Origin of the sequence: Microbacterium enclense (assembly GCF_004022425.1) — a bacterium.
Taxonomy (GTDB): domain Bacteria; phylum Actinomycetota; class Actinomycetes; order Actinomycetales; family Microbacteriaceae; genus Microbacterium; species Microbacterium enclense_A.
The window spans coordinates 1-53,110 of the sequence record NZ_RBZY01000025.1; the positions used below are offsets into that span (position 1 = coordinate 1).

Consider the following 53,110-nt stretch of genomic DNA (forward strand, 5'->3'; position numbering starts at 1 on the left):
GCCACTTCTGTCGCCCCGGGGCCACCTGCGACCACCCCCCCCGCCACCGTGACAGCGCCGTGACAGCACCACCCTCGCCGTGACAGCGGCGCGACAGCACCCCCGGCGCATCCTGTCGTCATGACCACCTCATCCACCCGCGTTCCCGCGGTACGAGCCGAAGGGCTCGTCAAGACGTTCGGCTCGAACAGGGCCGTCGACGGCGTCGACCTCGTCGTCGAAGCCGGGACCGTCTACGGCGTTCTCGGCCCCAACGGTGCCGGCAAGACCACCACGATCAGCATGCTCACGACGCTGCTGCGTCCCGACGGCGGGCGGGCCGAGATCTTCGGCCACGACGTCGTCAAGGAAGCGCACGTCGTCCGACAGCTCATCGGCCTGACGGGGCAGTTCGCGTCGGTCGACGAAAAGCTCTCGGCCACCGAGAACCTCATGATCTTCGGCCGGCTCCTCGGGCTCTCGCGTGCCGACGCCCGCCGCAAGGCGACGGAGCTGCTCGAGGAGTTCGGCCTCACCGAGGCCGCCTCCCGGCCCCTCGCGAAGTTCTCCGGCGGCATGCGCCGTCGCCTCGACCTCGCGGCATCCCTCATCGCCCAGCCGCCGCTCATCTTCCTCGACGAGCCGACGACGGGCCTCGACCCCCGCACCCGCGGGCAGATGTGGGACACGATCCGCCGGCTGGTCGCGACCGGCTCCACGGTCGTGCTCACGACGCAGTACCTCGACGAGGCCGACCAGCTCGCCGACCGCATCGCCGTCATCGACCGCGGACGCGTCGTCGCCGAGGGTACGGCGCTCGAGCTCAAGGCATCCGTCGGTCAGGCGTCGCTCGTGCTGCGCCTGCAGCCGGGCTCCGACCTCGAGGTCGCTCGCGCCACCATCGGACGGGTCCTGGATGCCACGGCCATCGTGTCTCCCGAGGCGGCGCGCCTCACGGTGCCGATGTCCGACCCGGACGAGGTCACCGATCTGCTCGTCGCGTTCCGCGCGGCGGGCGTGCACCTGAGCGAGTTCAGCGTGCAGCAGCCGACCCTCGACGAGGTCTTCCTCACCCTCACCGGCAGCGGAGTGCCGGCCGACGACGACGCGGCGCGCGAGAGCGCCGACGACCTGGAAGGAGTCCGCGCATGACCGCCCTGACTCTCGAGCGCGACCTGCCCCGCACCGCGGGGCTCGGCCAGACGCTCCGCAACACCCTCACGATGGCCTGGCGCGGACTGCTGAAGATCCGCCGCACGCCCGAGCAGCTCATCGACGTCACGGTGCAGCCAATTCTGTTCACGCTGATGTTCACGTACATCTTCGGCGGCGCGATCGCCGGCGACGTCGCGAGCTATCTGCCGATCATCATCCCCGGCATCCTCGTCCAGACCGTCATCACGACCTCGGTCGTGACGGGCGTGCAGCTGCGCGAAGACATGGACAAGGGCGTGTTCGACCGGTTCCGGTCGCTGCCGATCGCCCGCATCGCCCCGCTCTCGGGAGCGCTGCTGGCCGACACCGTGCGGTATGCGATCGCCACGACGCTGACCTTCACGATGGGGTTCATCATGGGCTTCCGGCCCGAAGGCGGCCTCGGAGCGGTCGTTCTCGCCGGCCTCCTGGTCATCGTCTGCTCGTGGGCGATCAGCTGGATCTTCGCGTTCTTCGGCGTGATCGCGCGGACCGCGTCGAGCGTGCAGGGCGTGTCGATCCTCATCCTGTTCCCGCTGACGTTCCTCTCGAACGCCTTCGTCCCCTCGAACACGATGCCGTCGTGGCTGCAGTGGTTCGTCGACATCAACCCGGTGTCGCACCTGGTCACTGCGGTCCGCGACCTCGTGAACTCGGGAACGCTGGGCTCCGACGCTCTCGTCTCGCTCATCGGTGCGGCAGTGATCGTGGCGGTCTTCGCCCCGCTCACGGTCCGCGCCTACATGCGGAAGGCCTAGTCGAGCAGGGCCGCGAGCACGTCGGCATCCACTTCTCCGAGAGGGATGCCGGGCGCGGATGCCGGAACCTCTCCGGCATCCGCGCCGAGGCGTTCCCCGACCCACCGCCGGAAGGGGTCGCGCTCGTCGGCGGCACCGCGGACGGCCTCGGCTCGGGCGAGCGCCTCGCGCGCGACCTCAGGTCGGCCCGCGGCGGCGTTCCATCCCGCGACGGCGACAAGCACGGAAGCGACGATCGGATGGTCGCGCGAGCGGACGGCGAGGGGCAGGGCTTCGCGCAGCGCGGCCCGGGCGTCGTCGCGACGGCCGAGCAGCAGCAGCGCCTCCGCGCGTTGCGCTCCCGCCCAGGCCGTGATCTGTTCGGGGAATCCGGGCTCCGGGCTGATCCGGTCGGCGTGGGCCAGCGCGGCCGCTCCGTCGCCCGCGGCGATCTCCACCTGTGTCGCGGCCATGCGCGCCTGGGTCACGGCGCGGACGGAACCGTCGGCGGCGGCGACCGTCCCGATGTCGGCGGTGCGGGTGCGTGCCTCGTCGAGTCTGCCGAGCCGCAGCAGGATACCGATGGCCTGGGTCCGCTGCTGCAGCAGGTCGGACACCGACGACAGGCCTGCGACGACGTCGAGGGCCCGGTCGGTCACCTCAAGCGCCTCGTCGAGACGGCCGGCGAGCATGAGCCACTCCGCCCGGAGCTGGCTGGCGATCCCGATGCCCCAGGGGTCGCCCACCTCGGTGAACATCCGGAGCGCTCGCTCGCTCTCGCTCCCGAGCGCGGTCGTGTCGCCGGCGTTCGCCGCGGCGCCGGCCCGCAGCACCCGGAGGGTCGCTCTCGACCACAGCGGGGCGGCGTCGATCTCGGTGTCGGCGACATCGACGTGCCACGTGCGCCCGGCGCCGTCGGCCTCGAGGATCGTCTCGGCCAGGCGCAGCAGGGGAGCAACGAGCACGCTCACCTCGGACGGATGCCGGAGGGCGGCGGCCTCGATCTCGAGGCGACGCGCGGCGAAGGCCGCGGGATCGGCCCGCGCCACGGTCCCGGCCTCGGGGAACGACGCCGAGAACAGAGCCAGCGCCTCGATCACCACCCCCGGCTCGTCGTCGAGCGGCGCGTGCGGGTCGGCGAACACCGCCAGAGCCGGGCGCAGCTGCTCGACGCGTTCGCGCACCGCCCACGCCCACAGCAGCGCCCGCAGCAGGCGCCGACCCGCGCGGCGGTCCTGACCGACCGAGCGCGTGCGCAGTGCCGCCGACAGGTTCTCCTCGTTGGCGTCGAACCACTCCAGCCCGGCGCGCAGTCCCGGCCCGCGCATCGTGCTCTCGCGCTCCGCCGCGAGAGTCGTGAGCACGTCGGCCGCGCGCTCGCGAAACGCGGTCTCGGCTCCCTCGGCGCGGAGCCGGTCGAGCCCGTACTCGCGGACGGTCTCAAGCAGCCGGAAGCGGCCGTCCCGTCGGACGAGCAGCGACCGGTCGACGAGGGCGTCGAACACGGCGGCATCCACCGCGAACGCGCCCGCGACGGCGCGGACGTCTCCGCTGCCGATCCCGTCGGGGAACACCGACGCGGCCCGGAGGGCCACCCGCTCGGCATCGGTGAGGGTGTCCCAGCTCCAGTCGATCAGCGCCCGCAGGGTGCGGTGCCGGTCGGGGCTCAGGCGCGGACCGTGAGCGAGAAGCGCGAAGCGGTCGCCGAGGCCCGCGTCGATCTCGGCGAGCGTCAGCGTGCGGGCGCGCGCGGCGGCGAGCTCGATCGCGAGGGGGAGGCCGTCGAGGCGCTGGACGATGCTCTCGGCCGTGGACTGCTCCTCGGCGGACGGCGGGGTCCCCCGTGCGGAGCGCACCCGTCGCGCGAACAGCTCGTCGGCGTCGAGGGCCGGCAGGGGGCCGAGATCGACGAACGCCTCTCCGACGACACCGAGGGGTTCGCGGCTCGTCGCGAGGATCCGCAACCCGGGCGTGCTGAGCAGGAGGGCGTGGGCGACCTCGGCGGCTTCGAGGATCACGTGCTCGCAGTTGTCGAGCAGTACGACGACGTCACGCCCGGCGACGGCGTCGAGGACGCGCTCGCGGGGTGTCGCCGGTGCGACGGCGGACGTCTCGTTCAACCGGATGCCGTGCCCCACCGCGCCCGCGAGAGCCGCCCACACTTCGCCCGACGCGGCCGGGGCGAGCTCGACGATCAGGGCGTCGGGGGCGCCGCGCACGGTCTCGAGGGCGAGCGTGGTCTTGCCGGCGCCGCCGGGGCCGATGATCGTGACCAGCCGATCGGTGGCGAGCCTTTCCCGGATGGCATCCAGTTCGTCGGCGCGCCCGACCAGGCCCGCGATCGCCGCGGGGACCCTCGGCGTCTCCGGAAGGGGCGCGGGCGCTGCGGCGACGAGACGCTCGGCGTGGCCGCGGTCCTGCCACAGGTCGCGCACGAGCCAGTCGAAGCCGTCGTGCGGGATCCACGGGTCGCCGACCCACAGTTCGGGGGCGTCGCGGGCGAGTGCCGAGTCGCCGCGCTGGCGCGCCGTGGCGACGAGGTCTTGGAAGCGGGTGATGTCGACGGCGTCGCGCGTGACATCGAGGCGGTAGCCGCCGGGGACCGACGCGAGGAGCCCGTCGGGGAGCGTCCGCCGCAGGCGCGAGGCGAGCGACTGCAGGGCGGCGCGCGGGTCGTCGGGGGCGTCCGAGGGCCACACGTCGTCGGCGAGGGCGCGGTAGCCCACGGTGGTCCCGGCGTCGACGGCGAGGCGCAGCAGCAGAGCCTGCTGTCCGCGCCCGGGGACCGTCCCCTCGTCCGCGCCCCGCGCCACCGAGAGGCCGCCGAAGAACCGCACCTTCACGCTGTTCACTCTAGGTCGCGACCCGCAGCGCGCATCCCCCCGCCCCGTCCCGCGCTCGATCGCCGAGACTGCATCTCACTGACAAGTCCATTGCAGCCTGCAGCGGGTTTGTCAGGCGCGTGCAGTCTCGGCGACCGGGCGCGGCCGCGAGCGCCGACGCGCGTCAGGCGCGGGAGGTGCTCGCCCGCACGACGAGACGCGGTTCGGTCACGCGGACGCGGTCGGCGGGGCCATCGGCATCCCACACCTCCGCCAGCAGGTCCACGCAGGCCGCACCGAAGTCGCGGGGCTCGAGGTCGAACGCCGTCACGCTCGGGGTGAGCAGGGCGTGCATCGGCTCGTCGACGTAGGCGGCGAGCAGCAGGTCGTCGCCGACCCGGCGTCCGGCGCGGGCGGCGGAGTCGAGTGCGGGAGCCGCGGAACCGCTCGGCACGAGGACGAGGGCGTCGACGTCTTCGGTGGCGAGCACATCGTCGACGGCACCGGCGACCTCATCGGCGGTCGGGACGAACGCGATGCGCCGGGAGATCGGGATGCCGCCGTGCCTGGCGACCCAGGCGGTGTAAGCGCCGGTGATGTCGCGGCTCCAGGCGGTGCCGTCGGGCGGCAGCACCGCGGCGATGCGGTGCGCGCCGGCCGCGGCGAGGTGATCGAGCAGGCCCGTGAGGGCTGCCGTGTGGTCGGAGACGACGCTCGCGCGGACCCGGTCGTCGCCGCCGAGGACGTGCTCGCCGCTCACGACGGGCCGTCCCGTGTCGAGGATCGCGCGGATGCCGGCATCCTCGGTCGTGGCATCGACGACGACGTACCCGTCGACGAAGGCCGTGGGGGCGGTGACGTCGTCGGGTTCCCGGTGGGGCAGGAGGATGACGGAGAGGCCGCGACGGTCGGCGGCATCCACGACTCCGAAGGCGAACTCGGTGTAGTACGGCAGCCTGGTCGACCCGGGCGGCAGGTACAGGCCGACGGCGCCGTACCGGGCCGTACGGAGGCTGCGCGCCGGGACGTTGACGGTGTAGTTCAGCTCGCGGGCGACGGCGAGGACCCGGTCGCGTGTCTCGGGCGAGACCCCCGGTTTGTCGCGCAGGGCGAAGGAGGCCGCCGCGATCGACACACCGGCGGACGCGGCCACGTCGTGGAGCGTCGGCTTTCGGGGGGTCACGTGTGCCGACGCTACCCGACGGTTCGACCGGGTCTTGCGCCGATCGGAACTTAAACGTTTAATGTCCCTGAAACACCATCGACGCCGGAACCGAAACACTCGGTCCGTAGCCTCGGCCTCATCCGGTCGCGATCGACGACGATTCCGACCGGGGCCCACCCCGCACCGCCGGCCCGCCGGCGCTCCCGAAAGGTCTCCGTGTCTTCCACCACCCGCGACACCGCCGCCGTCGCCGCCACAGGCTCGACCCGCGTTCCACTGCGCCTTCCCACCGCGAGCTCGACGTTCATCGTCGGCATCGCCGGGTACCTCGGCGTCAACCTCTCGCCGTACATGATCATCGCCGTGCAGGAGGGGCTGGGCGCCGACGTGCTCACCGCGAGCTGGCTCGTCACCGGTGCCCTGCTGCTCACCGCCCTCACGGGCCTCGCTGTGGCCCCGCTGTGCGCCGGGCGCTCGCGCCGAACGGTCGCTCGCGCGGGTCTGCTGCTCGCCGTCGCCGGCTTCGGACTCGCCGCTCTCGTCCCGGTTCTGCTCCTCCCGGGTCTCCTCGTCGGTGGGGTCGGCGCGGGTGGGGCGGTCGCCGCCTCGGGCGCCGCGATCGCGGCGTTCCGCAATCCCGACCGGGTCGCCGGCTTCTACGGCCTGGCCAACCGCGGCATCATCACCGTCGTCCTCGCGGTCGTGCCGATGATCGGGCTCGCCCCGATCGACGTGTTCGGGTCGATGGCGGTGTTCAGCCTCGTCGCTCTCGTGCTCGTGATGTGGCTGCCCGGCGCTCCCGCCGCCCCGGTGCACGCCGAAGCCGCCGTGCGCCAGGAATCGTCGGCGGCGACGCGGCGCTCCGCGGTGAAGCCCTCGCGCACCGTGACGATCGCGGGGTTCACCCTGCTCGTCGTCTTCGCCCTCTGGGCCGCGAGCGAGGACTCGCTGTGGGCGATGGTCGGGGTCATGGGCGCCGACCAGGCCGGGCTCACCCCCGAGGGCCTCGGCTTCGCGCTCTCCGGGGCTACGGCGGGCGGCCTGCTCGCCTCGATCGGACTCATGATCGTCGGTGACCGCCTGGGCCGTGGCATCCCGCTCATCGTGCTGCTCGTGATCGGCGGCATCCTGAAGATCGTCCAGGGCACGATCTCCGACCCCACGCTCTTCGTCGTCGTCTTCATCGTCTGGAACACCGTCTACGCGCTGGTCTTCGCCTTCTTCATCTCGACGTCGGCCGCCCTCGACGTCGACGGACGCTGGTCGGGCCCGCTCCTGGCCACCTACCTCGTCGGCTCTGCGCTGACCCCCGTGATCGGTGCCAACCTCGTCGCGGCGCTCGGCTACCAGGGCTTCACGATCACCCTCGCGATCGCGAGCTTCGCGCTCGCCGTCCCGGCGGGCATCGTCGGGCTCCTCTCGCGGCGCCTCGAGCGTCAGGCGGCGGAGGTGGCCGCATGACCCGCACGCTCTACCGCGGCGGGCGTATCTTCACCGCCGATCCCGATCCCGACGCGCAGTGGACGGATGCCGTGACCCTCGACGGCGAGACGATCGCCGCCGTGGGAGCCGAGGCCCTCGCGCTCGACGTCGACGCGACCGTCGACCTCGACGGAGCGCTCCTGTTGCCCGGTTTCACCGATGCCCACACTCATCTCCTGATGATGGGCGCCTCGCTCGGTCAGGTCGCCCTCACGGACGCGCGGACGCTCGACGGCATCCAGGATCTTCTGCGCGAGGCGCGCGCCGCCGATCCCGACGCCCCCGTGGTGCGCGGCCGGGGCTGGCTGTTCGATTCCGTGCCGGGTGGAGCCCCGACCGCGGCGATGATCGACGCCGTCGTCGCCGACGTGCCGGTGTACCTGGATGCCAACGACTACCACTCCTGCTGGGTGAACACCGCCGCTCTGTCCGAGCTCGGCATCACCCGCGACACCCCCGATCCGCTCGGCGGGGCGATCGGCCGCGACGAGCACGGCGAACCCAACGGCATGCTGTTCGAGACGGCGGCGGTGCAGTACGCCTGGGGCCAGCGCGATGCCTCGATGACTGATGCCGACCGCGACGAGGCCGTGGAACGGGTGCTCGCTGCGTACGCCGCCGCCGGCGTCACGGGCGTGGTCGACATGGCGTTCGACGAGCACGCGCTCGCCGCGATCGAGCGGGCGGTCGCCCGGCACGGCGGGAGTCTGCCGCTGCGGGTCGCGGCGCACTGGCTCGTCGAGAACACCGGCGACCTCGACCGCAACCTGGCGCAGCTCGATCGTGTGGTCGAGCTGGCCCGCCGCCCGGCGTCACCCTGGCTGCGGGTGGTGGGCATCAAGCTCATCCTCGACGGCGTCATCGACGCGTGCACCGCGGCGATGGGCGCCCCCTACGCCGACGGCTCGAACGCCGAACCCATCTGGCCGCTGCACGATCTCGCGCCGGTCGTGGCGGCCGCCGACGCCGCGGGGCTCCAGATCGCGATGCACGCGATCGGCGACGCCGCCAGCGACGCGGCCCTCACCGCGATCGAGCGGGCGATCGAGGCGAACGGCGACATCCCCCGTCGTCACCGTCTCGAGCACCTCGAGTACGCCGCCCCCGGCACGGCCGAACGCCTGGCGCGGCTGGGGGTCACGGCATCCCTCCAGCCCGTGCACGCCGACCCGGCGATCTTCGCCAACTGGGCCGCGATGCTCGGCGACGAGCGGGTGGAACGGGCGTTCCCGTGGCCCGAGTACGAGCGGGCGGGTGCGCTCGTGGCGTTCTCGACCGACGCTCCCACCGCCCCCTACGACGCGCTGGCGAACATGTACGTCGCGGCGACGCGGGCCTCGGCCCTCGACCCGTCGGTGCCGGCCGTGCACCCGCAGTACGCCCTTCCGCTCGCGACCGCCATCGGTCACGCGACCCGGGATGCCGCCGCCTCGATCGGCGACGCCGACTGGCGCGGACGCGTCGCGCCCGGTTTCGCCGCCGACCTCGTGGTGATCGACACCGACCCGTTCGTCGAGGGCGCGGCATCCCTCCTCACCGCCCGGGTCAGCGAGACGATCGTCGCCGGCCGCCCCGTCTTCACCCCGACGATCCATGATGTGGTGTGACGGGATGACCGCCCCGACCCCGGAGGAGAACCCATGACCTGGCGGATGCCGAGCGAGACAGCGCCCCACACCCGCACGTGGATGGCGTTCCCCAGCGAGGGTCCGACCCTCGGAGAGACGGATGCCGAGCGCGAGGCGGGCTACGCGGCGTGGACCGCGGTCGCCCACGCCGTCGCCGCCTTCGAGCCGGTGACGATGCTGGTCGACCCGAGCGAGCTCGCCCGTGCCCGCCGGATGCTGTCGAGCGAGATCGAGATCGTCGAGGCGTCGGTCGACGAGTTCTGGCTGCGCGATTCGGGTCCGACCTTCGTCGTCGACCCCGAGCGACCGGGTGTCCTCGGTGCCGTGGACTGGATCTTCAACGGCTGGGGCGATCACGACTGGTCGGTGTGGGCCAAGGCCGCCGAGCACGCCCGGATCATCGCGGACGCCGTCGGTGCCGAGCTCGTCCCGTCCCTGCTCGTCAACGAGGGCGGCGGCATCCACGTCGACGGCGCGGGCACGGTGCTCCTCACCGAGACCGTGCAGCTCGACCCGCGCCGCAACCGGTACGCGACGCGGGAGCGGGTCGAGGCCGAGATGCTCCGGACGCTCGGCGCCACGCACGCGGTGTGGCTGCCGCGCGGCTTGACCCGCGACTACGGCGACTTCGGCACGAGCGGGCACGTCGACATCGTCGCGACGATGCCGACGCCGGGCACGGTCCTGCTGCACGACCAGCAGAACCCCGCCCACCCTGACCACGCGGTCACGCGCGAGCTGCGCGCCTTCCTCGAGACGCAGACGGATGCCGCGGGCCGCCCGTTCGACATCCGCGAACTGCCCGCGCCGGCCACCGTCCGCGACGCCGACGGCGACACCGACTGGAGCTACGTGAACCACCTCGTCGTGAACGGCGGCGTCATCGCGTGTGGCTTCGGCGAGGACGAGGCGGATGCCACGGCCCGCGGCATCCTGGAGGAGGTCTACCCCGGTCGCCGTGTCGTGACCGTCGATGCCCGCGAGCTGTTCGCGCGCGGCGGCGGCATCCACTGCATCACCCAGCAGCAGCCCGAGGTGACGGCGTGATCGACGTCGTCGAGGCCTCGATCGCCGAGCTCGCCGCCGCTCTGGCCGAGGGCCGCACCACCGCCGTCGAGCTGGTCGAGGCGTACCTCGCGCGCATCGACGCGTACGACGGCCCCGACACCGCGACGAAGCTCAACGCCGTCGTCGTGCGGAACCCCGACGCGCTCGCCGAGGCCGCGGCATCCGATGCCCGCCGCGCCGCGGGTCGGGCGCGCGGGTTGCTCGACGGCATCCCGTACACCGCGAAGGACAGCTACATGGTGCGCGGGCTCACGGTCGCGGCGGGGAGCCCGGCGTTCGCCGACCTCGTCGCGGCGGACGACGCGTTCACGATCGCGCGGCTGCGCGAGGCCGGGGCCATCTGCCTGGGGCTGACGAACATGCCCCCGATGGCGAATGGCGGGATGCAGCGCGGGCTGTACGGCCGGGCCGAGAGTCCGTACAACGCCGACTTCCTGACGTCGGCGTTCGCGTCGGGGTCGTCGAACGGCTCGGGCACGGCGACCGCCGCGTCGTTCGGCGTCTTCGGGCTGGGCGAGGAGACGTGGTCGAGCGGCCGTGCGCCCGCCGCGTGCAACGGACTGTGCGCGTACACGCCGTCGCGCGGCCTGATCTCGGTGCGCGGCAATTGGCCGCTCGTGCCCACGATGGATGTCGTCGTGCCGCACACCCGCTCGATGGCCGACCTGCTCGCGGTGCTCGACGTCATCGTCGCCGATGACCCAGAGACGCGCGGAGATCTCTGGCGCGCGCAGCCGTGGGTGCCGCTGCCCTCGGTGGAGGAGGTGCGGCCGCCGTCGTTCGCCGAGCTCGCCGGCCGACCCTCGCTGCGGGGCAAGCGGATCGGCATCCCGCGTATGTTCCTCGGCGAGGATCCGCTGGCCGGGACCGGCACCCGAGGCGTCGGCGGGCCGACCGGCGAGCGGATCGAGCCGCGGCCGTCGTTGCGCGAGCTGTTCGATGTCGCCCGCGCGGATCTCGAGGCTGCGGGCGCGATCGTGGTCGACTGCGACTTCCCGCTCGTGAGCAATTACGAAGGCGATCGCCCGGGTGCGCCGACGATCACGACCCGCGGTCTGGTGTCGCAGGAGTTCCTGCACCGCGAGATCGTCGACCTGTCGGCGTGGGCGTGGGACGACTTCCTCCGCGCGAACGGCCACCCCGGCCTGGCGTCGGTGGACGGCGCGGCGATCTTCCCGCATCCTGAGGGTGCGCTCCCGGATCGGTACGACGGTTTCGACGACGACATCGCTGAATACCCCGCGCACGTGCGCGAGCACCCGGTGGCGTCGTTCTCCGAGATCCCTGCGCTCGCCGAGGGGGTGCGCGGTCTCGAGGAGACCCGGCGCCGCGATCTGGAGGAGTGGATGGATGCCAACGGCTTCGCCGCCGTGGTCTTCCCGACGCTCACGGACGTGGCACCGGCCGACGCCGACGTGAACGAGGCCTCGGCGGACATCGCGTGGCGGAACGGCGTGTGGGTCGCGACGGGCAACCTCGCGATCCGGCATTGCGGTGTCCCGACGGTGACGGTGCCGCTGGGGACCCTGCCCGACATCGGGATGCCGACCGGCCTGACGTTCGCGGGCCGCGCGTACGACGACGCGGCCCTGCTGTCGATGGCCGCGGCGTTCGAGGCGCTGCGTCCGCGGCGGACGGTGCCGCCGCGGACGCCTGCGCTGGGGTAGAGCGGGGCGGGGGCGGTGCCGTTCGGTGTCGCGTCCGGGCGGCGTCATCGGGGTTTGGGGCGCGATTCGCGCAGCGGGGCATGAATCGTGCGCCCCAAAGCGCGGAATGCGCTCCGATCCCCCTCCCACGCTCCAACTGAAACGCGATTCAGTTGGAGCGTGAACCTATCGGTGTAACCGGATTTGGAGCGCAGCCAGACCGGCCCGGACCATCTGGCGGTCAAAGTCCCGTGGCGTTGTACGGGCGAACCCGCCCGACGTACAAGCGCGCCCATCGCGGAGAACACCGTCGTCGATGGCCTCAGTCCTCGTAGGTCATCGGCATGTCGATGACTTCGAAGATCGCGGGCGCGAACCAGCGTTCGCGTCCGCCCCTGCCGTGTGTGCCCAACGAGCGGAGCCAACCGCGCTTCTCGGCGTTCTTGATGAGCAGGCGCGTTCCCTGGTTGGTCATCTCGAGTTCGTCTTGGACGGACTTGACCGTGACGAAGGGGTTCCGAACGATGATGTCCACGAGACGCGGCAGGTTTGACCGCTCCTTGATCGCCTCCGAGTGGTACCGCTCGCGAATGGAGATCAGCCTGCGAGAGCGGTCGACGGCGTCGTCGGCTTGTGCACGTACGGCCTCGAGGAAGAACGTGAGCCAGCCCTCGATGTCGGCTCTCTCGCGCACGGCTTGGAGCCGCTCGTAGTACTCCTCGCGGTGGGTTTCGAAGTAGTTGGAGAGGTAGAGCAGCGGCAGGGGGAGGCGCTTGCGTTCCATGAGAAGGAGGTTGATGAGTAGCCGGCCGATTCGACCGTTGCCGTCGAGGAACGGGTGGATGGTCTCGAATTGGTAGTGCATGAGGCCGGCCTGGACGAGCGCAGGCAGGGCGCGGCCATCGTCGTTGACGAACCGTTCCCAGTCGGCGAGGAGGTCGCCCAGGTGTTGGGGGAGAGGCGGCACGAACGTAGCGGACACGGGTGTGGCGCCGGCTCTGCCCACCCAGACGGGCGATCGTCGGAACTCCCCGGGTGACTTCTCCTCGCCCCGCACCCCGGCCAGGAGCGTCTCGTGGACCTGGAGAATCAGTCGCTGCGTGATCGGCAACGTTGCCGCCAACGTGTAGGCCTGGTGCGTCGCCTGAAGGTAGCGGTGGACCTCGGCAGTGTCATCGTTGCGTGCGTCCGTGTCGATCTCCGCTTGGAACACTTCGGACAGTGATGCCTGTGTGCCCTCGATCCGAGAGCTCGCGAGCGCCTCGCGCCGAAGGTACGGGCCGATGAGCAGGCTCGGGTCGGTGATGAGCATGCCCAGCCCCTGCAGATGTCCGAGAGCCGCGTCGGCTTCGGAGAGAGCGGAAACTACCCTGCTCGACAGTTCGAGTTGGCGCGGGATGTGTCGGGGAAGGTAGTAGACGAACGCATCCTTCTTGCCGGGCTCACGAGTGGCGTATCCGAACTCGGAGTCGACAAATCGGGTTCCATCCATACGCCCACGCTACAACTAACTGTGGGTTTCAGTTGGAGCGTCGCGATGTGGGTGCAACTCGACTTGGAGCGTGGAGCTCACGCTCCAAGTGACGTGGGTATCAGTTGGAGCGTTGGTCATGCGATTCGACGAATCGCGCTTAGCACCCCCCGGGTCCACCCACGTGACCACCGTGGAGTTGTTCTTGTCGACCTCGGCGAACGCCGACGTGACCCCGGTCGCGACGGGTCGGTTCCCTTCCGCAGGATGCCGTCGACGCCCAGTGCGAGCAGCGTGCCGACGGCGATGCTGGCCGCGGGGACGGTGGTCTCCACGCTTCCCGCGGGGGAGGCGGTTCCGGTGTCGGTCCACGTGCGGCGGTGCATCCCCGCCGCGTCGACGTACGTGACCATGAGGGAGTTGTTCTTGTCCAGCTCGGCGAACGCCTAGGTGACACCCGCGGCGATCGTGTTGCCGCCCTTGCTCCCGAGCCACCCGACGACGTCCCGCCGCGTTCGCGCGGCGAGCCCCGTGGGTGAAGCTCACCCCAGGTGCGTCGCCACACCGCCGCGCGCCGCGGCCGCAGCCTCGAGAAGCCGCACGCCGATGACGCCCTCGGGTTCCCACGTCACGAAGCAGTCCGTCGACCAGCGCGCATCCGGCGCGACCTCCACCGCCCCGTACACCCGCGCCAGCTCCACGGGCGGGGGAGTCAGTCGGGGCCGGAGCACCGTCAGCACGACGCGCTCGGCGACGACCACCTGAGCGGCGGCGCCGTCGTCGAGGGGGCGGATCTCGACCGCGGTCGCCGCGAGTTCCTCGGGAGTCAGCACCGCCGAGATCGCCTCGGCCAGCGCCTCGATGTCGACCGGTTCGCGCGTGAACGCAACGCTGCTACGGGGCACGGTTGTCTCTCCTCCGTCGGGTCAGCGGCTGGTCCTCGCCGCCGGATGCTGCCGCGGGACCCCGCGCGGTGACCACCTCGCGGGTCACGTCGTCAATGTCGTCGCTCGGCGGCGTGGCGGCGGCAGGCGCGGAAGCAGCGCCCGTGGGAGCGACCTCCCGCGTCGTCTCGTCCACGGCGCCCGCGTCATCGGCATCCACCGAAGGCACCGCCTCCGCCGGCGCGCCGACCCCCGAAGCACCCGCGTCTTCACCTTCGCCGGCGACGAAGTTCGCCACCTGCACGAGGGTCGGACGTTCGCCGCGACGGGCCAGGCGACCGCGGCCGGCGATCATCGGCTCGGCGTACAGCTTGGGCAGCAGCGCGCCCTCGGAGCGGTCGCCCGACATGATCAGCGCGGTGCCACCGGTGTCGCGGATGCCCTGCAGCGCCACGTCGAACATCGCCCGTGACGCACCGGCGACCGGACGGCTCACCACGACGTTCAGGCGCAGGTCGCGCGCCGACGCGAGGTACGGCAGCAGGGGGCGCAGCGGCTCGGTGCCGCCCGCGGCGAGGATGTCGAAGTCGTCCGCGATCACGAGGATCCGCGGACCCGCGTCGCGGTCGTTCGCGCGCTTCTCCAGCTCGACGGCGATCGACTCGGCCAGCAGCCGCGCCTGCCGACCCGACGTCGCGTGGCCGCCGAGGTAGGCATCCGGAACCTCGGATGCCAGCTCCCCGCGCGCGTCCATGAGGGCGACGACGAGCTCCTCGGCCGAGTGCCGGTCGATCGCGCCCTGCACGATGCCGCGCAGCAGTGTCGTCTTGCCGCAGCGGCTGTCGCCGAGCACGAGCAGGTGCGGGTCGCGCGTGACGAGGTCGAGCGACACCGGCTGCATCGTGTCCTGACGCAGGCCCAGGGGCACGGCATCCGGTTCGTCGATCGCGTCGGGCAGCTCGGACGGCGACAGCACCTCGGGCAGCAGGCGGATGGGCGCCGCGCCCTGACCGCCCCAGCGGGCCGCGCTCTCGCGGGCCAGCTGCTCGAGCGCCTCGCCGGTGTCGCCGTCGTCGACCTCTTCGAGCAGCGGCAGCGCGATCTGCGCGAACAGCTTCTCGTCGGTCAGCACGCGGCCGGGTTCGTCGGCGCGGAGCGTCTGCGAGAGCTTCCGCGCGATCTGCGAGTCCGCCGGGTCGTTGAGCTTCAGCTCGAGGCGCGTGCCGATGAGTCCCTGCAGGTTCATGCGGAGCTCGTTCCAGCGCGACAGGGCGATGACGACGTGGATGCCGAAGCTACCGCCGCGTTCGAGCAGTTGCGCGAGCGGGGTCTCGAGGTCTTCGAAGTCCTGACGCAGCGCCCCGAGCCCGTCGACGAGCAGCACGACGTCGGCGCTGGGGAGGTCGGGGAGGCGCCCGTCGGCGTGCTGCCGCCGCATGTCGGCGAGCGAGTCGAGGTTCTCATCGCGGAACACGCGCTCGCGCACCGCAAGCATGCCCGTGAGCTCTTCGAGCAGACGCGTGAGCCGCTCGCGGCTGCCGCGGGTCGCGACACCACCGACGTGGGGGAACGGCTCGATGCGGGCGAGGCCGCCGCCCGTGAGGTCCATGCCGTAGATGCTCACCTGGCGCGGCGAGTGCGTGAACGACAGGGATGCCGCGAGCGTGCGCAGGAACATCGAGCGCCCCGACTGCGGAGCTCCGGTGATCGACACGTGACCGCCCGAGCGCGTGAGGTCGAGCATCCACGGCGACTGCGTCTGCTTCGACGGGTCGTCGACGAGGCCCATCGGGGCGCGGAGCGTCCCGGCGCCGTCGGCCTGCGGCAGCACGCCGCCGAGGGTCAGCACGGGCGGGAGCGGCGGCAGCCACACGGGACGCGTGCGGGCGATGCCGCGCGCGAGTCGCGAGGTCGCCGCCTGGACGAGCGTGCGGCCGGTGGTCGGGGTCTCGGGCTCGGCGCTGTCGAGCTGCTCGGCCTCGGGGGAGTCGTCGGGCAGGTCGTACGCGGGCAGTCGCAGGACGGGCGGGGCGTCGTCGTGCCGCGGGCCCGACTCGACCGGATCGGGCACCGGACCCGAGACGTATCCGGCGCGGAAGCGCGTGTAGACCGATGTGTCGACCTTGAGGTACCCGAAGCCGGGGATCGCGGGCAGGTGGAACGCATCGGGGGTGTCGAGCACCACGGCCGACTCCGATTCCGAGAACGTGCGCAGGCCGATTCGATACGACAGGTACGTGTCGAGGCCGCGCAGGCGCCCGCCCTCGATGCGCTGGCTCGACAGCAGCAGGTGGACGCCGATCGATCGGCCGATGCGCCCGATCGTCAGCAGCAGCTCCACGAAGTCGGGCTCCGCGGTCAGCAGTTCACCGAACTCGTCGATCACGAGGAACAGGTGCGGCAGCGCCGGCAGCTCGGGGCGATCGCGCCGCATCTGCCGGTAGTGACCGATGGATGCCGCGTTCCCGGCATCCTTCAACAGGCGCTGTCGACGCACGACCTCGCCCTGGATGCTGGCACGCGCGCGCTCGGTCAGCTGCGGGTCGTCGGCGAGGTTGTCGATGATGCCGGCGACGTGCGGGAGCCGGGAGAACGGCGCGAACGCCGCGCCGCCCTTGTAGTCGACGAGGATCATGCTGAGGTCGTCGGGGGAGTGCGTGAGCGCGAGGCCCAGGATGAGCGTGCGCAGCAGCTCGCTCTTTCCCGAACCGGTCGCGCCGATGCAGATGCCGTGCGGGCCCATGCCGAGCTGCGCGGACTCCTTCAGGTCGAGCAGCACCGGGCCGCCCTGGTCGTCGACGCCGATCGGCACGCGCAGGAACTCGGCGGCGCTGCGCGTGCGCCACACGGCCGAGGTGTCGATGGCATCCACGTCGGCGACGCCGAGCAGCTGCGTCACGTCGGGGGCGAGGGCCGTGCCCGAGTCCTGCGCCGAGGTGCGCGTCAGACGCAGCCCCGCGAGAGGACGCGCGACCACGTCGAGCGCGGCGGGGGTCATCGGGTCGATCCGGATGCCGCTGACCGCCGCCTCGCCCGTGCCCGGGGTCTCCACCGTCGCCGTGCCGTTCTCGACGGTCACGCGGACCGCGACCGAGGTGGGCTCCTTCAAGCGGTCGTCGACGAGGTGCACGACGGTGACGCCCAGTGCAGTCAGGTCGAGCGCGGCATCCAGGCGGGGGACGGGGGACGCGGCGTGATCGGCCTCGTCGACGAAGATGACCAGGCGCCCGGGCTTCGTCTTCCGGCCCGCGCGGCGCGAGGCGGCGGCGGTCGCGACGCGGTCACGCAATTCGTCCCGCAGCAGCGACAGCAGCTCGGACAGGCTCGGCGCGACGCGGCGCGCTGTGACCGCACCGGCGGGCGGAGTGTCGCCGGAGAGGTGGGGCAGCAGGTCGAGGCCGTGCCAGTCGTCGCGCTGGGCGGGGGCGATCGCCGCGGCGATGTGCACGTCGTCGGGGGAGTGGAACGCCGCGATCTGCGCGGCCAGGGCTCGCGCGACGCGGAGGGTGTCGCCGCGTGCGCCCACGATCGACACCTGCCCGCCGCGCTCGAGGTCGACGGTCGCGGGCATGCCCTGCGCGATGCCGGCGAGGCGCACCATGCGCTCGGCGGACTCGCGCATCACCGGGTCGAACGGCTGCACGGGGTTCTGCTCGGGAGGGAGGGCCACCTCGACCGCGCGCAGGTCGCCCGTCCCGATGCGGGCGCGGAGGAAATCGGCATCCCCCGGTCGTCTCTCCCACCGGCGGGCGGGGTCGGCGGCGATCTCGACGAGGGTGCCGGGGGAGGGGTGCAGTGCCAGGGCGGCGGTGCGCTGCGCGTCGGCGGTCTGGCGGACGGCCTCGCGCGTCTCCTCGAGGTAGTCCAGGTAGCGCTCGCGCTGCACGCGGCGCTGACGGGCGGCGTTGCCGCGCTGCGTCAGGGCCATGCCGAGGCCGCCGACGAGCGCGACGACGAGGATGACGGCACCCACCACGACCATGATCGGGTTGTTGCGCAGCAGCACGATCATCGTGATCGACGACAGGCTGCCCACGATCGGCAGCAGCGACTGCAGGGGGAAGCCCGTCGCGCCCTCGCCGATCGGCGGCGGCGGCGCGAGGATCAGGTCGGCCGCGGGCTCGACGGCTTCGCTGATGCGGGCCGGGCGGTGGACGATGCGGACGGTCATGCGGTCCTCCCCGAGGCGGCGACGAGCGCGGCGGCGAGCCGGACGACCGCGAGCAGCGTCGTCGAGCGCCGCGCGTGACCTCCGGCGGCCAGGCCGGGATCGAAGGGCACGGCGATGACGGGATGGTCGGCACCGGTCGCGAGGGCGCGGGCGACGCCATCGCCCTCGCGCGCGTGATCCACCAGCGCCAGCACGACCGACGGCGACTCGGGCAGCCCCGCGATCGCGTCGACCACCGAGCGCGCGTGCTCGGCCGGCGAGCGGCGGGCGTCGCCGACGAGACAGACGACATCGCACAGGGCGGCGCACGCGGCGAGGTCGGCGAGGGGATGCCGTGCCCCGAAGTCCGTGACCGACACGTCGAAGAAGCGGGCGATCGGTGCGGCTTCGCCGAGCCACGCGCCCACGGCGTCGTCGGCGTCGCGCGGGCGCAGCGCCACCACGCGGTCGCGCACCTCGAGGCCGGTGAGCGCCTCCGCCGTCGTCCGGGCCGACGCGCGGGTGTCGTCCGGCGGAACCGCTTCGGCGCCGAGCCGCTCGGCGAGCCCCGGCCTCCCGGGGGACACATCCACGGCGAGCACGGGTTCTGTGCGCCGCGCAGCGACCGCACGGACCAGCTGGTGCGCGACCGTGCTCGTCCCGGCACCCGGCGACAGCGACACCACGCCGATGCGACGTGTCGTCGACAGGCCGCCCCGGATCGCGGCATCCCACGAGGTCAGCTCGACACGCCCGTTCGCCCCGCTGCCGAAGACGGCGGTCGACAGCGCTCGCAGATCGAGCACGGTCATGACTGACCGCCGAACATGCCGAGCAGTTCGGCGTAGATCCCGAGCGTTCCCACCAGCAGCGGGATCAGGGCCACCACCGCGAGCGTCTCGAGCACATTGCCGAGACCCCGCAGGCGCGCGCGGACGTGCGGCCGCGGCCGCACGAGAACCATCGTCGCGATCAGCGCGGCGACGACGACCGCGACGCCCGCGCCGATCCAGCCGAGACCCCCCAGGAGCAGCACCGCGAGTCCCGCCGCGGCGACCGCACCGGCGGCCGCCCACAGCAGCCACCCCTGCCAGCGCAAGGGGAACGCGCGGGTTCGGAGAGCGGCGACGAGGAAGAACGCCAGGGCCAGCAGCTCGGTCCAGATGGTGCCCGACAGCGCGAGCACCACTCCGGTCACGCCGAGGACGGATGCCACGGCCCCCACGCTCCACGTGAGCGACGCGTAAGCCTCGTCGATCGCGGCGAACGCGCGCGGGCGCGCGGGCGGCGACCCCGCGGCGGCGCGCTGGTCGAGGTCGGTCAGACCCGCCGAGGAGAGAGCGATCCAGGGCAGCGGGCCGGTGGCGAATGCGGCGACGACGCCGGTGACGGCCGAGGCCGAGACGGCATCCACCCCCGCGAGCAGCAGCCCGAGCAGCAGCGAGGCGAGCACGGCACCGAGCGCTCCGCCCGCCGCGGCACCGCGCCGTCGGTGCGCCACCCCGACACCGAGCAGGGCGACGGTGGCGGCGGTGGCGAAAGCGGCGGCGATGCCGGCGAGAAGCGCCGAAGGGCTCGAGCCCCACGCTGCGGTGGTCGCACTGCCGACCGGGAGCGCGAGACCCGCGGCGGCAGCGGACACGCACGTCGACAGACGACGCAGTCCGCCGAGCCCGAGGCCCGTCGCGACAGCGACCAGAAGCACAGCGGCCGCGAGGAGGGCGAAGGCCGCGAGCGTCGGTGATGACCACGGCGACAGCCACCCCGCCAGCGCGAACGCCGCGGCGATCCCCGTTCCGCCGGCGATCGTGCGCGCCCGGTCGTCCCAGTGGTCGGGGCGCGCGTCGTGCGCGTCGGCGGCGGCGTCGGTGACGTCGATCACGACGGGCGGCGGGGGCGCGGCATCCAGGCGGACCAGGCGGACCAGTGTTCCGTCGGCGAGGTCGAGCTGCTGCGGGGTGAGGGCGATGTCGATCTGCTCGCCGTCGGGAGCGATGACCGCGAGCGGGCGTGCCACCGTGCCGGCGGTCTCGCCGAGGAGGTCGAGCAGGCGAGGGATCGCCGCGCCCACGGGCTCACCGCTGGGGACGACGACCTCCGCGCGGCGTTCGGATCCCGCGACGGTCAGACGGGTGTAGATGCTCACGGGGTCACGGCTCCGGTGGGGGTCTGGACGGTCGAGGTCGCCTGTTGCGCGGCGCGCTCGGTCAGCAGTTGCGAGACGAACGAGACGCCGACGCAGGCGGCGCACGCGATCGCGGCCACGATGATCGAGCCCATCAGACGCTTCATGTGGTCGTTGACGGTGCGGCGCTCGCCGATGTGGCCGTAGACGAGGGCCGATCCCAGGCGCATGCGCTGGATCTTCGCCTGCTCGATGAGAACGGTGTCGCGCTGGTCGGGCATCAGCGCACTCCCTCCGAGACGCGCAGCTGCGCTCGCACGTGCGGGGCGAGGTTCAGCAGTTCGCCGAGGCGGTCGGGGTCGAGGGTCGACAGGACGTCGTTGAGGCGCCCCCACCCGCCGCCGTCCACGGATCCCAGCGGCAGCATCGCCCCGGGGAGCCGCGGGCTGCCGACCGGCGTGCCGCCGACCTCCTCGACCCAGCGTTTCCCGTCGATGCCGAGCGCGCGGATCCCCACCGGTCCGATCAGCAGCGCGAGCGGTTCGGGCTGGGGGGATGCCGTGGCCCGGCGCGCCAGGTCGGGCGCGCCGATCGCGGCGAACGCGATCCCGATGAGGGGGAGGCCGATGGTCGCGGCACGGGCCAGGAGCTCGCGAGCCTCGGCGGTCGCGGTGGCGCCGGATTCTCGGCCCACCCCCGGCACGGCGGCCCACACGCGCGTCGTCTCCTCCAGACCCTCGCTCGTCCGGCCGACCTGCACGGTCGAAAGGACCGCGCGATCGCCCGCGCCGACCGCGGCCCAGTGGCTGTCGAGGGGGACGCGCCGCCGCGATCGCTCGGTGAGGTCGTCGCGGTCCCACGGCGCGAGCAGCGGCTCGACCGCGCCCCACGCGGTCGGCTCGGCCCCGGTGAACAGGGCGACCGCGGCCTCGGCGACGCCCCCGAGTCGCACCGGGCGCGTGACCCGGTGCCGCGTCGACACGGTCGCCACGACCTGCAGAGTGGATGTCACCTGCGCCCGGACGAAGAGCGGGTGGACGTTGTCCGGGGTCGGCGGCACCGGGTTCAGGGCCTCGGCGGGGGCGTCGATGCGCACGCCCGTGCGCGCGTCATAGAGGCCGTCGGTGCGCGTGCGCACGACCCAGTGCCCCTGGACGGCCGACAGCACCTGCGCGAGCGGCTGGGTCATGCGCGAGAACTCGCTCGACACGATGATCGGACGCAGTCCCTGGCTCGCGGTCTTGTGCAGGAAGTCGCTCATCGCCGTCGTCAAGGCGACGATCGGCGCGCGCGTCTCGGTGCCGGCCCACCCGGGGCCGGCAGCGTCGAGGAGGGGGTGTGCGACGGTGCTCATGCGGCATCCCGGATGGTCAGGGTGCGGTCACCGATCTCGAGGACGACATCGGTGGGCACGGGCGTGCGTTGGTGAGGAAGAAGAGGGGTCGAGGCGCCCGCCCCGCGGACGAAGGTGCCGTTCGTCGAGCCCAGGTCGGTGACCCACACCTGGCGGCCGTCCCACTCGAGGCGGACGTGCGATTTCGACAGCGTGCGCGACATATCGGCCCAGCGGTACACCTCGGCGGGGGCATCGGCCGGCGCGGAGGGGTCGCGCCCCAGGACGAGCGCGGTGTCGAGGGTGAGGCGCTCGCCCGAATCGAGGAGCAGCGTCGGCACCATGCCGCGACGCGCGCGGCCCGGGTTCGCATCGGGCGCGGTCTCCGGGAACTGGAACGCCGCGATCGCCGGGGCGAACGGATCGCGGCCGCCGCGGAGGTCGAACATGGCGAGCTTGCCGGATGCCAGTGCCCACAACGCCGACCCGCCCGCGGCCGCACCGGTTGTCCGGCGCACGATACGCGCGTCGACGGTCGCCGCGCCGAGGGTGCGGCCGGTGCGTCCGAGGAGCCAGACAGCGACGGCGAAGAGCGCGAGCGCGGCGACGACCAGCAGCCAGCCGAGCGCCGGCGGACCGGCCGCGATGACGACGATTCCCGCCGCCAGCACCGCCACGGGCATGACGACATCCAGCGCCACGGCCCCGACGATCTGGCCCCCGCGGGCACGCTCGGTGAACACGAGCGGATCGACGTCGGCCAGGCGCAACGAATCGTGCGTGCTCGTCATCGGGCCCCCTCCCTCGACCTTCCACCCTATGCGGGACGCTTTCGCGGCGCGGGTTTCGGCCGTCCCTTGCGTGGATAACCCGCGGGGCGGCAGAATTATCCGCTCACCGGCGGGTCAGTGGGCTTCTCGCGGCGGATCTCCTCGTGCCACGTCCGGACTCTGTTGCTCGAGCGAAGCCGCGACAGGAAGTTCTCTCGCGCCGAACCTTCTTCCGCGAACTCGCGGCGGCCCTGCGCTTCGTCCGTACCCGATCTTCTCTCCGATACGGACCGCACTGTGGGTCGAACCACGGCGAGGACGCGCTGCGGCTGCGGAGATGATGGATCGATGGACGATAACGGGATCCTCGACATGTGGGCGCATCGGGCCGGATTCCCTAGCCCGCTGCGTCCCGGTGACGCCACACGCGGGTGGTGGAACCCCGAGACCGCGTTGGCGGTGCGACGATCTGCCGATTCCACGTGGCATGTGGACATCGAGAATCGCGGGGCCCGGACGGAGGAGGCGATCCTCGAAACGGAGGAGGACGCGAATCGTTTCCTCCTGATGCGGTTCGGGGTGCTCTGGCGGCTCGAGCAAGGACTCGAGGACTGCTTCCCCGTACGAGCTGATCCCGGCGTCGTGATCATCGAAGAGGAGTCCATGTACTCGGTCCGGTGGAACGGTCGGCGTGCCGCGATCGCGGCCAAACGCCAGGCGATCCGATACAGCCATGTCGTAGACGAACCGCTCTCCCGCATCAGCGCACGCCTCTTGAGTTAATTTGCTGCGGCGAGGCGAGCCATCTGCGCATCGACGGGTTCTGCGCTCGACAGCGTGAAGACGGCGTCCCCGTTCTTCGGGATCACATAGGGGCCGTTGCCGGCCAGCGCCTCGCCTCGTGACGTTCAGACCGGTGCTGATGTATCGGGGAGTGGATGCCGTGGGATGCGTCCTCAGCGGCGGCGAAGCGGGACATACGTGCGGCTGGCCACCATGTCGAAGATGTCCTGGGCCGCGTCGTCGGAGATCTCCTCCAGATCGGAGTCGAGTGAGAAGCGGATGGCGCGGTCGAGCACCCCCCGGGTGTCGGGAGCCCACGTGTCGACGTCGACGAGGTACTCGTCGACCGTGCCGGTCGAGTCGGTGCGTCGGCGGAAGAGGCGAGCGGGCACGAGCTCGCCGTCGATCCGCAGCTCACGCACGAAGTACCGCGGTGAGTCCGCAGGGGACTGCGCCTGGCGTTCCGCAGCCTTCTTCTGGCGATTCTTCTCGTGCCAGGCGGCCACGCTGTTGAGCGAGCGCAGGCGAGAGAGGAAGTTCTCGAGGGAGGGTTCTTCAGACGAGAACTCGCGGCGTCCGATCGGGGTCGCGCGCTCGTCGGTCGCGAAGACGACCCATCCGTCCGAGGTCCGCTGGATCGCGATGACGTCGGTCTCGTTCGTCGCGTCCTCGAACCAGCGGTATCCGGTCAGACCCTCGGTGCGGATGGCGTCGAGGACCTCTTCGCGTGTCAACGTCACTGACGGACCTCCTTGATCAACCCGAGCCTCTCCATCATGTCGGTACTGAGCGGGAACAGGTATTGCGTCCCGCCGCCGCGCTGGCCGAAGCCCGGCGCGATCGGACCCACCTGCACGCGCAGGTCTTCGAAGGACAGCTGGTACGCGTTCATGAGGTTGGCGATCTCCTGGCGCAACTCCGCATCGGGGTGGTTGCGCACCGCCGCAGGGATGTCGCTCAGATCGCCGGTGACCTCGTACTGGTGATAGTGCGCGGGGTCTTCCACGTAGGGGAGAGACCGCGACGCGTAGTCCGCCGGCCCATCCTCGCCGATCGGCGAGGTGAAACGACCGCCGGGACCGTAGCGGTCGACGAGGGTGCCGGCGGCCGGGTGGCCGTCCTCGCGGATGACGATAACCCCACCGTCGCTCCCCGTGCGCGTCGCGAATCCGTCGTGCGGGACCTGGCTCCAGTCGACCTTGTGGTTGGGGGCGAGTACCTCGGGGCCGCGGGGGATCTGAACGTCTGCAGGCCACACGCCCGTCTGCGCATAGGTCGCGTAATCCTTGGGGCGCTCGGCACGGAGATACTCGTCGAGTTGCTGGGCGTCGAGGTCGCTCCGGCCGACGACGGTGCTGAGGTCTCGTCCATTGGCATCGACGAGCGCGGGAGCGTGTCCATCCGCGACTCCGTTCGGCACATCCGATTCCGGATCGGTCTGGAGACGGTGGGTGTCGGACGGGTCGACCGGACCGGTCGCCGAGTCGATGCCGTCCGCCGGTCGCACGTCCTGATCGGGGAGGGCGAACTGCGTCTCGGAGCCCGATCGCGGAGTGCCCCCGCCATCGTCTGCGTGCCGCGGGGAGCCGGCGAGGTCGGTTCCGTCGTGCGGATGCGCTCCTGCCGGAGAACCGAGGCCATCGTCGACAGCGGTCTTCGCAGCGGACGGGTCGACGATGTCGACGCCCCGCGGCCAACCGAGCGACGGAGCGTCGGCGGGGCGCGGAATCTGCGAGAAGATCTCCTGCTGCTGCGCTCGGAGGTCGGCCAAGGTCTCGGGGGTGTTGCCGGGCAGACGCTCCATCTCGTAGAGCGTGTGCGTCTGCATCTTCGCCGCGAAGCTCTCCTCGGTGTGGAACTGCACCTCGATGACGCGGCCGGAGGCGGGATCGACCCAGTTGCTGTTGATCCCTTGGTACCCGTCAGCGCCCCAGGTGTTCTTGAAGGTTCCGTACGGCTGGTATCCGTCCGAGGCGAGGCTGTCGATGACCGTGCGCGTGCCGGCAGCGTAGCTCTCGGTAGGCACGATCACGGTGTAGCGGACCGAGTCCTTCATGTTGCCGAGGACGGAGTCCACATCGCCTCGGACGCCCGGAAGGTCGCCGTACCCGAGGTCGGCCGACACCTTGCGATACATCGACTCATCGCCCTTGAGGCGGAACTCGAGCCCTTCGAGACGGGCGCCCGGCTGGTCGCCCACGATACGGACGAGGTCGTCTGTGATCCGGGGCTCCGCGGCTCGGGAGTCGGCGAGGAAATCGTCGACCGCGACCTTCTCGGGGGCGGACAGGAAGAGATCGCCCTGTTCCGCGCTCTGCCAGGCCGGGGCGTCGGGATCCTTCGGCGGGACGGCCCCGGCGTTCTCCGGATCGCCCGCGACGTCGTCACCGAGACGGCCCGACCCGGTGTCACCGTCGTCGATGCCGTCGTGGCCCGCGCCCTCATCTGCGTTGCCGGATCCAGTGCTGTCATCGCCACGGACCGTATCCGCGCCGTCATCGCCCCGACCCGTATCGGCGTCGTCACCGCCGCGGCCCGCGTTCGCGTCGTCGCCGCGCCCGCCGCCGCTCGCGTCGTCGCCGCCGCGGCCCACGCCGCCGCCGTTTCCGGTCTCCGAACCGCCCTGCCCGCCGGCCTGGCCGCTGCCACCGCCGGTGTCGGTCGAGGGCTCGCGCACGACCGTCGACTCACCCGCGCCGCCGGTCTCCGTGCGGACGGGGGCATCCTCGACGATGGAGTTCACGGCACCGGGGCCGGTCTCCCCGCGCACACCGCCGGCCGAGACCAGCTCGGGCTCGCGCACGGGCGCCGTGATTCCAGCATCCGCTCCGCCGTCGGTGCGCACGGGAGCATCGCCGCCGCGTACGGCGTCGAAGGAGCCCGCGGGCATCTCGATGCGGCCGGAGGGAATGGCATCCGTCGGGGGGAACTCGTACACCGCGACGCCGTCCTCGACGCGCGCGGTGACCTGACCGAGGTCGACACCCGCATCGTCGAGCGCACGCAGCCCAGCGGCCGCGTCGTCGGCGACGAAAGGCACGTCGGGAGTGTTGAGGTGGAAGCCATCAGTGGTGTGCGAACCCAGGCGACCGATGATGCTGTCGAGGCTGCTGATGCCGGCTCCACCGAGGCGCATCGCGCCGTTCATCGCGAGCGCCGCCGGGTCGACGAAGTCGACGACCTTCGCCATCTTGGACACGACGGATGCCGCGGTCGACGCGGTCTTCACGCCGGCGACGGCCGCGCCGCCCACAGGGATCAGGGCGGTGCCCACGTTGAAGACGGATTCGCCGAGGGCGGTGCCCGGGTCGTCCTGCCATTTATCCCACGCGATGAGAGCCCTGCCGGTGTTGAGGGCCGCTTCGTCGGCCTGCGCCTTGAAGTCGCGGACCTCTTGCGGGAGGAACCCGCCGATACCGGTCGCTTCGGCCAGGCTATCCGACCAGAAGAGGGGCCCCAGCAGCGGCGAGTTCGCCAGACCGGAGAACCCGATGAGCCCCAGGTTTCCCCAGGCCGCTCCGTACGCGTCGCCGGAGAAGAACTCGCCGGTCTCGGGGTTGTAGCCGAGCACGAGGGTGCCCAGGCCCGTGACGGTACCCCACACGCCGCCGACGATCACGCCCTCCCAGAGGAAGTCCTTGAAGACGAACTTCGCCGTCGCCTCGCCGCAGCCCTCGGTACGTTCGACCTCCGCGCCCCAGGGCATCTCGGTGCCCTCGGGGATCTCGGAGATGCCGTAGCCCAGCGCGTCGTTCTCGCTCGTCGCGGCGTGCAACGGCTGCGCACCGTACAGCGCACGAATGCGGTTCGCGCACGCACGCTCCGCCTCCCACAGCTTGATCTGCTGCGCGTTGACCGCGGCGAGCAGCTCGTTGTTGCGGTCGACGTGCTCCTGCGACTCGTGCCACTCCTTCGTCACCGTGCGGTACTTGTCCGGCGTCGCGGGGCTCGACGCGCTCGATGTCGACGACCCCCACGAACCCTGGTACGTCGGCGCGGCCGTGGCGCCGCCATACGGCGACTGCGCTGCCGTCCACGCCGGGTTGATCTCGCGCACCTGCACGCCGCCCTGGATCGAATCCACGAACGTCTGCGCCTGCGTGCGCAGCGAATCCAACTCCGCCTTGATCGGCCGCACGTCCGCAGCGAACGCGACCAGCGCGGCCGATACCTCGGCGAGGTTGTCACTGACCTGCGTCGCCTGCGACGACACCGGAGCCATCAGCCCCAGCATCGTCGGTGACTCGGGTGCCTCGTACACCCCGGACATGCCCTGCCACTTGAAGTGCACGTTCGAGCCGTGCTCGGACACCTGGCCCGAGATCGTCCCGATCGTGCGGGCATTCTCCTCGATGGCATCCGGGTTGATATCGGCACCCGGGATCGCATCGGGCTTGATGGCGTCGGGCATCACATCACCCCGTGCGGAAGAGAGGGCGGGTACACCGCCGAGACGGCCGCGGTCTGAGCGTTCGCCGCCATCTCCATGTCTCCGGCGATGTAGGCCTCGGTGGCGCTGACGACGCCCTGCGTCGCCGCACCGATGCGGGCGCTCATCCCTTGGATGCGGGGGCCTTCCTCCTGTTGGAAGTAGGCCTGCACGGCTTCCGAGATCGCGCCCGATTGCGTCGCGGTCACCGCTCCTTCGAGGGCGGGACTCAGCGAGTTGAGCGCGGTACCGAGGGCTTCGGCATCCACGTTCACATCTTGCAGTACGGCTACGACGCCTGACGGCTGAATGCTCCAGCTGGTCATCGCCGATCCCCCTTCACTTCACAGGTCTCCCGCGCTGCTCACCCCGCGCGCGGGCGCCACCGATGCCGGGTGCAGAGCGCACCCGGCATCGAGAGCGATTGTCAGCCGATCGACTCCACCGCCGCGCGAGCCTTGCTCAGCGCGGTCTGGGCGGACTCGTCGTTGCGCTCCAGCGACGAACGGAGCGTGTGGATGATGCCGCGCACCTCGGCGGCGGCGTTCTTCCAGCGGAGCTCCTTGCCGCGGTAGTCCTCGGACACACCGTCGGCGGAGTAGTCGGCCATCGCGGCCTGCACGTCGCGGTCGCGCTGGTCGATCAGCGACTCGAGCTGCGCCGCGACGCGGTTGAAGTTGTCCTGTGCGTTCTGCGAGGCCGCGATCGAGTAATCGCGACGGTCTCCCTGGTTCACCATGAGTCAGTCCTTCCGATTCTCAGCGGCTACCGAAGCGCGCGGCGTCGAACGACGATCCGGCTTCGAGGCTCGTGGTCTGGTCGACCATGGACGACTCGCCCTCCTGGAAGGAGCGGTCCATGCCCGAGATGCCGCCGAGCACGCCGTCGAGGGCGAGCTTCAATTCGGCGGAGATCGCGTCGGTGCGCGACTTGAAGCGGTCGAACGCGGCACGACCCGCGCCCTGGAACTGTCCTTCAAGCGGCTCTGCCGCCTCCAGCAGCTGGCGGACCAGCAGCGACAGCTCATCACTCGAACCCGAGGTGGCCTTACCCAGCACACCCAGAGTGTCGGAACCCATTGCGAACTTCACGAGAGCCCACCCTTCGATCGCGAATAAACGTGCAACGAACTCCTCGACACTAGCCAGGGGTGCAGGGCCCCGGAACGAAGATGAGAGAACTCTCCTTTTTCTCTCACATGGTGTAGAAGGGGTCAGTCGCCCGCTTTGGCCGCTGCTTTCGCGGCTTTCTTGTGCTCACGCACCTTGACCAGCGACTCCGGGCTGGTGATGTCGGCGACCGATCGGAACGCTCCCGCCTCTCCGTACGGTGCCGACGCTTCGCGCCAGCCCGTGCCGTCGTAGCCGTACTGCTTGCCCAGCAGCGCAAGGAAGATCTTGGCCTTCTGCTCGCCGAAGCCGGGGAGCGCCTTCAGCCGCTTCAGCACTGTCGCGCCGTCGGGGTCGTCGCGCGTCCACAGCTCCACGGCATCCCCACCCCAGTCGGCCTCGATCGCCGTGCACAACGACTGCACGCGCGCGGCCATGGACCCGGGGAAGCGGTGCACCGCGGGCGGCTGCGAGAACGCCGCCGCGAACGCCTCGGGATCTGCGTGCGCGAGGGTCGTGGCATCCATCGCTCCGATCCGCTGGTGGATCTTGAGCGGTCCCGCGAACGCCGTTTCCATCGCCACCTGCTGGTCGAGCAGCATGCCGATCAGCAGGGCCAGGGGATTCGTCGAGAGCAGGTCGTCGGCGGCCGGGTCGTCGGTGATGTGCAGGCTCATCTGCTCATTCTCCCGCGGCGCGGGCGTGGCGGAGCAAGGAGAGTCGGCGGAGGGAGGACGGATGCCGGAGTGTCGGTCCTCCGCTCGCCGAATCCCCTCCGCTCGCACGGGGTCAGCCTCGGCGCGGGAAACCGCCGCGTCGGCCGGGAAGCCGCCGAGTCAGCCGGCGTCGGCGACGCGCGAGGCCGGAGCCGGGGCCTCGGCGACGTCGATGCCGAACAGTGCGGACAGCGCCGAGACGTAGTCGTCGCCGCGGCCGGACTCGGCGAGCTCGTGGGCACGGGTCGTGGGAGTGTGCAGCAGCACGCCGACGAGGTGCCGCAGCGCCTGTTCGGTCTGGCCGCCCTCGTCGCCGCGGGCGCGCACGCGGGCGACCTCGGCGTCGAGCACGCCGAAGACGTGGGCGCGCAGGGCGACGACCGCGGGGGTGATGTTCTTGCGCTCTCCCACCGAGGCGAAGCGGCGGGCGGCGTCGCGGACGAGGTCGCGCGCGGCATCCGTCGCCTGGAGCTCTTCGAGCGGGGCGTGGAGGCGAATGGTCTCGAGGTCGAGGAGGTCGACGCCGGGCACCGTCGCGACGTCGGGGTCGACGTTGCGGGGGAGGCCGAGGTCGATGACGAGGCGTCGGCTGGAGTGGTCGACGGGGCACCCCGCCGATGCCGGACCCGCGGCCTCCGCGGCGGTGCGGCCGGCGGCGAAGGTCGCGGCGCTGACGACGTGCTTCTCGCTCGTCGTGCACGTGATGACGAGGTCGGCGTGGGCGACCGCGGAGGGGAAGGTCTCGGCCGAGACGGCGCGCAGCCCGTGCTTGGCGGCGAACTTCGCGGCGCGGCCCGAGGGAGAGTGCACCGAGATGTCTTCGGCGCCTTGATCGCGAAGCGCCGCGACGGTCGCGGCCGCATACGCTCCCGTGCCGACCAGCAGCACGCGCTGCGTCGACCAGTCGGCGATGCGGCTGTCGGCGAGCTCGAGGCCGAGGCGCACGAGGGAGCGGCCGGCGCGGCCGATCGCGGTGGCGTTCTTCACGCCGCGCTGCGCTTCCGACGCGCGCTGGAACAAGCGCTCGAGTTCTCCGGACGTCGTGCCGAGCTGCCGCGATTCGCTGAGCGCGCGACGCACCTGCCCGGCGATCTCGCCCTCGCCGACGACGACGGATTCGAGACCGGACGCCACCGAGAACAGGTGTTCGGCGACATCGCCGCCGCCGAGCACGGTGTAGGAGCCGTCGAGCTCGCTCGCGGGCACGCCGGTCGCCGCCTCGATGGCGCTCAGCGTGGCCTCCACACCTACCGCGACGGCGGCCGTGACGGGCTCGTCCATGTCGACGTAGGCCTCGAAGCGGTTGCAGGTGGCCACGACGACCGCTCCCTGCACGCACTCGTCGTGCGCGGCGATCAGGGGGGCGACGGGGGTGGTGGGTACGCTGAGCCGCTCGAGGAGATCGAAGGACGCGGTCTTGTGACTCGCGCTCACACAGAGCAGCACGTAGAGATTCTACGCCCGGCCCCCGCGAGGTATTCCTGATCGCTCCTCGACGTCGAGGCATCCCCCTCTCTCTCCGAAGCCGGATGGGAGGATGGATGCCATGGCCTCCCTCGACGCGCCCCTGCTCCGTGCCCTCCGCGGCGACCGCCCCGAGCGTCAGCCGGTGTGGTTCATGCGGCAGGCCGGACGCTCGCTGCCGGAGTACCGCGAGCTGCGCGTCGGGACCCGCATGCTCGACGCGTGCCTGACCCCGGATCTCGCCGCGGAGATCACGCTGCAGCCGATCCGCCGCCACGGGGTGGATGCCGCCATCTTCTTCAGCGACATCGTCGTCCCGCTGCGTCTGGCGGGCGTCGCGGTCGAGATCGAGCCGGGCCGCGGGCCCGTCTTCGCCGAGCCGGTGCGCACCGCCGCCGACGTCACGCGGGTCACCTCCATCGACCCGTCGGACGTCGCTGCCGCGGCCGAGCCCATCCGCGATGCCGTCCGCCTCGTCACGGGCGAGCTCGACGATGCCGTGCCGCTCATCGGCTTCGCAGGGGCGCCGTTCACCCTCGCGGCCTACCTCGTCGAGGGCGGGCCGTCCAAGGAGCACCTCCGCGCCCGCGGCATGATGCACGCCGACCCCGAGTCCTGGCATCGGCTCGCCGGCTGGCTGGCCGAGGTGTCGCGGGCGTTCCTCTCCGCGCAGATCGACGGGGGCGCGCAGGCCGTGCAGCTGTTCGATTCGTGGGCCGGTTCGCTGTCGCGCGCGGCGTTCCTCGAGTTCGTCGCGCCCCACTCGCGGACGGCGCTCGAGGGCGTGGAGGTGCCGCGCATCCACTTCGGCGTCGGAACCGGGCCGTTCCTCGCCGACATGCGCCTCGGGGGAATCGCCGACGCGGTCGGCGTGGACTGGCGGATGCCGCTCGACGAGGCGGCCGCGATCGTCGGCCCCGACACCACGCTGCAGGGCAACATCGATCCCGCGTTCCTCGGCGCACCGTGGCCGGTGCTCGCCGCGCACGTCGATGACGTCCTCGCCCGCGGCCGCGCCGCGCGCGCCCACGTGCTCAACCTCGGGCACGGCGTGCCGCCCGACACCGACCCGACGGTGCTGACCCGCATCGTCGCCCGCGCGCACGGGGAGGCGGAGTGAGCGATCCGCTCGAGCGTCTCGCCCAGCACGCGCACGAGAGCCACGTCGTCGTCGCGGGCGGCGGCATCTCCGGCCTCGTCGCGGCCCTGGAGTGCGCCAAGGTCGGCATGCGGGTCACCGTCCTGGAGGCGTCCGACGCGTTCGGCGGCGTCGTCCGGTCGGCCGAGGTCGGTGGGCTGACGCTCGACGTGGGAGCCGAGAGCTTCGCGACCCGCGGCGGCATCGTCCGGGCTCTGCTGGCCGAGCTAGGGCTCGATGACCAGGTGGTGCGACCGAACCCTGCCGGGGCATGGGTCGCGGGAGTCCCCGGGATCGGGGCGGCGCCGCTGCCGAAAGGCGGGGTGCTCGGCATCCCGGACAATCCCTGGGCTCCCGACGTGCGACGAGTGATCGGCTGGGCGGGCGTGTGGCGGGCGTACCTCGACCGCGTACGCCCTCCGCTGACGATCGGCCACCAGCACAGCCTGGGCACGCTCGTGCGCTCGCGGATGGGTGCGCGCGTGCTCGACCGGCTCGTGGCGCCGGTCACGAGCGGCGTGTACTCGGCGCGACCCGAGGACATCGACGTCGACCTCGCCGCCCCCGGCCTCAACGCCGCGCTCACGCGTACGGGCTCGCTGAGCGGCGCGGTGGCGGAACTGCGCGCGGCACGTGCGACCGCCGCGCCGGTCGACGCCCCGGCGTCCGACGTTCCGGTGATCGACGGCCCCGCGCCGCGCACACCGGCGCCCGGCGGTGCCGTCGAGGGCATCCTCGGTGGCATGTCGCGGCTCGTCGACGCGCTCGTGGCCCGCCTCACCGACCTCGGCGTCGAGGTGCGCACCGGCGCCCCGGTCCGCGGGCTCACGCGCACCGACGACGGCTGGGAGGTCGCCACCGACGGCGAACCCCTCCGCGCGGACGCGGTGATCGTGGCTCTCCCGGAAGGTGCCGCGCGCGAACTGCTGGCCCCGGTGGTCGCCGGCCTGGACCGGGCGGAACCGGTCTCGCCGGTGGTCGAGGTCGTGACGCTCGTCGTGGACGCCCCCGCGCTCGACTCCGCGCCGCGCGGCACGGGCGTGCTCACGGTCCCCGGGAGCCACGTCGCGAAAGCCCTCACGCATTCGACCGCGAAGTGGGACTGGGTGCGGGATGCCACCGACCCCGGCATCCACGTTGTCCGCGTGTCGTTCGGGGCGCAGGGGGAAGAGCCGGCCACCGCGCCGCTCGACGACGAAGCCGCGGGCGCTCTCGCACTTTCGGAGGCTGCGGCGCTCCTCGGGGTCGCGCTGCCTCCGTCCGCTCTGGTCGCGTCGCACCGCGTGCGGTACGTGCAATCCCAGCCCGGCGCCGCGATCGGTCGCGCGGCTCAGGCCGCCGCGGCGCGCGGTGCGGTGCGAACCGTCCCCGGCCTCGGGGCCACGGGGGCGTGGCTGTCGGGAACGGGTCTCGCGCAGGTGATTCCCGACGCCCGCGACGAAGCCGATCGGGTGCGCAGCGCTACCCTGTGGCGGCGTCGCTGAGCCGTACGGCGCCGATCGTCGGTGCCCGGCCCGACGATGTCAAGGGCGGATGCCGGGACGGGAATACATCGCTATCGTGAGACCCGAACAGCACTGATCGAGCGTGAGGAGACCCCATGAGGGGCAAAGCAGCACTCGTCGTCGGACTCGTGGCGGGCTACGTGCTCGGTGCACGCGCGGGCCGCGACCGTTACGAGCAGATCAAGGTGCAGGCCGAGAAGGTCTGGGACCAGCCCGTCGTCCAGGGGCAGGTCGAGAAGGTGAAGGCCCTCGGGGTCTCCGCTCTCAAGTCCGTGCCCGGCGTCGTCTGGAAGGGCGCGAAGTCGGTCACCGGCGCTGCGTCGCAGTCGGGCACCGTTTCCGAGCGTGCCGAGCGCGCGGGCCGTGCCGCGAAGGCTTCGGCTCACGAGGTCGCCGACGCGGTCGAGGACTCCGTCGACGACGCCAAGGCCGCCGAGAAGGCCGCCACCTCGCGTGCACAGGCGAATAAGAGCAGCTCCACGTCGTCGGAGAGCTGACGCATGACGACTCCCCGAGGTTTTCGTGACCGCGCCGACGACAGCCTGTTCACCCTCATCGGTGACATCCCCGAGCTCGTCCGCAACCTCGTGGTCGCCGAGATCAACGGCGCGAAGGCGTGGGCGCAGCGAACGGCCAAGGACGCCGGTATCGGCGCGGGATGGTTCGTCGGCGCGCTGATCGTCGTCTTCTGGGCGGTGCCCGTCTTCTTCGCGTTCGTGATCGCGGGGTTGTCGTCGTGGTGGCCCGTCTGGCTGTCGGCGCTCGTCGTCTTCGGAGTCATGATCGTGATCACCGCGATCCTGGCCCTGCTCGGCTACCTGCGCTTCAAGAAGCTGTCCACCCGCGAGAACCCGGGTCAGGCCATCGCCCAGGACGTCCGCATCGTGAAGGAGGCCGGCGATGAGTATTGATCGTCCCGTTCCCGTGCCGAAGACGGCTGTGCCCCTGGGCATCGCCGACCCCGTCGAGCAGGCGCGCTCCGAACTCAAGGCGGCCCTGGCCGCGATCGAGGTCAAGGCGAACATCCCTCGCCGGGTGAGCGAGGCTGTCGACGTGCGCGTCGCCGAGGCGCGCGAGTCCGCCCGTCGAAACCCCGGAGCCGCGGCCGCGGTGATCGCCGGTGTGGCTGCGGCGGTCGGGCTGTCGGTCTGGGCCGTGGTCCGCGCTTACGCCCGCTGACGCCCCGCCTCACCCGCTTCCTCGAACGCCCACGTTCCGCGCGAACGTGGGCGTTCGTGCGCCCGCCCGGCTCGTCGAGGTCAGGGCTCGTCGGCGAAGAGGCCGTCGAGGAGGTCCTGGAAGTACTCGGGCGTCACGGCGATCGGTCCCGCGTAGGCGTGGTCGAAGCCGGCGATCGCGTAGAGCAGGAGCGCGACGAAGAGCGCGAGCATGCCCGCCATCAGCAGGTGGACGCGGAGGTTGCGGACCTCGATGAGCCCGATGAGCACGGCGTTCAGAAAGGCCCCGACGCTCAGGACGATCCAGAGGACGTTCGGCAGCGCCAGGTGGGTCAGGGCGATGCGCTCGCGCCGATTCTCCACCAGCAGCTGGAACTGGTTCAGCGACTGCTCGAGGTACAGGACCTCCGCCGACGTCGTCGGCTTCACCTCGGCGATGGCCTGCTGCATCGCCGTGATGTTGGCATCCGTCTCGACCGGGATCTCCAGACGCGCCTGCATCGGCCAGTCCACATCGATGACGTTGCGCGTGTACGCGATGATCTGCTGCTGCAGCTCGGTGGACTGCGGCTCCGGCAGGATCGCGGCTGTCCGATACAGGGATGCCAGCGACGACGACTCGTCCAGCACGATGCCGTCGACCTCGGTGAAGTTGCCGTACGCGGCCGCGGCGATGAGGGCGAGGGTCACGCCGTAGAAGACGCCGTAGGCGCCGACGGCGTAGCTGAGGACGCGGTCCCACTCCTCGCCCTGGCCGCCGACGCGCCGCACCCAGCGGCGCAGCACGAGCAGGATGCCGCAGGATCCGCCCACGACGATCACGATGAACAGCGGCATCCCCACCGACATGGGGAGTTGGTAGAGCCACATGGGCCACGCCCTTCCGGACGGCATCCCCCGATGCCGTCGACGCACAGTACCAACGCACGGGGGTCCTGGCCGGCCGCCGGTGATTCACCGGCGAGTCAACGGGTTTGGACCGCCGCGCCGGGAGGGCGAGACTTGACGCATGGCCCACGACGACTCCTCCTCCGTTTACACCCTGTGGGCGGTCCTCCGCCGCGACCCCGAGAATCCCGTGACAGAGGTCGACGCGACCGAGCTCGCGGACCTCGTCGACCTGGTCGAGGCGGACGGCGTCACGATCCGCGGGTTCTACGACGTCAGCGGGTTGCGGGCCGACGCCGACCTCATGGTGTGGCTCTACGGCGAAGACCCCCAGGCTCTGCAGCGCGACCTGCGGCGCCTGCGCCGCACCGAGCTGCTGAAGAACCTGCTGCCGACGTGGAACGCGATGGGCGTGCACCGCGACGCCGAGTTCAACCGCTCGCACGTCCCCGGCTTCCTCCGCGGCATCGACGCGAAGGACTGGCTCTGCCTGTACCCGTTCGTCCGCAGCTACGAGTGGTACCTGCTGCCGGAGGCCGAGCGGCGCGAGATGCTCATCGAGCACGGAAAGAAGGGGTCCGAGTACAAGGGCGTGATCGCCAACACCGTGGCATCCTTCGCGCTCGGCGACTACGAGTGGCTGCTGCCGATGGAGTCCGACGACCTCACCGACCTCGTCGACATGATGCGCGACCTCCGCTACACCGAGGCCCGCCGGCACGTCCGCGAAGAGGTGCCCTTCTACACGGGCCGACGCGTCACCCTCGACGAGATCCCCGAGATCCTCCAGTGAGCGCCGCCCTGCGCCTGGGCACGCGGCGCAGCGCGCTGGCGATGGCGCAGTCGCAGATGGTGGCCGACGCGGTGGCCGTGGCATCCGGTCGTCCGGTCGAGCTCGTCCCGATCGTGTCCGAGGGCGACGTCAACCGTGCGTCGCTGTCGCAGCTCGGCGGGCGCGGGGTGTTCGCGAACGGTCTGCGCGAGGCGCTCGCCGCCGGCCGCTGCGATTTCCTCGTGCACTCCCTCAAAGACCTGCCCACGCTGCAGCCCGACGGGCTCGTCATCGCGGCGACCCCGTCGCGCGAGGACGCCCGCGATGTCGTCGTCACCCGCGACGGGACGCCGCTGTCGGAGCTTCCCGGCGGGGCGCGCGTGGGCACCGGATCGCCGCGCCGCATCGCGCAGGTCCTCCGTCACAATCCGGGCGTCGACGTCCACGACATCCGCGGGAACGTCGACTCGCGTCTCGCGCGCGTCCGCGACGGAGACCTGGATGCCGTCATCCTCGCCGCCGCGGGCATCTCGCGGCTCGGCGGGGACCTCGGCGGTCTCGAGGCCGAGTACCTCGGGCTGGCGGAGTGGCCGACCGCCCCGGGGCAGGGGTCGCTCGCCATCGAGACCCGCGCCGACATCGACCCCGAGATCTTCGCCGCCCTCGCGGCGCTCGACGACGTCGACACCCGCGTCGCGATCACGGCCGAGCGGACCATCCTCTCCGTCCTGGATGCCGGATGCCACGCGCCCGTCGCCACCCACGCCGCCCTGACCGACGGCGACCTGCGGCTCCGGGCCATCGTCTACGCGCTCGACGGCTCGCATCGGATCGGTATCGATCGGACCGTGCGTGTGGAGCCGGGGTATGGTGGGGAAACTGGCAGTGGCAACGGTGCGAACGCTGCCGACGACGGGGGACCCATTGCGCGTGCGACGCGTGCGGGCCAAGAAGCCGCGCGTCGGTTGCTCGAACGTGGGGCGGCCGACCTGGTACCACGAGAGTCGACCACATGAATGAAGGCCATCGGCACACGCCGACCCCAGACAAGCCGCTTGCCGGCCGGCGCGTTCTCGTGCCCCGCGGCGGCCCGTGGGGCGACGGCGTCGCCGCGAGCCTCCGTCAGCGCGGCGCCGTGCCGGTCATCGCGCCCCTGATCAACTTCGCCCCCACGAACGACCAGGCCACGCTCGAGCAGGCGCTCGCCGACCTCGCCGATGGCGCCTTCGACTGGCTCACCCTCACGAGCGCCACGACCGTCGATGTGCTCTACGCCTACCGTGCCGTGATCCCCGCGACGACGAAGGTCGCGGCCGTCGGCGAGACGACCGCCGCCGCGATGCAGGCTGTCGGGTACCGCGTCGACCTCGTGCCCGAGCGCGACAACTCGGCGCAGGGCATGGCCGAGCAGATGATCGACCTCGAGACCGAGCCGCGCAGTGTCCTCACGCTCCGCAGCGAGATCGCCAAGCCCGTGCTCACGCGCCTGCTCATCGAGGCCGGGCACCACGTCCGCAGCGTCGTGGCATACCGCACGGTCGGTGTCCCGGTGACCGAGAAGATCGCCGGCGACGTCCACTCCGGACGCATCAACGCGATTCTCGTCACGAGCGGTTCGGTCGCCGAACAGGTGGTCGAGCAATTCCCCGACATTCCGGCATCCACCGTCATCGCCGCCATCGGTCCGCGGACCGCCAAGGATGCCAAGCGCGCGGGCCTCACCGTCGACGTCGTGGCCGAACGGCAGACCGTCGACTCGTTGATCGAGGCCGTCGCCCGCTTCACTCTCTCCCCGGAGTCCGAGACCCCCGCATGAGCTTTCCCGAGTACCGTCCGCGGCGTCTTCGCCGCACCCCCGCCCTTCGTCGTCTCGCCCGCGAGACGCACCTCGTGCCGTCGCAGCTCGTCCTGCCCCTGTTCGTCCGCGAGGGCATCAGCGCGCAGGTACCGCTGACCTCGATGCCGGGCGTCGTGCAGCACTCACTCGACTCGCTGCGTCGCGCCGTCGCCGAGGCGGCTGCCGCTCGCATCGGCGGCGTGATGCTCTTCGGTGTGCCCGAGCGCCGCGATGCGGTGGGCTCGGGTGCCGACGACCCGAACGGCATCCTGAACGTCGCGACCGAGGTCGTCGTGTCCGAGGTCGGCGACGCCCTGGTCGTGCAGACCGACCTGTGCCTCGACGAGTTCACCGACCACGGGCACTGCGGCGTGCTGGCGGCCGACGGCACCGTCGACAACGACGCGACCCTCGAGCGCTACACCGCGATGGGCGTCGCGCAGGCCCGTGCGGGGTCGGCGATGCTGGGCCTGTCCGGAATGATGGACGGCCAGGTCGGCGCGGTGCGTCAGGCGCTGGATGCCGAGGGCTTCACCGACACCGCGCTGTTGGCGTACTCCGCGAAGTACGCGGGGGCGTTCTACGGCCCGTTCCGCGAGGCTGTCGACTCGCAGCTGAAGGGCGACCGCCGTTCGTACCAGCTCGACCCCGGCAACGGCCGGGAGGGTGTGCGCGAGGCGCTGCTCGACGTCGACGAGGGCGCCGACGTCGTGATGGTCAAGCCGGCGCTGCCGTACCTCGACGTGCTCGCCGACGTGCGGGCCGCCGTCGACGTGCCGGTGTGGGCCTACCAGGTCTCCGGTGAGTACGCGATGGTCGAAGCCGCCGCGGCCCACGGCTGGATCGACCGCCGCGGCGCCGTGCTCGAGAGCCTGCTCGGCATCCGTCGCGCCGGTGCCGACGCGATCCTGACGTACTGGGCCCTCGAGGCCGCGCACTGGCTGCGCGCCGACCTGTAGGCCTGCGCTTGGGCGCGTGAGGGGTCAGTTTCTGTCGCCTGCGCGGCGCTGAAGCGACAGTTCTTGACCCCTCACGCGAGGGTGCCCGGGAGAATGGATGCCATGACAGACCTCAACGACCAGTGGTTCGCGCGCGCGAAGGACGTCATCCCGGGCGGCGTGAACTCGCCGGTGCGGGCGTACGGATCCGTCGGCGGGACGCCGCGGTTCGTGCAGTCGGCGTCCGGCGCCCGGATCACGGATGCCGCGGGTCGCGAGTACGTCGACCTCGTCGCCTCGTGGGGTCCGGCACTCCTCGGCCACGCGCACCCCGAGGTGGTCGGGGCGGTGCAGTCGGCGGCATCCAAAGGTCTGTCCTTCGGCGCGCCGACGGGGGCCGAGGTCGAACTCGCCGACCTGATCGCCCACCGCGTGCGGGTCGGGGACCTGGCGCCGGTCGAGAAGGTGCGCCTGGTCTCGACGGGCACGGAGGCGACGATGACGGCGATCCGTCTCGCGCGCGGCGCGACCGGCCGGGACCTCCTGATCAAGTTCGCGGGCCACTACCACGGGCACTCCGACGGGCTGCTGGCCGCGGCCGGGTCCGGCGTGGCGACCCTCGCGCTCCCCGGCTCCGCGGGGGTTCCCGCGCCGATCGCCGCCCAGACGCTCGTGCTCCCCTACAACGACCTCGACGCGGTGCGCGAGGCGTTCGCCGTGCACGGCGAGAACATCGCCGCGATCATCGTCGAGGCGGCATCCGCGAACATGGGTGTCGTCCCGCCGCTCCCCGGCTTCAACGCGGCTCTCGCCGACGTCGCGCACAGTCACGGCGCGCTGCTCATCATGGACGAGGTGCTCACCGGCTTCCGCGTGCACCCCGCCGGATTCTGGGGCCTGCAGGCCTCTCAGGGCGAGACCTATCTGCCCGACATCCTCACGTTCGGCAAGGTCGTCGGCGGGGGGATGCCGCTCGCCGCTCTCGGCGGCCGCGCCGACGTCATGAATCAGCTCGCGCCGCTCGGCCCCGTGTACCAAGCCGGCACGCTGTCGGGGAACCCGCTGTCGGTCGCGGCGGGCCTCGCGACCCTGCGCCTGGCGACACCCGAGGTGTACGCGGCGGTCGACGCGTCGGCATCCCGCGTCGCCGACGCTCTCGACGCGGCGCTGACCGCGGAGGGCGTCGTGCACACCGTGCCGCGCGCCGGGTCGCTGTTCGGCATCGCGTTCCTCCCCGAGGTGCCGCTCGACTACGCCACGGCGCTGACGCAGCAGTCGTGGCGGTACGCCCCGTTCTTCCACGCGATGCTGGATGCCGGTGTCTCGCTGCCCCCGAGCGTGTTCGAGGCGTGGTTCCTCACCGCCGCTCACGACGACGTCGCGCTCGAGCGGGTGCTCGACGCTCTGCCCGGGGCCGCGCGGACGGCGGCCGGCGCGGCGGACCCGACGCTGCTCGCCCAGTAGCGCCGCGGCCCTGGGCGCAACTCCTGAGAATCCGCGGCCTGGCTGGGGTCGGCCCGCGGGATTCCGGGGCGTGCGTCGGGGCGGGCGCTGCAATTGCAGGAGTTGTGCACGGGCCGCCGGTGCGGGTGCGGTATCCGGGGTGCGCGCGGTGTCGACCCGTGGCCGTTCCCCCTGGCGTGCACACCTCCTGCAGAAGGCCGGCCGGGCTGCGGTCGGCCCGCGGGATTCCGGGGCTCATCGGGACTCCGACGAGGAAAGTGCAGGAGTTGTGCACGGTGATGTCGCCTAACGCGGCGCACCGCACCGCCGCGACGCGGTGGAAGACTGGACGGATGCCGCACCCTCAGCCCCGCGTCGTCGTGCTCGCCGGCGGCGTCGGCGGATCGAAGTTCACCCTCGGCGTCCGCGCCGCCCTGCGCCGGCTCGGGGCGCCGGAGGCGACCGTCGTCGTCAACACCGGCGACGACCTGTGGCTCGCGGGCGTGCGGCTGCAGCCCGACGTCGACTCGATCACGTACGCGCTCGCCGGGGTCAACGACACGGTCCGCGGCTGGGGTCGCGCAGGCGACACCGAGCGCGTGAACCAAGAACTGCAGGCGTGGGGCGCCGGGTGGCCGTGGTTCACGCTCGGCGATCTCGACCTCGGCACGCACCTCGCGCGCACCGGCTGGCTGCGCGAGGGCCTCACGCCGACCGAGGTCCTCGGTCGGATGGCGAAGCGGTGGCCGCTCGGCATCCATCTGCTCCCGATGACCGACAGCGAGGTCGACACGCACGTGCACGTCGAGGACGGGCGGCGCCTGCACTTCCAGGAGTGGTGGACGCGCTACCGCGCCGCTCTGGCCCCGACCCGGTTCGAGAACCACGGAATCGTGGATGCCACCCCCGCCCCCGGCGTCCTCGAGACGATCGCGCAGGCCGACGTGGTGCTGCTGGCCCCGTCGAACCCGGTCGTGTCGATCGGTCCGATCCTCGCCGTCCCCGGCATTCGCGAGGCGCTCCGGTCGACCTCGGCGCGGGTCGTGGGCGTGTCGCCGGTCATCGGCGGCCGCGTCGTACGCGGCATGGCCGACGTGTGCCTGACGGCGATCGGCGTCGAGACCTCGGCCGCGGCCGTCGCCCGGCACTACGGCGCGCGGTCGGCGGAGGGTCTGCTCGACGCCTGGCTGCTCGCCGAGGAGGATGCCGCCGCAGCTCCCGACGTGGAGGCCGCCGGGGTTCGTGCCGTCGTCGCGCCGCTGTGGATGCGCGACGAGGAGGCTTCGGCCGCGATCGCCGAGGTGGCGCTCGGGGCGTAGGGCGTCGCCCACATCCGTCGAATCCGGGTGCGCCGCGTCAGGCCGCCGCGGCCGCCAGCACCGCAGCCGTCCGCGGCCCGACGCCCAGCGCGACGGCCTCGGCGAGCTGCGCGGCGGTGTCGACGTCGCGGTGCAGGGACGACCCCCGCGGGACCGCGAGGTCGGTGCACCCGAGCAGTCGGTGCCGGGCCGCGGAGCCCGCGCCGAAGGCGGACACCCACACGGCGCCCGGGCGGGCGGTGACGAGGGTGGAGCCGGTGCCCTCGGCATCCGGGACCAGCCCGCGCTCGACCTGGCCGGCGAGTTCGAGCGCGGCATCGAGATCCTGCGGCGTCAGGGCCGGAAGGTCTCCGAGCAGGGCCGCGCGCGGCGCGCCTTGACCGGCGGTCTGCACTCCCAGCGCGATCGCGCCATCGAGACCGCGGACGTCGCCCTCGGCGATGACGTCGACGGCGGGCCACTGCGACACCAGGGCCGACACCTCGGCGTCGTCGGTCACCACCAGCACGTGCGAGACGCGGGGGGTCGCCGCGGCGGCCGCGATCGTGTCGAGCGCGATCGCCCGCGCGAGCGCCTCGCGGTCGGCCGTCACGGACGTCAGCCGCGTCTTGCCGAGCGCAGCGGGCTTGACCGGCACGACGATCGTCCAGCCGTCGCGGATCTCAGGAATGCTCATCGGCTCCATTGTGTGCCGGACTCCGGACATTTCCGGACGGGGGTAGCGGTGCGCCCGCGATTCGTGCTGCGGAGGCGGGGAACCACCGGAGCGCGGCACGGGACCGGGCGCGCCGCACCCGCCTCAGCTGAACCGCGCCCGCAGCCGCGGGAGGATCTCGGCACCGTACGTGCGCAGGAACTCCTCCTGGTCGTGTCCGGGGTCGTGGAACACGAGGTGCCGGAAGCCCAGGTCGACGTAGTGCGCGATGCGCTCGACGTGCTCGTCGGGGTCGGTCGAGACGATGAACCGGGATGCCGCGCGCTCGATGGGCAACTCGTCGGCGAGGCGCTGCATCTCGAGCGGGTCGTGGACGCTCATCTTCTCTTCCGCCGAGAGGGCCAGAGGCGCCCAGAATCGCGTCTTCTCGAGCGCCGTCTCGTGGTCGGGGTGGTACGAGACCTTGACCTCCATGAGCGTGTCGACGTCGTCGCGCGTCCGCCCTTCCTTCGCGAGGCCCTCGTCCAGCGCGGGCAGGAGCTTCTCGGTGTACAGCGCCGGGTCCTTGCCGCTCGTGGTGATGTACCCCTCGGCGATGCGTCCGGCCAGGCGCGTCGCCGCGGGTCCCGAGGCGCCGATGTAGATCGGCACCTTCTGCTCGGGACGGTCGTAGATCGTGGCATCCTTCACCGAGTAGTAGGTGCCCTCGAACGTGACCCGATCTTCGGTCCACAGCTTGTCGATGAGGGTGATGGCCTCCTTGAGGCGCTGGAAGCGCTCGGGCGGCTCGGGCCACTCGAGACCGAGGGTCACCTCGTTCAGCGCCTCGCCGGTGCCGACGCCGAGCGCGACACGGCCGGGGAACATCACGCCGAGCGTCGCGAACACCTGTGCGATGACGCCCGGGTGGTAACGGAACGTCGGGGTGAGGACCGACGTGCCCAACAGCACCCGCGAGGTGCGAGCGCCGAGCGCGCCGAGCCACGGCAGGGCGTTGGGGGCGTGTCCGCCCTCGTGCCGCCACGGCTGCAGGTGGTCGGAGAGGAAGACCGAGTCGAACCCGACCTCCTCGGCCAGCACGCTGAAGTCGAGCAGTTCGTTCGGCCCGAACTGCTCGCTCGAGGCCTTGTATCCGAATCGCAGCGGAACGACCATGATTCTCCTTCTCCGTGACCCGCGCACGCGGGCGATACGTCAGCCGCGCACGGGGGTGTGCGCGGGTTCGAACTCCGACCCGTCGGTACCGGTCAGTCTCTCGTGGAACGCCTGCACCGTGCCCGGCCACAGCAGAGTCAACCGCCCCGATCTCTCGTCGACGTACCAGTTGCGGCATCCGCCGGTCATCCAGGGCGTGGATGCCGCGGCGGCGGTGATCTCGTCCGTATAGGCCGCCTCGGCCGCGGGGCGGACGCGCAGCGTGCGGTCGAGGCGCCGGTCGCGCTCGGCGAGCGCCCGGACGACGTACGCGGCCTGTTCCTCGATCATGAGGACCGCCGAGTTGTGGCCGAGGCTGGCGTTGGGGCCGTTGAGGACGAACAGGTTCGGGAACCCCGCGACCACGGTCGACCCGAACGAGGTCATGCCGTCCGACCAGTGTTCGGCGAGCGTGGCGTCCTCTCCGCGCACGAGGTCGGCGTACGGCTGCTGCGTGGAGGCGAAACCCGTGGCCAGCACGAGCACGTCGGCCTGGTGCTGCCGCCCGCTGGCGGCGGTGAGCGTCGACCCGTCGACCCGGTCGAGGGCGCTGGGTTCGAGAGCGACCCCGTCGGATGCCACGGCGGGATAGAACGCGTCCGAGAGCAGCACGCGCTTGCAGCCGAAGGCGTAGTCGGGGGTCAGGGCTTCGCGCAGCGCGGGGTCGGCGACCTGGGCGTGCAGGTGCGCGAGGGCGGCGTCGCGCGCGGCAGCGGAGGCCGCGGCGTCGCCGGAGCGGGACGCGAAGCGCGCCTCGCCCTCGGCGTACAGCTCGGCGCGCAGGCGCGCGAGCGCGCCGGGGTTCTCGGCGAGGCGCTCGCGCTCCTCCGGCGGGATCTCACCGCCGCCGCGGGGGACGATCCACGCGGGCGTGCGCTGGAACAGCGTCACGTGGGCGGCGCGGCGAGCGAGCTCGGGCACGAGCTGCACCGCGCTCGCGCCGGTGCCGACGACCGCGACGCGCTTTCCCGTGAGGTCGACGTCGTGGTCCCAGCGCGCCGAATGGAACAGCGGACCGGCGAACGACTCGAGGCCGTCGATCGCGGGGACGTGCGGTTCAGTGAGGCGTCCGCACGCGAGGACGAGCGAGCGCGCCCGGAGCACCTCGGCACCCGTGTCGACGTGCCAGACCGAGGTCTCGGCATCCCATTCCGCGCACACGAGCGGGGTGCGCAACCGGATGCGGTCCTCGAGCCCCGCGGCCACGTCGCGCAGGTACTGCTGGATCTCGTGGCCCTCGGCGAAGGTCTGCGACCAGCCCGCGTGCGGGTGCGCGGCGTAGCTGTACAGGTGCGCCGGCACGTCGCATGCGACACCCGGATACGTGTTGTCGCGCCAGGTACCGCCCACGTCGCCCGCGCGCTCGATGACGACGACGTCGTCGCGACCCGCGCGGTGCAGGGCTCCGAGCACGCCGAGCCCGGCGAAACCCGCGCCGACCACGACGACGTCGACGACGCTCACGCGGAGACCACCGGAGCGCGCTCGACGCCGTAGTCGGTCGTGCGCAGGCGGAACGGCCGCATCAGGCTGCGGGCGAGGCGCTCGGCATCCTTCACGGGCAGCTCGAGACCCTGTTCGATACCGGTGTCGGGTAGCACTCGGCCGTCGTACAGCGTGCCGCCGAGGTCGTCGCCGCCGGAGCGCAGGAGCACCGCGGTGGCTTCGCGGCCCACGCGGGTCCACGGGATCTGCACGTGCGCGATCGCGCCCGACAGCAGCAGCCGCGACACCGCGACCATGGCGCGGTGCTCGTCGAGCGCGGAGCGCCCCGTCACCAGCGGCACCTCGCCGCCGGGGAGCGGGATCGGCACGAACTCCGCGAAGCCGTTCGTCTCGGCCTGGATGCCGCGCAGCGTCCGCAGGTGCGCGATGCGCTCGGCGGCGGTCTCGACGTGGCCGTAGAACAGCACCGACGTCGAACGGAAACCCGCGCGATGCGCGGCCGTGATGCCCTCGACCCAGCGGTCGATCTCGAGGTCGGCCGGTGCGACGAGCCCGCGCACGCGCTCGCTCAGCACCTTGACCCCGGTGCCCGGCACCGTGTCGACGCCGGCCTCCCGCATGGCCGCGAGAGCGCCCTCGAGCCCGAGTCCGCCGCGGTCGGCGAGGTCGCGCACGTCGAGCGGACGGAACGCGTGGACATGGATGCCGGGAGACCCGCGCTTCACGGCCCGCACGAGGTCGAGGTAGCTCGACGGATCCTCCTCGGCGGGGAGTGCGCCCTGGATGCAGATCTCGGTGGCGCCGAGGTCGGTGGCATCCGCGGCGATCGCCTCGGCATCCGCGAGATCGAACTCGCCCGCGCCCGTGCGTCCCGCCCGGCGGAACCCGGTCGAAGTGAGGTTGCGGTTCTGGACGAGGGTCACCGGCTCGCCGACGGTGTACCGGCGCGCGTCGTCGGCCGCGGCGGTCAGGGCGTCGAGCTCGGCGCCGGTGGCGTGGAGCAGTCGCGTCCAGTCCGCGTCGTCGAGGGCGAGCGGGTCGGCCGCGGCGGACTCGGCGAGCCGGCGCACGCCGGGGTCGGGAGCGAGGGCAGCCGCGGCGCCGCTGGGAGCGGAGGAGATCCGGGGAGCGGAGGATGCCTTGGCACCGGACTGCCCTCCCGTCGCCGAATCTCCTCCCGTGGCGGGCCGCGCGGCCCCGGGGATCAGGTCGGCCGCGAGGCCCGTGGCATCCGCCAGCGCCCGCACGGGAGCGTGCAGCGCGGGGTCGATCCAGGTCGCGGCGTCGTTCACGTACTCGGGGTGGGCGGTGAGGCGCTCGCGCAGCGCGAAGCCGTGGGCGGCGGTCTGCGCGGCGAGGTCGTCGATGTGCGGCCACGGGCGCTCGGGGTTCACGTGGTCGGCCGTGAGCGGTGACACCCCGCCCCAGTCGTCGATCCCGGCCCCGATCAGCAGGCCGAGCTCGCGCGGGTCGGACAGGTTCGGCGGAACCTGGATGCGCATGTCGGGTCCGAACACGAGCCGTGCGACGGCGACCGTCGCGAGGTACTCGTGCATGTCGGCATCCGGGGCTCCCTGCATGGCGGTGCGGGGCTTCGCGCGGAAGTTCTGCACGATGACTTCCTGCACGTGGCCGTGCCGGTCGTCGAGGTCGCGCAGGGCGACGAGCGACTCGGCGCGATCACGAACGGTCTCGCCGATCCCGACCAGGATGCCGGTCGTGAACGGTATGCCGGCGGCCCCCGCGTCGTCGATGACGCGCAGACGCAGGTCAGGGTCTTTGTCGGGTGAGCCGAAGTGCACCTGACCGGGCTCTTCGTACAGGCGGCGCGAGGTGGTCTCGAGCATCATGCCCATCGACGGCGACACGGGGCGCAGTGTCACGAGCTCGTCGGGGTGCATCACGCCGGGGTTGGCGTGCACGAGCATGCCGGTCTCGGCGGTGATGAGCCGCGCGACGTGCGCGACGTAGTCGATCGTCGAGGCGTAGCCGTGCTCGTCGAGCCACGCGCGGGCCTCGGGCCAGCGCTCCTCGGGGCGGTCGCCGAGGGTCAGCAGCGCCTCTTTGCAGCCGAGCGCCTGCCCCTGCCGCACGACCGTGAGCACCTGCTCGGGGCTCATGTACGCGGGCTTGCGGAGGAGCGCGAGCTGGCCGGGGGTGTCGACGAAGATGCAGTAGTGGCAGCGGTCGCGGCACAGGGTCGTGAGCGGGACGAACACCTTGCGCGAGTACGTGATGACGCCCGGACGGCCGGCGCGCGTCAGGCCCTCGTCGCGGAGCTGCGCGGCGGCTCGCGAGAGCACGTCGAGTGGGGCGTGGAGCAGCCGCTCGGTCTCGTCGACGTCGGGCCGGTGCCCGCCCCGCACGCGAGCGAGGAGGTCGTCGATCGAGTCGCCTCGGGCCGGTGCGGCCTGCGGCGCAGCGCTGCCCGTACTCATCGCTCCAGGCTATCCCTCCGCTCCGACACCCGGGCCGCACGGGCTCCGTGCCGCGGACTCCGTGCCGCGGGCCCCAGCCCGCGAGACCGCATCTGCGTGACAACGCCACTGCAGGCTGCGCCGGTTTCGTCAGGCGCGTGCAGTCTCGCGGTCGCACGGCGCCGCCGCGGATCGTTGCGCTCTCGTGAGGCGGGAGGACGGATCGGGCTTCGCCGCGCTGGCAGGATGGATGCCATGGTGACCCTGCTGCTCGATCAGGCGCAGCTCGAGGTCGTGCTCTCGCCGACCGAGCGTGCCCTGTCGTTCCGCAAGCGCAACATCGTCGTGCCGCGCGCGACGATCGACCGCGTGCAGTTGACCGACGACGCGTGGACGTGGCTGCGCGGCGTCCCCAATCCCGGCACCAACCTCCCCGTCGCCGTCGCGATGGGCACGTGGAAGTCGGCCGGCGGCAACGACTTCGTCGTCATCCGTCGCCGCAAGTCGAGCGTCGTGATCGACCTCAGCGGCCACGACGAGTTCGAACGCCTGGTGCTCACGACCAAGCACGGCGTGGCCCTGCTGAAGGCGCTGCGCCTGGACGTGGCATCCGAGCCGGAGGACGTCGCCGACCTCGTGTCTTGACGCGGGTCGGCGCCGGGCTCCGCGGTCGAGCTGCGCGAAAGCACACGATCCGCCCGAGCGCGCACAATGCGGGCGTCCCGAACGTGTGCGTTCGACCCGATCGTTTGCGTTCGCAGCGCAGCCGCAGCCGCAGCCGCAGCCGCGCCGCGCCGCGCACGCATCAGTCGATGTCGCGGCGCCAGGTCGTCGCGAGCCCGATGAGCACCAGCACCACGGCGTAGCCGAGGAGCACGAGTCCACCAAGCCACCACTCCAGGGGCTCGGCGCCGCCTGCGCCCACGGCGCCGAAGATCGTCTCGCCGACCAGCGCGTCGCTGGCCGCGCTCGGGAACCACCGCGCCACCTCGCCGAGGCCGTCGACGACACCGGCGATCGTCCGCACGATGGGCTCGACGAACAGTGTCACCGCCAGCACGATCACGATCGCGGCCACCTGATTGCGCACCACCGTGCCCACGCCGATTCCGACGACGGCCCAGAGCGCGAAAGCCAGCAGCATGCGGCCGACGAGCACCCAGGTGTCGGACGAGCCGAGCTCGGTGTCGAGGCCGAACGCGGCGAAGACCGCGGCTCCCGCGCCGATCGCGGCGATCGACCCGATCACGCCGTAGACGAGCCCGACGAGGACGCCGATCGCGAACTTGCCCACGAGCACGACGCCGCGCCGCGGCGTGGCGAGGAACGTCGGGGTCAGGGTCTTGTGTCGGAACTCCGTCGTCACCATCAGCGTCCCCGCGAGCAGCGGGAAGACGTACCCCACCGCGCTCGCCGAGCTGTAGACGAGCCGGGCGAGACCGTCCGCCGAGGGGACGGGTCCGGAGGCGCCGGGGAGTCGACCCGACGCCACGCCGCCGAACGCCAAGGCGAGCACGCCCGCGGTGAAGCCGACATAGACGACGAGCACGATCCCCAGCACCCACCATCCGGCGGTGCTGAACTGCTTCGTGTATTCCGAGCGAGTGGATGCCACCAGGCTCATCGCGGCACCTCCGTGTCTGCGGCGCGGGTGTCGGTCCGGCCGTCGGTGACGGGCACGATGTCGATCACGCCCGTGGAGGCCACCGCGTACGACGGCCGAGGGTCGGGATCGTCCTCCGGCACGTCGGGTGGAGCGCTGCGTCGGGCGGGAATGGCCGGGACGAGGTCGGTCGACGGCGGAGCCCAGGCGGGGAGCGGGGCGGACTCGGACGTCGACGCCGGTTCGGGCGTCGGCTCTGCGGCATCCGTCTCCGGCTCTTCTGCGTCGGTCAGCGGTGCAGCGGTCGACGCGGGACCGGCCGCGCTCGCGTGGGTGCGGACCCCGCTGACGAGCTCGAGGAAGATGTCCTCGAGGCTCGCACCCTTGCTCTGCAGGTGCGACAGCACGATGCCGGCGCCGGCGGCCAACGTACCGATCTCGAGCGGCTCGACGTGCCGGATCGTGAAGCCGTTGCGCAGCAGCTGGAACGCGATCCCGCGCTCCTCGAGTAGGTGCGACAGCGCTGCGCGGTCGGGGGAGTCGACCACCGTCGAGTACTCGTCCGGGTCGGCGAGGTCTTCGGTGCCGCCCTGGAACACGAGCGTCCCCCGCGAGATGATGAGCAGCGCGTCGACGGTCTGCTGCACCTCGGCGAGCAAGTGCGACGAGATCAGCACCGTGCGTCCCTCTTCGGCGAGGTGGCGCAGCAGCGAGCGCATCCAGCGGATGCCCTCGGGGTCGAGACCGTTCGACGGCTCGTCGAGCACGAGGACACCGGGGTCTCCGAGCAGCGCCGTCGCCAGCCCGAGCCGTTGCCGCATGCCGAGGGAGTAACCGCCAACCCGGCGCCCGGCGACGTCGGCGAGACCGACGAGCCCGAGCACCTCGTCGATGCGCGACAGGGGCAGCCGCGCGGCGCGGGCGTAGGCCTTCAGATGGTTCGCCGCCGAGCGTCCGGGGTGGAAGCTGGATGCCTCGAGCGCGGCGCCGACGGTCTGCAGGGGCCGGTCGATCTCGGCGTAGCGACGACCGCCGATCGTCGCCGAACCGGACGTGGGCCGCACGAGGCCCAGCAGCATGCGCAGCGACGTGGTCTTGCCGGCGCCGTTGGGGCCGAGGAATCCCGTCACCAGGCCCGGCTCCACGCGAGCGGTCAGGCCGTCGACGGCCGACACCGCGCCGAAGCGCTTGGTCAGCCCGGAGAATTCCAGCACCTGTCCTTGGGGCATCGAGTACCTCTCGTTCGGCGGGCGTTCTCCCCATCTTCCCCGATCCGGACACGAAAACACATCTGGCGCCCTGTGTAACGTGGCAGCGTGAACGCACAGCGATCCGACGACGACGCGGTGATCGCGCGAGCCGGGCGCGGGGTGGGCCACCTCACGCTCAACCGCCCGCGCGCGATCAACGCCGTCGACCTCGGCATGATCCGGCTCCTGGCCGTCGCGCTCGATCGGTGGGAGCGCGATACCGACGTCGACCTGGTCCTGCTGGACGGTGCGGGCGACCGCGGCTTCTGCGCCGGTGGCGACGTGCGCGCCCTCTACGACTTCGTCGTCGACGGACGCGCCGACGAGGTGCACACCTTCTTCCGCGAGGAGTACGCCCTCAACCACCGCATCGCGACCTACCCCAAGCCCATCGTCGCGATCGCCGACGGCGTGACGATGGGCGGTGGGGTCGGACTCGCCGGTCACGCCCGCATCCGCATCGTCACGGAGCGCTCGCAGCTCGCGATGCCCGAGACCCGTATCGGCTTCACCCCGGACGTCGGTGGGTCATGGTTGCTCGGCCGAGCGCCCGGTCGGGTGGGCGAATATCTCGGCCTGACCGGTGCGACGATGGATGCCGCGGACGCGCTGTATGCCGGCTTCGCCGACCACCTCGTTCCCGTCGCCCACCTCGACGCACTGCAGGAGGCGCTGGAGTACCGCGCCGACCCGTCGAGCCCGACCGAGCTGGTCCTGCTCTTCGACGAGAGTCCCGAGCGGTCGAACCTCGAGACGTGGCGTCCGTGGATCGACGACGCCTTCTCGGCCGATGACCTCGACGGCATCCTGTCCCGTCTCCGCCAGCGCTGGGAGCCCGAGGCGCACGCCACCGCCGACCTGCTGGAGGCGTCCGCCCCGACGGCGGTGTCGGTGACGCTCGAGGCCGTGCGTCGAGCGCGGACCCTGCCGTCGCTGCGCGCGGCGCTCGCGCAGGAGTACGGGCTGGTGATGTGGTTCGCGACGACGCAGCCCGACCTGGCCGAGGGGATCCGCGCCCAGCTCGTCGACAAGGACCGCTCGCCGTCGTGGTCGCCCGCGCACCGCTTCGGTCTGCCGCCGGGCCGCGTCGCCGAGGCGTTCGCCCACGAGCCCGAACCGGCTCTCTGGTAGCGACATGGAGAGGCGCAGGCGCTGGTCGTTCGGGCGGCTGCTCGACGGGTTCTTCTTCGTCTTCGCGGGGCTCGCCGCGGTCTGGCTCGCGTACCTGAGCTTCACCCAGACCTTCACTCTGGGCTGGGCCGGGATCGTCATGGCGATCGTGTTCTGGGGTCTCCTCGCCTACCTCGTCCTGCCGCGGCTGCATCGCATCCTGACCGCGATCTACGTGCCGGACTACTTCATGGGCCGCACGCGCACGTCGGACGGGCTGCTCGGAGACCCGGTCAACCTCGCGTTCCAGGGGGAGCGGGCGCAGGTCGAGGCCGTGATGGCCGCCGCCGGGTGGATTCCGGCCGACCCGGTCGGCTTCGGCTCGTCGTGGCGCATCATCACGTCGACGCTGCGCCGCCGCAGCTACCCGACCGCCCCGGTCAGTCCGCTGTTCCTGTTCGGGCGGATGCAGGATCTCGCGTACCAGCAGGAGGTCGCGGGGTCCCCCGCCCAACGACACCACGTGCGCCTCTGGCGGTGTCCCGAGGGCTGGCTGCTCCCGGGCGGTCGGCGCGTGGACTGGCTCGCCGCGGGCACGTTCGACCGCGCCGTCGGGTTGTCGCTGTTCACGTTGCAGGTCACGCACCGCATCGACGCCGACACCGACATCGAGCGCGACCACATCGTCGAGACGGTGCAGGAGATTCCGGGGGTCGCGGTCGACGTGATCCGCGACTTCTCGACCGGATACCACTCGCGCAACGGCGGCGGCGACAGCATCACCACCGACGGCGACCTGCCGATCCTCGACGTGAGCGGGGTATCGGCGGATGCCGGTGCCCGCGGTGTCTCGAGAGAGGGGCGGCCGTGACCGAGAGGCATCCGCGCAAGAGGGCGGCGTTCGAGCCGATCGCCGCCCCGGTCGCGCGCGACCCGGCGATGCGTCGCCCCGGTGCGACGGTGGCCGGGGGAGTGCTCGTGCTGCTCCGTGCGCTTGCGGGGATCGTGTGGGGCCTCACCGTCGTGTTCCCCCTGCCGCCCTGGGTGCAGGCGGTGGCGGGTGCGGCCGACGGCTCCGGCACGGAGCCCGCCTTGACCCTCTCAGACCTTGGTCTCGGAGCCGGGTTGTTCTTCGGCATCCTGGGTCTGGTGACGCTCGTCCAGGTGGTCTTCGGGGTCCTGCTGCTGCGCGGAAGCAACGTCGCTCGCGTAATCGTCATGCTCGTGTCGACGATCTCGATCGTCACGGCCTTCGTCGGATGGTGGGAGCTCGGACAGGACATCACGGTCGGAACGACTCTGGTGACGGTGAGCCTCGACATCCTGGTGCTTCTCGCGCTGTCGAGCCGGGATGCCGCCGCCTACGCCCGCCGCCACGAGCGCCGCTGACGTCGGGCGGGCCCAACTCCTGCGGAATGGGTCTCTGCCCGATGGGGTGGGGTGCTGCGTGGGGTTGTGCCGG

47 protein-coding genes are annotated in these 53,110 nt (G+C 72.0%); 23 read left to right on the plus strand and 24 right to left on the minus strand.

Annotation, left to right across the window (positions count from 1 at the left end; all coding sequences use genetic code 11):
• Window positions 1–120 precede the first annotated feature (120 nt).
• Complete coding sequence (locus D8Y23_RS08230; protein WP_128217672.1) at window positions 121–1,131, plus strand: ATP-binding cassette domain-containing protein; 1,011 nt, start codon at window positions 121–123, stop codon at window positions 1,129–1,131.
• Window positions 1,128–1,931, plus strand: a complete 804-nt coding sequence (locus tag D8Y23_RS08235; protein WP_128217673.1) for an ABC transporter permease — start codon at window positions 1,128–1,130, stop codon at window positions 1,929–1,931. Before D8Y23_RS08230 ends, D8Y23_RS08235 begins: the two co-directional genes overlap by 4 nt.
• On the opposite strand, the gene D8Y23_RS08240 is transcribed toward D8Y23_RS08235, so the two are convergent.
• Complete coding sequence (locus D8Y23_RS08240) at window positions 1,928–4,753, minus strand: ATP-binding protein (protein WP_128217674.1); 2,826 nt, start codon at window positions 4,751–4,753, stop codon at window positions 1,928–1,930. The genes D8Y23_RS08235 and D8Y23_RS08240 overlap by 4 nt on opposite strands.
• Window positions 4,754–4,916: 163 nt before the next feature.
• Window positions 4,917–5,915 (minus strand): LacI family DNA-binding transcriptional regulator, encoded by a 999-nt coding sequence (locus D8Y23_RS16770; protein ID WP_164878178.1) that lies wholly within the window; start codon window positions 5,913–5,915, stop codon window positions 4,917–4,919.
• A 198-nt stretch (window positions 5,916–6,113) separates the two neighbouring features.
• Between D8Y23_RS16770 and D8Y23_RS16775 the strand changes: the two genes are divergently transcribed.
• Genes D8Y23_RS16775 through D8Y23_RS08265 form a run of 4 tightly spaced genes read left to right on the plus strand, consistent with a single transcriptional unit; the run spans window position 6,114 to window position 11,742 of the window.
• The gene (locus tag D8Y23_RS16775; protein WP_164878179.1) at window positions 6,114–7,358 is read left to right on the plus strand and encodes an MFS transporter; all 1,245 of its coding nucleotides are present in this window, start codon (window positions 6,114–6,116) and stop codon (window positions 7,356–7,358) included.
• On the plus strand, window positions 7,355–8,986 hold the full coding sequence (locus D8Y23_RS08255) for an amidohydrolase (protein WP_128217677.1): 1,632 nt from the start codon (window positions 7,355–7,357) through the stop codon (window positions 8,984–8,986). The genes D8Y23_RS16775 and D8Y23_RS08255 overlap by 4 nt, the downstream gene beginning before the upstream one ends.
• A gap of 33 nt (window positions 8,987–9,019) precedes the next feature.
• Window positions 9,020–10,054 (plus strand): agmatine deiminase family protein, encoded by a 1,035-nt coding sequence (locus D8Y23_RS08260; RefSeq protein WP_128217678.1) that lies wholly within the window; start codon window positions 9,020–9,022, stop codon window positions 10,052–10,054.
• On the plus strand, window positions 10,051–11,742 hold the full coding sequence (locus D8Y23_RS08265) for an amidase (protein ID WP_128217679.1): 1,692 nt from the start codon (window positions 10,051–10,053) through the stop codon (window positions 11,740–11,742). The genes D8Y23_RS08260 and D8Y23_RS08265 overlap by 4 nt, the downstream gene beginning before the upstream one ends.
• Window positions 11,743–12,043: 301 nt before the next feature.
• On the opposite strand, the gene D8Y23_RS08270 is transcribed toward D8Y23_RS08265, so the two are convergent.
• Complete coding sequence (locus D8Y23_RS08270) at window positions 12,044–13,213, minus strand: Fic family protein (RefSeq protein WP_128217680.1); 1,170 nt, start codon at window positions 13,211–13,213, stop codon at window positions 12,044–12,046.
• A 246-nt stretch (window positions 13,214–13,459) separates the two neighbouring features.
• Here D8Y23_RS08270 and D8Y23_RS08275 point away from each other — a divergent pair, with 246 nt between their 5' ends.
• Window positions 13,460–13,642 carry a hypothetical protein gene (locus tag D8Y23_RS08275; protein WP_128217681.1) on the plus strand — a complete coding sequence of 61 codons (183 nt, stop codon included), beginning with the start codon at window positions 13,460–13,462 and terminating at the stop codon, window positions 13,640–13,642.
• 92 nt (window positions 13,643–13,734) lie between these two features.
• On the opposite strand, the gene D8Y23_RS08280 is transcribed toward D8Y23_RS08275, so the two are convergent.
• The 7 genes from D8Y23_RS08280 to D8Y23_RS08310 are packed head-to-tail and all read right to left on the minus strand — an operon-like array spanning window position 13,735 to window position 22,475.
• Complete coding sequence (locus D8Y23_RS08280; RefSeq protein ID WP_128217682.1) at window positions 13,735–14,097, minus strand: hypothetical protein; 363 nt, start codon at window positions 14,095–14,097, stop codon at window positions 13,735–13,737.
• Window positions 14,087–18,247, minus strand: a complete 4,161-nt coding sequence (eccCa, locus tag D8Y23_RS08285; RefSeq protein WP_240663836.1) for a type VII secretion protein EccCa — start codon at window positions 18,245–18,247, stop codon at window positions 14,087–14,089. Before eccCa ends, D8Y23_RS08280 begins: the two co-directional genes overlap by 11 nt.
• Window positions 18,244–19,038: a hypothetical protein gene (locus tag D8Y23_RS08290; RefSeq protein WP_128217683.1), complete on the minus strand. Its 795-nt coding sequence runs from the start codon at window positions 19,036–19,038 to the stop codon at window positions 18,244–18,246. The genes eccCa and D8Y23_RS08290 overlap by 4 nt, the downstream gene beginning before the upstream one ends.
• The gene (locus D8Y23_RS08295) at window positions 19,035–20,372 is read right to left on the minus strand and encodes an EsaB/YukD family protein (protein WP_128217684.1); all 1,338 of its coding nucleotides are present in this window, start codon (window positions 20,370–20,372) and stop codon (window positions 19,035–19,037) included. Before D8Y23_RS08295 ends, D8Y23_RS08290 begins: the two co-directional genes overlap by 4 nt.
• Window positions 20,369–20,632, minus strand: coding sequence for a hypothetical protein (locus D8Y23_RS08300; RefSeq protein WP_128217685.1), 264 nt, complete (start codon window positions 20,630–20,632; stop codon window positions 20,369–20,371). The genes D8Y23_RS08295 and D8Y23_RS08300 overlap by 4 nt, the downstream gene beginning before the upstream one ends.
• A complete protein-coding gene (locus tag D8Y23_RS08305; protein ID WP_128217686.1) occupies window positions 20,632–21,705 on the minus strand; it encodes a DUF6177 family protein in 1,074 nt (357 codons plus the stop codon). Before D8Y23_RS08305 ends, D8Y23_RS08300 begins: the two co-directional genes overlap by 1 nt.
• Complete coding sequence (locus tag D8Y23_RS08310) at window positions 21,702–22,475, minus strand: FHA domain-containing protein (protein WP_128217687.1); 774 nt, start codon at window positions 22,473–22,475, stop codon at window positions 21,702–21,704. The genes D8Y23_RS08305 and D8Y23_RS08310 overlap by 4 nt, the downstream gene beginning before the upstream one ends.
• Before the next feature lie 327 nt (window positions 22,476–22,802).
• Here D8Y23_RS08310 and D8Y23_RS08315 point away from each other — a divergent pair, with 327 nt between their 5' ends.
• Window positions 22,803–23,237 carry a hypothetical protein gene (locus D8Y23_RS08315; protein ID WP_128217688.1) on the plus strand — a complete coding sequence of 145 codons (435 nt, stop codon included), beginning with the start codon at window positions 22,803–22,805 and terminating at the stop codon, window positions 23,235–23,237.
• A 173-nt stretch (window positions 23,238–23,410) separates the two neighbouring features.
• Here the strand turns inward: D8Y23_RS08315 and D8Y23_RS08320 are convergent, their stop codons facing one another.
• From D8Y23_RS08320 to D8Y23_RS08350, 7 genes are all read right to left on the minus strand, one after another.
• Complete coding sequence (locus D8Y23_RS08320) at window positions 23,411–23,977, minus strand: hypothetical protein (protein ID WP_128217689.1); 567 nt, start codon at window positions 23,975–23,977, stop codon at window positions 23,411–23,413.
• Window positions 23,974–27,648, minus strand: coding sequence for a TNT domain-containing protein (locus D8Y23_RS08325; RefSeq protein ID WP_128217690.1), 3,675 nt, complete (start codon window positions 27,646–27,648; stop codon window positions 23,974–23,976). Before D8Y23_RS08325 ends, D8Y23_RS08320 begins: the two co-directional genes overlap by 4 nt.
• Window positions 27,648–27,992, minus strand: a complete 345-nt coding sequence (locus D8Y23_RS08330; RefSeq protein ID WP_164878180.1) for a DUF6507 family protein — start codon at window positions 27,990–27,992, stop codon at window positions 27,648–27,650. Before D8Y23_RS08330 ends, D8Y23_RS08325 begins: the two co-directional genes overlap by 1 nt.
• 101 nt (window positions 27,993–28,093) lie before the next feature.
• A complete protein-coding gene (locus D8Y23_RS08335; RefSeq protein WP_128217692.1) occupies window positions 28,094–28,405 on the minus strand; it encodes a pore-forming ESAT-6 family protein in 312 nt (103 codons plus the stop codon).
• 19 nt (window positions 28,406–28,424) lie between these two features.
• Window positions 28,425–28,745 (minus strand): hypothetical protein, encoded by a 321-nt coding sequence (locus D8Y23_RS08340; protein ID WP_231901847.1) that lies wholly within the window; start codon window positions 28,743–28,745, stop codon window positions 28,425–28,427.
• Between the two features lie 134 nt (window positions 28,746–28,879).
• A complete protein-coding gene (locus tag D8Y23_RS08345; RefSeq protein WP_128217693.1) occupies window positions 28,880–29,452 on the minus strand; it encodes an HhH-GPD-type base excision DNA repair protein in 573 nt (190 codons plus the stop codon).
• A 159-nt stretch (window positions 29,453–29,611) separates the two neighbouring features.
• Window positions 29,612–30,937 (minus strand): glutamyl-tRNA reductase, encoded by a 1,326-nt coding sequence (locus D8Y23_RS08350; protein WP_128217694.1) that lies wholly within the window; start codon window positions 30,935–30,937, stop codon window positions 29,612–29,614.
• Window positions 30,938–31,037: 100 nt separating this feature from the next.
• On the opposite strand from D8Y23_RS08350, the gene hemE reads away from it, so the two are divergent.
• From hemE to D8Y23_RS08375, 5 genes are all read left to right on the plus strand, one after another.
• A complete protein-coding gene (gene hemE, locus D8Y23_RS08355; RefSeq protein ID WP_128217695.1) occupies window positions 31,038–32,075 on the plus strand; it encodes a uroporphyrinogen decarboxylase in 1,038 nt (345 codons plus the stop codon).
• Complete coding sequence (hemG, locus tag D8Y23_RS08360) at window positions 32,072–33,577, plus strand: protoporphyrinogen oxidase (protein WP_128217696.1); 1,506 nt, start codon at window positions 32,072–32,074, stop codon at window positions 33,575–33,577. The genes hemE and hemG overlap by 4 nt, the downstream gene beginning before the upstream one ends.
• 116 nt (window positions 33,578–33,693) lie before the next feature.
• Window positions 33,694–34,095 carry a hypothetical protein gene (locus D8Y23_RS08365; RefSeq protein ID WP_128217697.1) on the plus strand — a complete coding sequence of 134 codons (402 nt, stop codon included), beginning with the start codon at window positions 33,694–33,696 and terminating at the stop codon, window positions 34,093–34,095.
• A 3-nt stretch (window positions 34,096–34,098) separates the two neighbouring features.
• Window positions 34,099–34,509, plus strand: a complete 411-nt coding sequence (locus tag D8Y23_RS08370) for a phage holin family protein (protein WP_128217698.1) — start codon at window positions 34,099–34,101, stop codon at window positions 34,507–34,509.
• A complete protein-coding gene (locus tag D8Y23_RS08375; protein ID WP_128217699.1) occupies window positions 34,499–34,777 on the plus strand; it encodes a hypothetical protein in 279 nt (92 codons plus the stop codon). Before D8Y23_RS08370 ends, D8Y23_RS08375 begins: the two co-directional genes overlap by 11 nt.
• Window positions 34,778–34,857: 80 nt before the next feature.
• On the opposite strand, the gene D8Y23_RS08380 is transcribed toward D8Y23_RS08375, so the two are convergent.
• The gene (locus tag D8Y23_RS08380; protein WP_128217700.1) at window positions 34,858–35,646 is read right to left on the minus strand and encodes a DUF4239 domain-containing protein; all 789 of its coding nucleotides are present in this window, start codon (window positions 35,644–35,646) and stop codon (window positions 34,858–34,860) included.
• 139 nt (window positions 35,647–35,785) lie between these two features.
• Here D8Y23_RS08380 and hemQ point away from each other — a divergent pair, with 139 nt between their 5' ends.
• The 6 genes from hemQ to cofD all read left to right on the plus strand — a co-directional run bounded on the left by hemQ (window position 35,786) and on the right by cofD (window position 41,973).
• Entirely contained in the window at window positions 35,786–36,457 is a 672-nt protein-coding gene (gene hemQ / locus D8Y23_RS08385) for a hydrogen peroxide-dependent heme synthase (protein WP_128217701.1), read from the plus strand.
• The gene (gene hemC / locus D8Y23_RS08390) at window positions 36,454–37,452 is read left to right on the plus strand and encodes a hydroxymethylbilane synthase (protein WP_128217702.1); all 999 of its coding nucleotides are present in this window, start codon (window positions 36,454–36,456) and stop codon (window positions 37,450–37,452) included. The genes hemQ and hemC overlap by 4 nt, the downstream gene beginning before the upstream one ends.
• Window positions 37,449–38,252, plus strand: coding sequence for a uroporphyrinogen-III synthase (locus D8Y23_RS08395; protein ID WP_128217703.1), 804 nt, complete (start codon window positions 37,449–37,451; stop codon window positions 38,250–38,252). Before hemC ends, D8Y23_RS08395 begins: the two co-directional genes overlap by 4 nt.
• On the plus strand, window positions 38,249–39,232 hold the full coding sequence (gene hemB / locus D8Y23_RS08400; RefSeq protein WP_128217704.1) for a porphobilinogen synthase: 984 nt from the start codon (window positions 38,249–38,251) through the stop codon (window positions 39,230–39,232). Before D8Y23_RS08395 ends, hemB begins: the two co-directional genes overlap by 4 nt.
• A gap of 102 nt (window positions 39,233–39,334) precedes the next feature.
• A complete protein-coding gene (gene hemL / locus D8Y23_RS08405; protein WP_128217705.1) occupies window positions 39,335–40,675 on the plus strand; it encodes a glutamate-1-semialdehyde 2,1-aminomutase in 1,341 nt (446 codons plus the stop codon).
• Window positions 40,676–41,007: 332 nt separating this feature from the next.
• Window positions 41,008–41,973: a 2-phospho-L-lactate transferase gene (cofD, locus tag D8Y23_RS08410; RefSeq protein WP_128217706.1), complete on the plus strand. Its 966-nt coding sequence runs from the start codon at window positions 41,008–41,010 to the stop codon at window positions 41,971–41,973.
• 37 nt (window positions 41,974–42,010) lie between these two features.
• Here cofD and cofC read toward each other — a convergent pair whose 3' ends face one another.
• The 4 genes from cofC to cofG all read right to left on the minus strand — a co-directional run bounded on the left by cofC (window position 42,011) and on the right by cofG (window position 47,706).
• Window positions 42,011–42,649, minus strand: a complete 639-nt coding sequence (cofC, locus tag D8Y23_RS08415; protein ID WP_128217707.1) for a 2-phospho-L-lactate guanylyltransferase — start codon at window positions 42,647–42,649, stop codon at window positions 42,011–42,013.
• Window positions 42,650–42,772: 123 nt separating this feature from the next.
• Window positions 42,773–43,783, minus strand: coding sequence for a glucose-6-phosphate dehydrogenase (coenzyme-F420) (gene fgd, locus D8Y23_RS08420; protein WP_128217708.1), 1,011 nt, complete (start codon window positions 43,781–43,783; stop codon window positions 42,773–42,775).
• Window positions 43,784–43,822: 39 nt separating this feature from the next.
• The gene (locus tag D8Y23_RS08425) at window positions 43,823–45,286 is read right to left on the minus strand and encodes a flavin-containing monooxygenase (protein WP_128217709.1); all 1,464 of its coding nucleotides are present in this window, start codon (window positions 45,284–45,286) and stop codon (window positions 43,823–43,825) included.
• Window positions 45,283–47,706 (minus strand): 7,8-didemethyl-8-hydroxy-5-deazariboflavin synthase CofG, encoded by a 2,424-nt coding sequence (gene cofG, locus D8Y23_RS08430; protein ID WP_128217710.1) that lies wholly within the window; start codon window positions 47,704–47,706, stop codon window positions 45,283–45,285. Before cofG ends, D8Y23_RS08425 begins: the two co-directional genes overlap by 4 nt.
• Window positions 47,707–47,940: 234 nt before the next feature.
• On the opposite strand from cofG, the gene D8Y23_RS08435 reads away from it, so the two are divergent.
• Entirely contained in the window at window positions 47,941–48,330 is a 390-nt protein-coding gene (locus D8Y23_RS08435) for a hypothetical protein (RefSeq protein WP_128217711.1), read from the plus strand.
• Between the two features lie 160 nt (window positions 48,331–48,490).
• On the opposite strand, the gene D8Y23_RS08440 is transcribed toward D8Y23_RS08435, so the two are convergent.
• Window positions 48,491–49,309 carry an ABC transporter permease gene (locus D8Y23_RS08440; protein WP_128217712.1) on the minus strand — a complete coding sequence of 273 codons (819 nt, stop codon included), beginning with the start codon at window positions 49,307–49,309 and terminating at the stop codon, window positions 48,491–48,493.
• On the minus strand, window positions 49,306–50,517 hold the full coding sequence (locus tag D8Y23_RS08445) for an ATP-binding cassette domain-containing protein (RefSeq protein ID WP_128217713.1): 1,212 nt from the start codon (window positions 50,515–50,517) through the stop codon (window positions 49,306–49,308). Before D8Y23_RS08445 ends, D8Y23_RS08440 begins: the two co-directional genes overlap by 4 nt.
• Window positions 50,518–50,604: 87 nt before the next feature.
• On the opposite strand from D8Y23_RS08445, the gene D8Y23_RS08450 reads away from it, so the two are divergent.
• From D8Y23_RS08450 to D8Y23_RS08460, 3 genes are read left to right on the plus strand one after another with little or no spacing between them, the layout of a single operon-like run.
• On the plus strand, window positions 50,605–51,669 hold the full coding sequence (locus D8Y23_RS08450; RefSeq protein ID WP_128217714.1) for an enoyl-CoA hydratase/isomerase family protein: 1,065 nt from the start codon (window positions 50,605–50,607) through the stop codon (window positions 51,667–51,669).
• Between the two features lie 4 nt (window positions 51,670–51,673).
• Window positions 51,674–52,519 (plus strand): LssY C-terminal domain-containing protein, encoded by an 846-nt coding sequence (locus tag D8Y23_RS08455; RefSeq protein WP_128217715.1) that lies wholly within the window; start codon window positions 51,674–51,676, stop codon window positions 52,517–52,519.
• Window positions 52,516–53,037, plus strand: coding sequence for a hypothetical protein (locus tag D8Y23_RS08460; protein WP_128217716.1), 522 nt, complete (start codon window positions 52,516–52,518; stop codon window positions 53,035–53,037). Before D8Y23_RS08455 ends, D8Y23_RS08460 begins: the two co-directional genes overlap by 4 nt.
• The last annotated feature ends 73 nt before the right edge of the window (window positions 53,038–53,110 follow it).

Coding starts and splice junctions, on each gene's coding strand:
- cofD (WP_128217706.1), top strand. CDS start 41,008: ATGCCGCACCCTCAGCCCCGCGTCGTCGTGCTCGCCGGCGGCGTCGGC.
- D8Y23_RS08255 (WP_128217677.1), top strand. CDS start 7,355: ATGACCCGCACGCTCTACCGCGGCGGGCGTATCTTCACCGCCGATCCC.
- D8Y23_RS08270 (WP_128217680.1), bottom strand. CDS start 13,213: ATGGATGGAACCCGATTTGTCGACTCCGAGTTCGGATACGCCACTCGT.
- D8Y23_RS08340 (WP_231901847.1), bottom strand. CDS start 28,745: ATGGGTTCCGACACTCTGGGTGTGCTGGGTAAGGCCACCTCGGGTTCG.
- eccCa (WP_240663836.1), bottom strand. CDS start 18,247: ATGACCGTCCGCATCGTCCACCGCCCGGCCCGCATCAGCGAAGCCGTC.
- D8Y23_RS08260 (WP_128217678.1), top strand. CDS start 9,020: ATGACCTGGCGGATGCCGAGCGAGACAGCGCCCCACACCCGCACGTGG.
- D8Y23_RS08365 (WP_128217697.1), top strand. CDS start 33,694: ATGAGGGGCAAAGCAGCACTCGTCGTCGGACTCGTGGCGGGCTACGTG.
- D8Y23_RS08375 (WP_128217699.1), top strand. CDS start 34,499: ATGAGTATTGATCGTCCCGTTCCCGTGCCGAAGACGGCTGTGCCCCTG.
- hemB (WP_128217704.1), top strand. CDS start 38,249: ATGAGCTTTCCCGAGTACCGTCCGCGGCGTCTTCGCCGCACCCCCGCC.
- D8Y23_RS08395 (WP_128217703.1), top strand. CDS start 37,449: ATGAATGAAGGCCATCGGCACACGCCGACCCCAGACAAGCCGCTTGCC.
- cofG (WP_128217710.1), bottom strand. CDS start 47,706: ATGAGTACGGGCAGCGCTGCGCCGCAGGCCGCACCGGCCCGAGGCGAC.
- D8Y23_RS08300 (WP_128217685.1), bottom strand. CDS start 20,632: ATGCCCGACCAGCGCGACACCGTTCTCATCGAGCAGGCGAAGATCCAG.
- D8Y23_RS08325 (WP_128217690.1), bottom strand. CDS start 27,648: ATGCCCGACGCCATCAAGCCCGATGCGATCCCGGGTGCCGATATCAAC.
- D8Y23_RS08435 (WP_128217711.1), top strand. CDS start 47,941: ATGGTGACCCTGCTGCTCGATCAGGCGCAGCTCGAGGTCGTGCTCTCG.
- D8Y23_RS08290 (WP_128217683.1), bottom strand. CDS start 19,038: ATGACCGTGCTCGATCTGCGAGCGCTGTCGACCGCCGTCTTCGGCAGC.
- D8Y23_RS08275 (WP_128217681.1), top strand. CDS start 13,460: ATGCCGTCGACGCCCAGTGCGAGCAGCGTGCCGACGGCGATGCTGGCC.
- D8Y23_RS08230 (WP_128217672.1), top strand. CDS start 121: ATGACCACCTCATCCACCCGCGTTCCCGCGGTACGAGCCGAAGGGCTC.
- D8Y23_RS08310 (WP_128217687.1), bottom strand. CDS start 22,475: ATGACGAGCACGCACGATTCGTTGCGCCTGGCCGACGTCGATCCGCTC.
- hemL (WP_128217705.1), top strand. CDS start 39,335: ATGACAGACCTCAACGACCAGTGGTTCGCGCGCGCGAAGGACGTCATC.
- D8Y23_RS08445 (WP_128217713.1), bottom strand. CDS start 50,517: ATGCCCCAAGGACAGGTGCTGGAATTCTCCGGGCTGACCAAGCGCTTC.
- hemE (WP_128217695.1), top strand. CDS start 31,038: ATGGCCTCCCTCGACGCGCCCCTGCTCCGTGCCCTCCGCGGCGACCGC.
- fgd (WP_128217708.1), bottom strand. CDS start 43,783: ATGGTCGTTCCGCTGCGATTCGGATACAAGGCCTCGAGCGAGCAGTTC.
- cofC (WP_128217707.1), bottom strand. CDS start 42,649: ATGAGCATTCCTGAGATCCGCGACGGCTGGACGATCGTCGTGCCGGTC.
- D8Y23_RS08330 (WP_164878180.1), bottom strand. CDS start 27,992: ATGACCAGCTGGAGCATTCAGCCGTCAGGCGTCGTAGCCGTACTGCAA.
- hemQ (WP_128217701.1), top strand. CDS start 35,786: ATGGCCCACGACGACTCCTCCTCCGTTTACACCCTGTGGGCGGTCCTC.
- D8Y23_RS08380 (WP_128217700.1), bottom strand. CDS start 35,646: ATGTGGCTCTACCAACTCCCCATGTCGGTGGGGATGCCGCTGTTCATC.
- D8Y23_RS08455 (WP_128217715.1), top strand. CDS start 51,674: ATGGAGAGGCGCAGGCGCTGGTCGTTCGGGCGGCTGCTCGACGGGTTC.
- D8Y23_RS08345 (WP_128217693.1), bottom strand. CDS start 29,452: ATGAGCCTGCACATCACCGACGACCCGGCCGCCGACGACCTGCTCTCG.
- D8Y23_RS08315 (WP_128217688.1), top strand. CDS start 22,803: ATGGACGATAACGGGATCCTCGACATGTGGGCGCATCGGGCCGGATTC.
- D8Y23_RS08305 (WP_128217686.1), bottom strand. CDS start 21,705: ATGAGCACCGTCGCACACCCCCTCCTCGACGCTGCCGGCCCCGGGTGG.
- D8Y23_RS08440 (WP_128217712.1), bottom strand. CDS start 49,309: ATGAGCCTGGTGGCATCCACTCGCTCGGAATACACGAAGCAGTTCAGC.
- D8Y23_RS08370 (WP_128217698.1), top strand. CDS start 34,099: ATGACGACTCCCCGAGGTTTTCGTGACCGCGCCGACGACAGCCTGTTC.
- D8Y23_RS08235 (WP_128217673.1), top strand. CDS start 1,128: ATGACCGCCCTGACTCTCGAGCGCGACCTGCCCCGCACCGCGGGGCTC.
- D8Y23_RS08335 (WP_128217692.1), bottom strand. CDS start 28,405: ATGGTGAACCAGGGAGACCGTCGCGATTACTCGATCGCGGCCTCGCAG.